The organism is Mesorhizobium sp. WSM4841 (assembly GCF_055811515.1).
On record NZ_JBVVQC010000009.1, the window covers coordinates 157,627 to 214,548 of the forward strand.

The 56,922-nt window shown below is 63.0% G+C and carries 49 protein-coding genes and 1 riboswitch (2 of these 50 cut by a window edge); of the genes, 20 read left to right on the plus strand and 29 right to left on the minus strand.

The features are described from left to right. From AC0L14_RS13775 to AC0L14_RS13785, 3 genes are all read left to right on the plus strand, one after another. Positions 1 to 562: the 3' portion of an N-formylglutamate amidohydrolase gene (locus AC0L14_RS13775; protein ID WP_473749849.1), read on the plus strand. Its footprint begins 236 nt before the window's first position; 562 of the gene's 798 nt are visible here — the last part of the coding sequence; the start codon falls outside the window, past its left edge; it ends in the stop codon at positions 560 to 562. A 10-nt stretch (positions 563 to 572) separates the two neighbouring features. Then, positions 573 to 881, plus strand: coding sequence for a DUF1244 domain-containing protein (locus AC0L14_RS13780; RefSeq protein ID WP_192360898.1), 309 nt, complete (start codon positions 573 to 575; stop codon positions 879 to 881). A 199-nt stretch (positions 882 to 1,080) separates the two neighbouring features. Continuing rightward, complete coding sequence (locus tag AC0L14_RS13785) at positions 1,081 to 2,277, plus strand: MFS transporter (RefSeq protein ID WP_473486985.1); 1,197 nt, start codon at positions 1,081 to 1,083, stop codon at positions 2,275 to 2,277. Here AC0L14_RS13785 and AC0L14_RS13790 read toward each other — a convergent pair. Further along, positions 2,235 to 3,146 carry a LysR family transcriptional regulator gene (locus tag AC0L14_RS13790; protein WP_473749850.1) on the minus strand — a complete coding sequence of 304 codons (912 nt, stop codon included), beginning with the start codon at positions 3,144 to 3,146 and terminating at the stop codon, positions 2,235 to 2,237. The two genes, AC0L14_RS13785 and AC0L14_RS13790, sit on opposite strands and share 43 nt — an antisense overlap. A 94-nt stretch (positions 3,147 to 3,240) precedes the next feature. On the opposite strand from AC0L14_RS13790, the gene AC0L14_RS13795 reads away from it, so the two are divergent. Next, on the plus strand, positions 3,241 to 4,200 hold the full coding sequence (locus AC0L14_RS13795; protein WP_473749851.1) for an NAD-dependent epimerase/dehydratase family protein: 960 nt from the start codon (positions 3,241 to 3,243) through the stop codon (positions 4,198 to 4,200). Between the two features lie 138 nt (positions 4,201 to 4,338). Here AC0L14_RS13795 and AC0L14_RS13800 read toward each other — a convergent pair whose 3' ends face one another. The 5 genes from AC0L14_RS13800 to AC0L14_RS13820 all read right to left on the minus strand — a co-directional run bounded on the left by AC0L14_RS13800 (position 4,339) and on the right by AC0L14_RS13820 (position 12,108). Then, positions 4,339 to 4,497, minus strand: a complete 159-nt coding sequence (locus AC0L14_RS13800) for a DUF3309 family protein (RefSeq protein WP_036267059.1) — start codon at positions 4,495 to 4,497, stop codon at positions 4,339 to 4,341. 119 nt (positions 4,498 to 4,616) lie between these two features. Continuing rightward, positions 4,617 to 7,793, minus strand: a complete 3,177-nt coding sequence (locus AC0L14_RS13805) for an efflux RND transporter permease subunit (protein ID WP_473525647.1) — start codon at positions 7,791 to 7,793, stop codon at positions 4,617 to 4,619. Between the two features lie 2 nt (positions 7,794 to 7,795). Further along, on the minus strand, positions 7,796 to 8,974 hold the full coding sequence (locus tag AC0L14_RS13810; protein WP_473749852.1) for an efflux RND transporter periplasmic adaptor subunit: 1,179 nt from the start codon (positions 8,972 to 8,974) through the stop codon (positions 7,796 to 7,798). Positions 8,975 to 9,370: 396 nt separating this feature from the next. Beyond that, positions 9,371 to 11,644 carry a xanthine dehydrogenase family protein molybdopterin-binding subunit gene (locus AC0L14_RS13815; protein WP_473749853.1) on the minus strand — a complete coding sequence of 758 codons (2,274 nt, stop codon included), beginning with the start codon at positions 11,642 to 11,644 and terminating at the stop codon, positions 9,371 to 9,373. Between the two features lie 2 nt (positions 11,645 to 11,646). Next, positions 11,647 to 12,108, minus strand: a complete 462-nt coding sequence (locus AC0L14_RS13820) for a (2Fe-2S)-binding protein (RefSeq protein WP_123150164.1) — start codon at positions 12,106 to 12,108, stop codon at positions 11,647 to 11,649. 122 nt (positions 12,109 to 12,230) lie between these two features. Here AC0L14_RS13820 and AC0L14_RS13825 point away from each other — a divergent pair, with 122 nt between their 5' ends. Next, positions 12,231 to 12,827, plus strand: coding sequence for a TetR/AcrR family transcriptional regulator (locus AC0L14_RS13825; protein ID WP_123150163.1), 597 nt, complete (start codon positions 12,231 to 12,233; stop codon positions 12,825 to 12,827). A 14-nt stretch (positions 12,828 to 12,841) separates the two neighbouring features. Here the strand turns inward: AC0L14_RS13825 and AC0L14_RS13830 are convergent, their stop codons facing one another. From AC0L14_RS13830 to AC0L14_RS13840, 3 genes are all read right to left on the minus strand, one after another. After that, positions 12,842 to 13,972 carry a patatin-like phospholipase family protein gene (locus AC0L14_RS13830; protein ID WP_473486374.1) on the minus strand — a complete coding sequence of 377 codons (1,131 nt, stop codon included), beginning with the start codon at positions 13,970 to 13,972 and terminating at the stop codon, positions 12,842 to 12,844. A gap of 46 nt (positions 13,973 to 14,018) precedes the next feature. Next, the gene (locus tag AC0L14_RS13835; RefSeq protein WP_473749854.1) at positions 14,019 to 14,801 is read right to left on the minus strand and encodes a 3-hydroxybutyrate dehydrogenase; all 783 of its coding nucleotides are present in this window, start codon (positions 14,799 to 14,801) and stop codon (positions 14,019 to 14,021) included. A 170-nt stretch (positions 14,802 to 14,971) separates the two neighbouring features. Next, on the minus strand, positions 14,972 to 15,658 hold the full coding sequence (locus AC0L14_RS13840; RefSeq protein WP_473525651.1) for a TetR/AcrR family transcriptional regulator: 687 nt from the start codon (positions 15,656 to 15,658) through the stop codon (positions 14,972 to 14,974). 101 nt (positions 15,659 to 15,759) lie between these two features. On the opposite strand from AC0L14_RS13840, the gene AC0L14_RS13845 reads away from it, so the two are divergent. Then, a complete protein-coding gene (locus AC0L14_RS13845; RefSeq protein WP_473749855.1) occupies positions 15,760 to 16,206 on the plus strand; it encodes a hypothetical protein in 447 nt (148 codons plus the stop codon). A 196-nt stretch (positions 16,207 to 16,402) separates the two neighbouring features. Here AC0L14_RS13845 and phaR read toward each other — a convergent pair whose 3' ends face one another. After that, a complete protein-coding gene (gene phaR, locus AC0L14_RS13850) occupies positions 16,403 to 17,014 on the minus strand; it encodes a polyhydroxyalkanoate synthesis repressor PhaR (protein WP_473486371.1) in 612 nt (203 codons plus the stop codon). A gap of 299 nt (positions 17,015 to 17,313) precedes the next feature. Here phaR and AC0L14_RS13855 point away from each other — a divergent pair, with 299 nt between their 5' ends. Together AC0L14_RS13855 and phbB are read left to right on the plus strand one after the other, a co-directional pair. Further along, entirely contained in the window at positions 17,314 to 18,492 is a 1,179-nt protein-coding gene (locus AC0L14_RS13855; RefSeq protein WP_473486370.1) for an acetyl-CoA C-acetyltransferase, read from the plus strand. Positions 18,493 to 18,697: 205 nt separating this feature from the next. Next, positions 18,698 to 19,423 (plus strand): acetoacetyl-CoA reductase, encoded by a 726-nt coding sequence (gene phbB, locus AC0L14_RS13860; RefSeq protein ID WP_065011280.1) that lies wholly within the window; start codon positions 18,698 to 18,700, stop codon positions 19,421 to 19,423. Between the two features lie 87 nt (positions 19,424 to 19,510). Here the strand turns inward: phbB and AC0L14_RS13865 are convergent, their stop codons facing one another. Beyond that, positions 19,511 to 20,755: an FAD-dependent monooxygenase gene (locus AC0L14_RS13865; protein ID WP_473749856.1), complete on the minus strand. Its 1,245-nt coding sequence runs from the start codon at positions 20,753 to 20,755 to the stop codon at positions 19,511 to 19,513. 83 nt (positions 20,756 to 20,838) lie between these two features. Between AC0L14_RS13865 and AC0L14_RS13870 the strand changes: the two genes are divergently transcribed. From AC0L14_RS13870 to AC0L14_RS13890, 5 genes are all read left to right on the plus strand, one after another. Beyond that, a complete protein-coding gene (locus tag AC0L14_RS13870; protein ID WP_473486368.1) occupies positions 20,839 to 21,423 on the plus strand; it encodes a TetR/AcrR family transcriptional regulator in 585 nt (194 codons plus the stop codon). Positions 21,424 to 22,093: 670 nt separating this feature from the next. Further along, on the plus strand, positions 22,094 to 25,492 hold the full coding sequence (locus tag AC0L14_RS13875) for a helicase-related protein (RefSeq protein ID WP_473486367.1): 3,399 nt from the start codon (positions 22,094 to 22,096) through the stop codon (positions 25,490 to 25,492). 14 nt (positions 25,493 to 25,506) lie between these two features. Beyond that, a complete protein-coding gene (locus AC0L14_RS13880; RefSeq protein ID WP_473486366.1) occupies positions 25,507 to 25,893 on the plus strand; it encodes an RNA-binding S4 domain-containing protein in 387 nt (128 codons plus the stop codon). Positions 25,894 to 26,042: 149 nt separating this feature from the next. After that, positions 26,043 to 26,381 carry a ferredoxin FdxA gene (gene fdxA / locus AC0L14_RS13885; protein WP_023762879.1) on the plus strand — a complete coding sequence of 113 codons (339 nt, stop codon included), beginning with the start codon at positions 26,043 to 26,045 and terminating at the stop codon, positions 26,379 to 26,381. A gap of 366 nt (positions 26,382 to 26,747) precedes the next feature. Further along, a complete protein-coding gene (locus AC0L14_RS13890; protein WP_027152934.1) occupies positions 26,748 to 27,329 on the plus strand; it encodes a CarD family transcriptional regulator in 582 nt (193 codons plus the stop codon). 102 nt (positions 27,330 to 27,431) lie between these two features. Here the strand turns inward: AC0L14_RS13890 and AC0L14_RS13895 are convergent, their stop codons facing one another. The 3 genes from AC0L14_RS13895 to AC0L14_RS13905 form a co-directional block, all read right to left on the minus strand. Further along, complete coding sequence (locus AC0L14_RS13895; RefSeq protein ID WP_473749857.1) at positions 27,432 to 28,205, minus strand: amino acid ABC transporter ATP-binding protein; 774 nt, start codon at positions 28,203 to 28,205, stop codon at positions 27,432 to 27,434. Continuing rightward, positions 28,202 to 28,882, minus strand: coding sequence for an amino acid ABC transporter permease (locus AC0L14_RS13900; protein WP_473486364.1), 681 nt, complete (start codon positions 28,880 to 28,882; stop codon positions 28,202 to 28,204). Before AC0L14_RS13900 ends, AC0L14_RS13895 begins: the two co-directional genes overlap by 4 nt. Before the next feature lie 159 nt (positions 28,883 to 29,041). After that, positions 29,042 to 29,815: an amino acid ABC transporter substrate-binding protein gene (locus tag AC0L14_RS13905; protein ID WP_473749858.1), complete on the minus strand. Its 774-nt coding sequence runs from the start codon at positions 29,813 to 29,815 to the stop codon at positions 29,042 to 29,044. Positions 29,816 to 30,146: 331 nt separating this feature from the next. Between AC0L14_RS13905 and AC0L14_RS13910 the strand changes: the two genes are divergently transcribed. Further along, positions 30,147 to 31,010, plus strand: coding sequence for an RNA polymerase factor sigma-32 (locus AC0L14_RS13910; protein ID WP_473486362.1), 864 nt, complete (start codon positions 30,147 to 30,149; stop codon positions 31,008 to 31,010). Positions 31,011 to 31,154: 144 nt separating this feature from the next. Here the strand turns inward: AC0L14_RS13910 and AC0L14_RS13915 are convergent, their stop codons facing one another. The 4 genes from AC0L14_RS13915 to thiB form a co-directional block, all read right to left on the minus strand. Beyond that, the gene (locus AC0L14_RS13915; protein WP_473638728.1) at positions 31,155 to 32,582 is read right to left on the minus strand and encodes a M48 family metalloprotease; all 1,428 of its coding nucleotides are present in this window, start codon (positions 32,580 to 32,582) and stop codon (positions 31,155 to 31,157) included. A gap of 297 nt (positions 32,583 to 32,879) precedes the next feature. Then, positions 32,880 to 33,650, minus strand: coding sequence for a thiamine ABC transporter ATP-binding protein (gene thiQ / locus AC0L14_RS13920; protein WP_473749903.1), 771 nt, complete (start codon positions 33,648 to 33,650; stop codon positions 32,880 to 32,882). Continuing rightward, positions 33,650 to 35,269 (minus strand): thiamine/thiamine pyrophosphate ABC transporter permease, encoded by a 1,620-nt coding sequence (thiP, locus tag AC0L14_RS13925; protein WP_473749860.1) that lies wholly within the window; start codon positions 35,267 to 35,269, stop codon positions 33,650 to 33,652. Before thiP ends, thiQ begins: the two co-directional genes overlap by 1 nt. Before the next feature lie 93 nt (positions 35,270 to 35,362). Continuing rightward, complete coding sequence (thiB, locus tag AC0L14_RS13930; protein WP_473525657.1) at positions 35,363 to 36,376, minus strand: thiamine ABC transporter substrate binding subunit; 1,014 nt, start codon at positions 36,374 to 36,376, stop codon at positions 35,363 to 35,365. 43 nt (positions 36,377 to 36,419) lie between these two features. Further along, positions 36,420 to 36,534, minus strand: a riboswitch (TPP riboswitch). A 102-nt stretch (positions 36,535 to 36,636) separates the two neighbouring features. Here thiB and AC0L14_RS13935 point away from each other — a divergent pair. Genes AC0L14_RS13935 through AC0L14_RS13950 form a run of 4 tightly spaced genes read left to right on the plus strand, consistent with a single transcriptional unit; the run spans position 36,637 to position 39,698 of the window. Then, a complete protein-coding gene (locus AC0L14_RS13935; RefSeq protein WP_473486359.1) occupies positions 36,637 to 37,281 on the plus strand; it encodes a thiamine diphosphokinase in 645 nt (214 codons plus the stop codon). Position 37,282: 1 nt separating this feature from the next. After that, positions 37,283 to 39,100, plus strand: a complete 1,818-nt coding sequence (locus AC0L14_RS13940) for an ABC-F family ATP-binding cassette domain-containing protein (protein WP_473486358.1) — start codon at positions 37,283 to 37,285, stop codon at positions 39,098 to 39,100. 56 nt (positions 39,101 to 39,156) lie between these two features. Continuing rightward, on the plus strand, positions 39,157 to 39,399 hold the full coding sequence (locus tag AC0L14_RS13945; protein WP_123150288.1) for a type II toxin-antitoxin system CcdA family antitoxin: 243 nt from the start codon (positions 39,157 to 39,159) through the stop codon (positions 39,397 to 39,399). Next, positions 39,399 to 39,698, plus strand: a complete 300-nt coding sequence (locus tag AC0L14_RS13950; protein WP_123150144.1) for a CcdB family protein — start codon at positions 39,399 to 39,401, stop codon at positions 39,696 to 39,698. The genes AC0L14_RS13945 and AC0L14_RS13950 overlap by 1 nt, the downstream gene beginning before the upstream one ends. Before the next feature lie 27 nt (positions 39,699 to 39,725). On the opposite strand, the gene AC0L14_RS13955 is transcribed toward AC0L14_RS13950, so the two are convergent. Continuing rightward, complete coding sequence (locus AC0L14_RS13955) at positions 39,726 to 41,408, minus strand: hypothetical protein (protein WP_473486357.1); 1,683 nt, start codon at positions 41,406 to 41,408, stop codon at positions 39,726 to 39,728. A gap of 73 nt (positions 41,409 to 41,481) precedes the next feature. Continuing rightward, positions 41,482 to 42,780, minus strand: coding sequence for an adenylosuccinate synthase (locus AC0L14_RS13960; protein WP_473486356.1), 1,299 nt, complete (start codon positions 42,778 to 42,780; stop codon positions 41,482 to 41,484). 320 nt (positions 42,781 to 43,100) lie between these two features. Here AC0L14_RS13960 and AC0L14_RS13965 point away from each other — a divergent pair, with 320 nt between their 5' ends. Beyond that, the gene (locus AC0L14_RS13965) at positions 43,101 to 43,991 is read left to right on the plus strand and encodes a DMT family transporter (protein WP_473486355.1); all 891 of its coding nucleotides are present in this window, start codon (positions 43,101 to 43,103) and stop codon (positions 43,989 to 43,991) included. Between the two features lie 113 nt (positions 43,992 to 44,104). Here the strand turns inward: AC0L14_RS13965 and serA are convergent, their stop codons facing one another. From serA to glmM, 5 genes are all read right to left on the minus strand, one after another. Further along, positions 44,105 to 45,703 carry a phosphoglycerate dehydrogenase gene (gene serA, locus AC0L14_RS13970; RefSeq protein WP_123150140.1) on the minus strand — a complete coding sequence of 533 codons (1,599 nt, stop codon included), beginning with the start codon at positions 45,701 to 45,703 and terminating at the stop codon, positions 44,105 to 44,107. A 179-nt stretch (positions 45,704 to 45,882) separates the two neighbouring features. Next, complete coding sequence (locus AC0L14_RS13975) at positions 45,883 to 47,058, minus strand: phosphoserine transaminase (protein WP_473749861.1); 1,176 nt, start codon at positions 47,056 to 47,058, stop codon at positions 45,883 to 45,885. 201 nt (positions 47,059 to 47,259) lie between these two features. After that, on the minus strand, positions 47,260 to 48,009 hold the full coding sequence (locus AC0L14_RS13980) for an outer membrane protein (RefSeq protein ID WP_473486353.1): 750 nt from the start codon (positions 48,007 to 48,009) through the stop codon (positions 47,260 to 47,262). A 190-nt stretch (positions 48,010 to 48,199) separates the two neighbouring features. Continuing rightward, on the minus strand, positions 48,200 to 49,045 hold the full coding sequence (locus tag AC0L14_RS13985) for an outer membrane protein (protein ID WP_473525660.1): 846 nt from the start codon (positions 49,043 to 49,045) through the stop codon (positions 48,200 to 48,202). A gap of 224 nt (positions 49,046 to 49,269) precedes the next feature. Then, positions 49,270 to 50,622 carry a phosphoglucosamine mutase gene (gene glmM, locus AC0L14_RS13990; protein WP_473525661.1) on the minus strand — a complete coding sequence of 451 codons (1,353 nt, stop codon included), beginning with the start codon at positions 50,620 to 50,622 and terminating at the stop codon, positions 49,270 to 49,272. A gap of 477 nt (positions 50,623 to 51,099) precedes the next feature. On the opposite strand from glmM, the gene AC0L14_RS13995 reads away from it, so the two are divergent. Beyond that, entirely contained in the window at positions 51,100 to 51,762 is a 663-nt protein-coding gene (locus AC0L14_RS13995; protein ID WP_473749862.1) for a hypothetical protein, read from the plus strand. A gap of 226 nt (positions 51,763 to 51,988) precedes the next feature. Here the strand turns inward: AC0L14_RS13995 and ftsH are convergent, their stop codons facing one another. The 4 genes from ftsH to pal form a co-directional block, all read right to left on the minus strand. Continuing rightward, the gene (gene ftsH / locus AC0L14_RS14000) at positions 51,989 to 53,917 is read right to left on the minus strand and encodes an ATP-dependent zinc metalloprotease FtsH (RefSeq protein ID WP_065011263.1); all 1,929 of its coding nucleotides are present in this window, start codon (positions 53,915 to 53,917) and stop codon (positions 51,989 to 51,991) included. Positions 53,918 to 54,040: 123 nt separating this feature from the next. Next, entirely contained in the window at positions 54,041 to 55,414 is a 1,374-nt protein-coding gene (tilS, locus tag AC0L14_RS14005; protein ID WP_473749863.1) for a tRNA lysidine(34) synthetase TilS, read from the minus strand. Between the two features lie 58 nt (positions 55,415 to 55,472). Continuing rightward, entirely contained in the window at positions 55,473 to 56,582 is a 1,110-nt protein-coding gene (gene ybgF, locus AC0L14_RS14010) for a tol-pal system protein YbgF (protein ID WP_473749864.1), read from the minus strand. A gap of 201 nt (positions 56,583 to 56,783) precedes the next feature. Continuing rightward, on the minus strand, positions 56,784 to 56,922 hold the final stretch of the coding sequence (gene pal / locus AC0L14_RS14015) for a peptidoglycan-associated lipoprotein Pal (RefSeq protein ID WP_473749865.1). The gene runs 368 nt beyond the window's last position; 139 of the gene's 507 nt are visible here — the last part of the coding sequence; its start codon lies beyond the right edge, outside the window — the gene reads right to left on this strand; the stop codon is at positions 56,784 to 56,786.

A 56,922-nucleotide genomic window follows, 5' to 3' on the forward strand; every position in this document is an offset into this window, starting at 1 on the left:
TCTGATCGATCCCAATCGCGGCGAAGACGATCCGACGCTGATCCGCCAGCTCTATGACGGTACCGTCATTTCGGGAAATTATCCACTTGCCTTGAAAGAACGTGAAAGGCGGCTTGACCGCTTCTATCGGCCCTATCACGATGCCGTCGGCGCCATGATCGCCTCGGTGGCGCAGGCTTCCGCAAGCGCCCCCTTCATCCTGTCGATACATTCCTTCACCCCTTGCATGCAGGGATTCGTGCGCCCTTGGCATGTTGGTGTCTTGTGGGATCGCGACGACCGGGTGGCGCGACCGCTGATCGACATGATCGCCGAGGACAAAAGCCTTATCGTTGGCGACAACGAGCCCTATGACGGCGCATTGCGCGGCGACACCATGTTCAGGCATGCCATCGTCAACGGCTTTGCCCATGCGCTGATCGAAATCCGTCAGGACCTGATCGCCGATCGGCAGGATGCGGTCGCCTGGGCCGAACGGCTGGCGCCGGTCGTTGACGCGATCAACCACCGTCCCGATATACATCAGGTCAAACGATTCGGCTCGCGCACCGGGCCGTTGTAAGGAGGTTTCGATGACCGAACTCAGCGACGAGCAAAAACGCGATTTCGAAGCCGCCGCCTTCCGCCGGCTGGTTGCGCATCTGCGCGAACGCACGGACGTGCAGAACATCGACCTGATGAACCTCGCCGGCTTCTGCCGCAACTGCCTCTCCAACTGGTATCGCGACGCCGCGGAGGCCGAGGGCGTCGATCTCAGCAAGGACCAGTCGCGCGAGATCATCTATGGCATGCCTTATGCCGAATGGCAGGCGCTCAACCAGACCGAGGCCTCCGATGCCAAGAAGGCGGAGTTCGAGGCAAGACGCCCCAGGGATCATTAAGACCACGATCCCGAAAAGTGGAATCCGGTTTTCGGACAAGATCATGGTCGAACAAAAAACCCTGTCCCGATCGGCTCTCATCAACCTCGGATTCAAGCGAGCCGCTTGGCCCAAGCACTTCCAAGAGCGAGCGCTTGACTGAAGATTGAATCGATCTAATTTGCCGCGCGAAGCTATTTTCGCACCGGACTCCTACACGATGGACACGCTAAAAATCATGCAGACCGCCATTCGCGGACGATGGGCCGTGGCGGCCATCTTCCTGGCCAATGGTTTTCTGACCGGCGCCTGGGCGCCGCAGATCCCGGTGGTCCTGACCCGGCTGGATATCAGCAAGTTTACGCTCGGCCTGCTGATCCTGCTGTTCGGCGCCGGCGCGGTCACGGCCATGACCTGGTGCGGCCACCTGATCTCCAGGCATGGTTCGCGCAGCGTGCTGCGCTGGTTCGGTCTCATCGGCAGTTTCGGCCTGCTGGTTGTGGCGCTTGCCCCCAACGTGCCGCTGGCGGCCATCGCCATGTTCATCTTCGGCGCTTCGATCGGCGGCATGGATGTCGCCATGAACGCCAATGCGGTCACGGTGGAGCGGCGGTTGTCCCGCGCCATCATGTCGTCCTCGCACGGCTTCTGGAGCCTTGGCGGTTTCGCCGGTGGCGCTCTCGGCGGCTTCGCCATCCAGAATTACGGCCATCTCGCCCATGCAGCGGTGGTGACGGCTCTTGCCTTTGCCGTGATCGCTGTGGCAGTTCGCTACCTGATCGCCGAGGGCAAGCCGCCCCAAGGATCATCGGGGATTACCGGACATCGCAAATTCGCGCTGCCTGGAAATCCGCTGGTCTATCTCGTCGGGCTGATGGCGCTGATGACGATGATCTCCGAGGGTGCGGTGCTCGACTGGGCGGCGCTTTACCTGCAACAGGAACTCGGCACCGACCTCGCCGTAGCTGGTTTGGCATACGCCGCTTTTTCCGGCGTCATGGCCGTCATGCGCTTCGTTGGTGACGGGGTCCGCAACCGTTTCGGTGCCGTAACGACGCTGCGCGTCTCGGCCCTTGTCGCCGCCGCCGGCATGCTGGTGGCGGGGCTAGCGCCTTCGCCCTGGCTCGCCATCTCAGCCTTTGCCCTTTGCGGCTTCGGCATCGCCAATATGGTGCCGATCCTGTTTTCGGCCGGCGGCAACCAGGAAGGCATGTCGTCCGGCACCGGTATGAGCGTCGTCACCACGATGGGCTATTCCGGCATTCTGGTGGCGCCGTCGGCGATCGGCTTCATCGCCGAGCACTTGAGCTTCAGTCCGATCTTCGTCGCTTTGTCGGGGCTGCTGGTCGTCGTATTTTTGATGGCCGGGCTCGCTCACCGCGCCGAATTCGCGCCCGACGCAGCACCGGCCGAATAGCGCTTCAACTCCTCATAGAGGAAATCCGCGACACGGCGGATGCGCACGCTGGTGCGCACGTCGCGGTGCATGGCCAGCCATACCGGCAGCGTCGGCAGCGCGAGGCCCGGCAGCACTGTCTCCACCAGCGGATCGCGATCGGCCAGCGGCTCCTGGCCGAAGCCGATGCCGTTTCCCGCCCGCACCGCCTCCCAAAGCACGATTTGGTTGTCGGTCCTGAAGCGGAAGGCATCGCGGGTGAGCGGGACGCCGAACTGGGCAAAGCCGCGAATGATCTCATCGCTGCGGTCGAAGCCGATCAGGTCGTGGCCGGCAAGATCGCCGGGCTCGCGCGGACGGCCACGCCGGTCGAGATAGGATTTTGCCGCGCAGGCGCGGAGCGGAATGTCGGTCACCTTGCGCGCCACCAATTCGTTCTGCGCCGGCTTGACCATGCGGATGGCGATGTCGGCATCACGGCGCAAAAGGTTCTCGACCTGATTCGACGCGACGATCTCGACCTCGATGCCGGGTTCCTCAGCGGCCAGCCGCGCCGTCATCTCGGGCAGGACATAGGCAGCCACCACCTCGCTGGCGGCAATGCGCACCGTGCCCTCGATCGCCTCGACCGATCCCAGCGCCAATAGCGAAAAGGCGCTTGCCTGCTCGCTCACCGCCCGCCCGCGTTCGTAGAGCGTGCTGCCGGCTTCCGTCAGCGCATAGCCGCGCCGCCCGCGCCGGAACAGGGTGACGCCGAGCGCCTGCTCCAGCTTGGCGATATGGCGGCCGAGCGTCGGCTGGCTTGCAGCCAGCTTGCCCGCGGCAGCGGACAGGCTGCCGGTTTCCGCCACGGTGACGAAACTCTTGATCAGATTCCAGTCGATTTCCATTCAAAACTGAATATCACATCGCCAAATTCAGTCAATTTCCATTCGTTTGCGGGCGGATCATATTGTGACGGTAACCCAAACACGGAGACGAAACATGACCAAGATCGCAATTCTGGGTGCCAATGGCCGGCTCGGCCGCGTGGTTGCCAAGGCCTTCATCGACGCCGGCTATGATGTCCGCGCCATCACCCGCAGCGGCAAGATACCGGTAGAACTCACCGGCGCCACAGCCGTCGCCGGCGACGGGCTCGATCGCGAAGCGCTTATCCGCGCCACCGAAGGCGTCGACATCATCTTCAACGGCCTCAACCCGCTCTACACCGACTGGGGCAAGTGCCTGCCGATGGCCGAGAACGTCATGGCCGCGTGCCGGGCGAACCACGCATTGCACCTCGCTCCCGGCAGCGTTTACAATTACGGCTCGCCGATGCCGGCGGTCATCACCGAAGACACACCATTCCACCCGACGACGGAAAAGGGCCGCATCCGCGTCGCCATGGAAGACCTCTTTCGCCGCGAGGCCGAAGCAGGCCGAGTGCGCACCATTCTGCTGCGGGCCGGCGATTTCTTCGGCGGCACCGGCACCGGATCGTGGTTCGATCTGATCGTGGCCGCCAAGATAGACAAGGGCGTCTATACCGCCCCCGGGCCGGCCGATCTCGTGCATGAATGGGCCTATCTGCCTGATATGGCCAAGGCTTTCGTCGGACTGACTGAGAATCTCGCCAAGCTCGGCGCCTACGAGGCGCTGAACTTTCCCGGCCACGCCGTTACCGATCTGGAGATCAAGGCGGCCGCGGAGAAGGCGCTCGGGCGCACGCTGAAACTGACCTCGATGCCGTGGTGGGTGCTGCGCGCCGGCAGTCCGTTCGTGGCGATGTGGCGCGAACTCGTCTCGATGTCCTATCTCCGCTTCGAGCCACACCAGTTGGTCTCGGCAAGGCTGGAAGGCATCATCGGCACGATCCCGCATACGCCGCTGGACAAGGCGGTGGCAGCAGCTCTCGATGATATCGGTGTCGCCACGATTGATGGCGTTTCGAAAGCTGCCTGAAACGGAAAGCGGCCATTACCCACCGCATGGATCCGAACCGAAGGCTCGGAAAGGACCATGCGCAAAATCAAATGCTACAGCGCTGTGAGTCCAAAAGGACGCGCAGCGCTGTAGCATTCGTGCACACCAATCTCCGGGTCAAATCCTGCCCATCAGCAGCAACACCAGCAGTACGATCAGGATGACGCCAACAATGCCGGAGGGACCATAACCCCAGGAACGCGAATGAGGCCATGCCGGCACCGCGCCGATCAGAATGAGGATCAGAATGATGACGAGAATGGTGCTGAGCGTCATGAGAAACTCCCCGCTTTGAGGTGTCGCATGACAGGACAATGCAAAAGGCCGCTGGGTTGTTCCCGGCGGCCTTTTCTTTGCGCGACCAAAATACGCGCGGCACTGCAAGCAAAGTTGGCCTATTCGGCGGCCTTCGGGAAGGCGAACGCCGGCTCGTCAAGCGAGCCCGGTCTTGCGGAGGTCTCGACAGTCGCACCGACTGTCTTGCCGCGCCGGAACACCCGACGGAAGAATGCATAGAAGCGGCTGTTCTTACTACGCGTGAACACCATCAGCATCGACGGTGTCACCACCAGCGTCAGCAAGGTGGCGAAGGACAGGCCGAAGACGATCGCCGACGACAGTGAAATCCACCATTGCGTCGACGGCGCGTTGATCGTCGTCTCGTGATGGAAGATTTCGAGACCGAGGCCGAAAGCGATCGGCAGCACGCCGAGAATCGCCGACACCGCCGTCAGCACGACCGGGCGGGCGCGTTCGCGGCAGGTCTGCAGCACCGCGTCCATCTTGTCCCAGCCTTCTTCGCGCAGCCGGTCATAGGTGTCGATCAGCACGATGTTGTTGTTCACCACCACACCGGCCAGCGCGATGACGCCGATGCCCGACATGACGATGCCGAACGCCTCTCCAGTCAACAGCAATCCCAGGAACACGCCGACCGTCGCCATGACCACGCAGGACAGCACCAGCCAGACGCTGGTGAACTTGTTGAACTGCATCAGAAGCACCAGGAAGATCAGGAAGATCGCCGCACCGAAGGCCTTGCTAAGGAAGGCGCTGGCCTCGGCGCTGTCCTCGTTCGAGCCGGCGAGCTTCCAGCGTATGCCGCTGCCGAGCTCCATATCGGCGACCGCCTGGCTGACCTGCTGCTGGACAAAAGCGACCTGCTCGCCGGCGGCGACATTGGCCTGGACGACCACCGTGCGCGCGCCGTCGATGCGGTTGAGGATACCAACGGTCGGCTCGGGCTTGCGCACGACGAAATTCGAGATCGGCACCGACCCTTGCGAAGTCTGCACCCTGAGGTCATCGAGTGTCGACAGCGTGCGCCGGTCCTCGGGCAGACGCAGCCTGATGTCGACGGCGTCGTCAGCACCGGCTGGCCGGTATTCACTGAGCTTCAGCCCGTTCGTCACCAGTTGCACCACCGTTCCGACCGAGGTCGGGCTGATGCCGTATTGTGCCGCTTTGGCGCGATCGACGTCGAGCGCCCAGTCGACGCCGGGCGGCGGCAGGCCGTCGGAAATATCGATGACGCCGGGCACCTTGGCAATGCGCGCGGCGACGGCGCGCGCATTGTCGTCGAGGCCTTCCGGGTCGACGGCCGAAAGCCTGATCTGGATCGGCTTGCCGGTGGGCGGGCCGGCCTCGGGCACGCGAACCTCGACGTCGACGCCGGGAATGCCGGCCATGACGCCGCGCAATTCGTCCAGGATCGCGTTCGCCGATTTGCGCTCGCGCCAGTCGACGAACTCGTACTGGATCACGCCGACCACGTCTTCCGGAATATCCTGGCCGCCGCCTTGCGTCTTGCCGACACGGGTATAGACCGATTTCACGCCCGGCCAGCCGAGAAGCCGGTTTTCCGCGGTCGTTGTGGCGGCATCCATTTCTGCGAGCGAAAGGTTGCCGCGGGCGTGCACATAGAGCAGGCCGTAGTCAGGCTCGACATTCGGGAAGAACTCGACGCCGGCGCCATATTTCGAATAGGCAAAACCGACACCGAACAAAAGGCCGACGGTGAGTAGAAGCACGGTGATGGGAAAGCGCACCGCCTGCTTGACCACAGCCATGTACCAGCCGTCGCGATTGTCATTCTCGTGATGCGGCGGCGCCTTGGCGAACAAGGCGCCCAGCGCCGGCGCAAAGACCAGCGCATAGAGCATCGAGGCCGAGAGCGTGACGATCAGCGTGATCGGCATGTATTTCATGAAATCGCCGATGATGCCTGGCCAGAACAACAGCGGCGAAAAGGCGGCGATGCGCGTCATCGTCGCGGCGATGACCGGACCGGCCATGCGCTTGGCGGCAAGCGCGAAGGCCTCTGCCTTCGGCATGCCTTCGCTCATCCGCCGCTCGGCGAATTCGGTGACGATGATGGCGTCGTCGACGAGCATGCCGACCGCCAGGATGAGGCTGAACAGCACGATCATGTTGATCGTGTAGCCCATCATGGCCAACAGCAGGATGCCGATCAGGAAGGACGATGGAATGGCCAGTCCGATCAGCAGCGAGGCACGGCCCGACAGTGCATAGAGAATGACGATGAACACCAGGATCACGGCGATCATGACGTGGTTCTGCAGATCGCCGAGCAACTGGTTGACGAAGACCGATTTGTCCTGCGTGTAGGTGACGTGCATGCCTTCCGGCATGGTCTTTATGAAGGCATCGGACACGGTCCTCACCTGGGCGATCGTGTCGATCAGGTTGGAGCCGATGCGCTTCTTCACCTCGATGGCGATCGCCGGCTTGCCGTCGAGACGGGTTACCGTCTCAGCGTCCTTGAAGGTGGAGCGGACGGTGGCGATATCCTTGGCCTGTACCACGGCATTGGGGCCGGCGACGACCGGAAGCGCCGCCACGTCCTCCGGCGTCTCGATCAGCGACGGCACCTTGACGGCGTATTTGCCCTCGGACCCTTCGATGTTGCCGGCGGCGACAAGACTGTTGGAATCGCCGACCGCACCGATCAGCTGCTCGAGCTGCAGCCCGTAGGAAGACAGTTTCATCGGATCGATGACGACTTCGACGAGATCGTCGCGCGCACCTTGCAGCGCGCCTTCCAGCACGCCCGGCACTTCCTCGATGCGGTCGCGCAACTCGCGCGCCGCCGCCGTGAGCATGCGCTCGGGCACTTCGCCCGACAGCGTCACGACAAGGACGGGGAATTCGGAGACGTTGACTTCGGAGACTACAGGCTCCTCGGCTGCCTGCGGCAGGTCGGCCTTGCCGTCCTGGACCTTGCTGCGTGTGTCCTGCAACGCCGTCGCCAGATCCGTCTGCGGGTGGAATTCGACCAGCACATAGCCGCCGCCCTGGAAGGCGGCCGAGCGCATCTCCTTGAGACCCTTGAGGCTCTTCAGCTTGGCTTCCATCGGCCGCAGCAGAAGGCGCTCCGAATCCTCGGGCGAGATGCCCTGATAGATCAGGCTGACATACATCATGGGAATCGGAACGTCGGGTTCCGCTTCCTTGGGTGTCGACTGATAGGCGACCGCACCCGCGAGGATGAGGAAGACCAGGACCGAAATGGTCAGCCGGGCATTGCTGATTGCGAGTTTGACGATATCCATGATTACTGCGTCCCGGCCGTCGCTTCGCCCAACAGCTTCTGGATGGTCGCCTGGTCGGCCTCGACCGGCTTGACCACTTCGCCTTCCTTCACCAGTTCCTGGCCGGCGACGATGATGCGCGCATCGGCAGGCATGCCGCCGAGCACCAGGCCGGTTGGCGTGTCGTCGACCAAGTCGATCGGGAAGAACACGACCTTGTCGTCCTTGTCGACGGCGCGAATGCCGAGGTCGCCCTTGTCGCCCAGCGTCACCACGGAGCGCGGCAGCATGACTGCGTCGGTCGGCTGGGCGCTCAGCGCGATCTCGGCGGTCATCCCGGCCGGAATGGTGCCCTCGGGGTTGGGGATTGCGATCTCGACGCGGAAGGTGCGGGTGGCGGACGAGGCGTCGCGGCTGATATAGCGCACGGTGCCCTCGACATTCTGGCCGCTGACCAATCGTACATTCGCCTTGTCGCCGATCTTCAGATAGCCGAGATCACGTTCGCTGACCTCGCCGCGGGCGATCACCGGATCGAGGCTCAGAATGGTCGCCACTTCGCCGCCCTGCATCACGGAACTGCCGAGCTCCACCGGTACACGGTCGATGACGCCGTCAAACGGCGCCTTCACCTCGTTGCGGTCGAGCTCGGCCTGCGCGGCTTCCAGGTGCGACTGGGCTAGCGTCAGGCTGGAGCGAGCCGTATCGAGCTGCAGCTTGGGCAGATTGCCGGTTTTCATCAGCCGCAATGCTGCATCGAGTTCGGCCCGACGCTGAACCAGAAGCTGCTTGGCGTTGCTGACCGCCGAGAGCTTTTCCTCGGCTGCCAACATCAGCACGAGGTCGCCGGTCGTGACGCGCTGTCCCTGCTTGACCGGCAGCTTGTCGATGACGCCGGCGACGCGCGGCGCCAGGACCGCGCGCTTGTCGGCTTCGGTCAGTCCGGAAATGCGGATGGCGCGCGCATAGGTACGCCTAGGCGGGGTTATGATCGCGACGGTGCGCAACGGCGCCTTGGGCTGCTCTGCCTCAGCGGGCTTGGCCTGGCCGGCGTCAGCCGCCTTTGGCTGCTCGACCTCCCCCGCCTTGGGTTTATCGGCGGCCGCGCTGCCGACGGACGAGAACTCGCCCGTCACCATCCATGCAGCGAACCCGACAAGCACAACAATGGCTGCAAGCTTGTGAAACCTGTATTTCGGCATCGTCGTTTTTCCATTGCGCGGAGTTCGGCCAGGCCGCGTCTTCTAACTCGGCGCGTCGCCGATATGGGTGCGCGCAAGGCCGTGTTCAACTTGCCGTGATCGGCGAACGAGCTTCTACATCAAAGTTGCACCGCAATATAGTCAGAAAAGTTGATGGGTAATACTTCGCTGGACAGGATGCGCCCGCCGCCGTCAGGCGCGCCGGACCAGCGCGGCCGTTCGTCTGCGACATCGCACTCCGCGCAGCGCGGATGCGAAAGCAACCGCTAGGCCGCGTTCCTCGGGCAAGTCTTGGCTGCATCGACCGTCATCGGTGCCGTGCCTTGGCTTTCCTCTGCCGCTGGGGAGGCGCCATCGAAACAGCATGGCAGCAACTGTCAGCATGATGGCAATACTTCATGCAAAGGTCACCTCCTTCGACAAGGGCAGTGTCCGGATGCGCTTGCCTGCTAGTGCGAAGATGGCGTTGGCGAGTGCCGGTGCCGCCGGCGGCGTGCCGACTTCGCCGACGCCGCCCATCTTGTGAAAATTCTCCAGGATGGCGACTTCGAACGCCGGACACTGGGAGATGCGCATGGCGTCGTAGTCATGAAAATTCGACTGTTCGACCATGCCGTCGGCGAAAGTAATTTCCTGACCCATCGCTGCCGACAGGCCGTAGATGGCGGCGGAGACGAGTTGCGCCTCGATGATATCAGGATCGAGCGCGGTGCCGACATCGGCGGCGATCCACACCTTCTCAATGCGGATTCCGGACGGCGTGTCGGCGACCTGGACGATCTCACCGACCCAACTGCCGAAGGACAGCGTGAACGCCATGCCCTTGGCCTTGCCGGCGGGCAGCGCCTCGCCCCATTTCGCCATCGCGGCGACCTTCTCGACAACTTTCACCGCCGCCGGATAGGCAGCCATCAGCGTCTTGCGCAGTTCGACCGGATCGACTTTCCCGGCGGTGGCGATCTCGTCCATGAAGCCCTCATGAAAGAAGCCGTTGATCGAGCAGCCGACCGATCGCCAGAAGCCGACCGGGATGGAGGCGGGCGCAGCAATGCCGCTGACCCGGTAATTCGGGATGGTGTAGGGCTGGTCGTAGGCCCCATCGACAATGGACTTGTCGGGGCCAAGCGGCGGGATCGAGGGAAACAACCGGCGCAAGGTGCTGGCTATCAGCGATGGCGAGGCGATTGTCATGTCGACGGCGAACGGTATGCCGTCGTTGCCAAGCCGCGCCTGGAATTTGCCGACCGAAGCCGGCCGGTAGGCGTCGTGGCGCATGTCCTCCTCGCGCGTCCAAATCACCTTGATTGGCCGGCCTGCCGTTTCTTTCGCCATCAGCGCAGCACAGAGCGCATAATCCACCTCGATACGTCGGCCGAAGCCGCCGCCCATGAAGGTGGTGTGGACGCTGACCTTGTCCTGCTCAATGCCGACAGCATTGGCGCAAAGCTGCCGTACCAAGGTCGGCGCCTGGTTGCCGCACCAGATGTCGAGGACGCCGTCCTTCAGCCGCGCCGTGGCGTTCATCGGCTCCATCGTCGCATGTGCCAGATAAGGCACCGCATAGTCGGCCTCGACGATCCTTTCGCGCGGCGCATCGGCGAAGGCGGTATCGACATCGCCATCGTCGCGCATCACCGACCCTTTGGTGCCGAGCGCCTGCTTCAGCACCTCGGAAATGCCGGCGCTGTCCAGCGGATATTCGGGATCGGCCCATTCGGCGTCGATCGCCTCCGCCGCCTTGAACGCCGCCCAGGTGTTTTCTGCGATGATGCCGAAGCCGTGGCCGTAATTCGTGTCGATCGGCACGATCTTGATCACGCCAGGCATTTTCTCGGCGTTGGAGAAATCCGCCTTGACCGGCTTGGCCCAGAAGCGCGGGCTCATCTTGACCGTGCCGTACAGCATCTCCGGCAGCGTCACGTCGATGCCGAAGATCGGCGCCCCGGTGACCTTGGCCAGCATGTCGATGCGTCTTTGCGGTTTGCCGAGCAGTTTCCAGTCGGCTTTGTCTTTGAGCCTGATTTCCGCGGGCGGCGCCATCGTCGCGGCGGTCGCGGCGACAGCGCCATAGGTCAGCGACTTGCCCGACGCCTTGTGCAGGATCGAGCCATTGGCCGTTTCCAGATCGGCGGCAGCTATACCGAACTTTTGCGCGGCCGCTGCAATCAGCATCTGCCGCGCGGCGGCGCCTGCCTGCCGCATCTTGCCGAAACCATCGAGCGTCGATGTCGAACCGCCGGTGCCTTGCAGGGCGAGGAATTTTCCGACCACGCCCATGCCGGCGCGCACTATTTCCGCGGTCATGCTTTCGTTGAAGAAGGCGAACGGACCGCCCTCTTCCAGGATCGCCGCATTGAAATAGGCGTAGGAGGCCGGGCCGTGCTCGACCTTGATCTGGTCGAGCCCGACATCGAGCTCTTCGGCAACCATGGCAGCAAGCGTCGTCGAGATACCTTGGCCCATCTCGGCGCGCGGCGCGACGATGGTGATGGTGTTGTCGGCGCCGATCTTCACATAGGGGTTGAAGGTCGCTTCATCAGCGGCGAGGTAGCCTTCCAGCGGATTCGGGTAGGGTTTGCGGTAGTAATAGTAACCGACAGCGATGCCGCCCGCGATGGCAGCCGCTCCGATGAGAAACGTGCGGCGTGCGATCTTTCCGACACTGGCCATGGTCAGATCCCCGCCGTCTTGAGCACGACCGCTCTTTTGATCGCCGCACGGATCTTCGGGTAGGTGCCGCAGCGGCAGAGATTGCCGCCCATGGCATCGTCGATGTCGGCATCGGTCGGGTCGGCAACCTCGTCGAGCAACGCCACCGCGCTCATGATCTGGCCGGCCTGGCAGTAACCGCATTGGGCGACCTGCTCTTCCAGCCATGCCTGCTGTACCAGATGCAGTCTGCCTTCGGTACCGATGCCTTCGATCGTGGTGACCGCGCCGGTGACCTCACCGACCGGCAATGAACAGGAGCGCACCGGCTGGCCGTCGACATGCACCGTGCAGGCGCCGCAGGCGGCGATGCCGCAGCCGAACTTCGGCCCGGTCTTGCCCATGAGATCGCGCAGCGCCCACAGCAGCGGCATTTCGGGATCGGCATTGACGTCGAATGCCTGCCCGTCGACGGTGAGGCGCATCGGGATACCCTTTGTTGTCGTCCACAGCCCGAGGCAAAAGGACGGTCGGCCATTTCGTCCTCATACATCTTGACAAATTACGTCATTTTGTCAACAGAGCTTTTGCAGGATAAAGTCGCGCCATGATCGAGATCGAGGACATCGCCACCGACCCCAAGCGCGTCCGCATTCTGGACAGCGCGATGAAGGTGTTTCTGGCCTATGGTTTCGCCCGCACCACCATGGACGACATTGCGCGTGCCGCCGACATGTCGCGGCCGGCGCTTTATCTCCAGTTCAAGAACAAGACCGATATTTATCGCGCCATCGCGTTGATGCTGCTCTCCCGCTCGCTCGAGCAGGCGAAAACGGCACTCGCCGGCGAAGAACCATTTGCCGAGCGCACGATGCGGGCCATCGACGAAGCGCTGATCTCGATGACGCGCACCGTCCACGCCTCGCCGCATGGCGCCGAACTCCTCGACATGAAGTCGAGTCTCGCCGACTTGATCGGCTGCTGGCGCAGCCGGTTTGCCGAGCATATCGCCGCAGCGATCCAGAGCGAGGCCGGACGCAATGGCGTCGATCTCACCGCCAAGGGCTTGTCGGCAAAATTGCTGGCCGACATGCTGCTCGACGGGCTGGAAGGCATGAAGATGCGCATCAGCGATCCGGACGAGCAGCGGCGGGCCGCGGCCGCGCTGATCAAGGTGATCGATCTAGCCTTGCAAAAAAGCTGACAATTCAAAACGCCTCAGGCTCGGCGACGCGCTGCTTCGGGCTTCTTGCGTGCCGCGAGGAACTCCTTGACCCGCCGCCCTGGTGCCGGACCACGCACCGGCTTGAAGCCGTCATCGAGTTCGCCTGAGAGATCAAGCGTCGGCCGCTTGCCGACGGCGTCGTAATTCTCCTCCAGCCAGTCGCTGGCGGCGGTGCGGCCAAGGTCGCGCAGATAGGTCAGGAACGCCCATTCGGCATTGACCTTGGACGATGCCGACAGGTCCTTGAACGCCTCGTCGGCATCGATGCGGTGCATGCGGATGTCGCGGTATTCGCCATGCGGCAGCCGGCCGGCTGCAATCAGCTCCTTGATGAAGGCGATCGAGCGGAATTCGCGCAAGAGTCCGGCGTTGAAGGTGATCTCGTCGATGCGATTCTGGATTTCGTTGGCGCTCTTCGGCGTCCCCTCGCGGACCACCGGATTGATCTGCACCAAAAGCACGTCCTCGGTGGCAGTCGTCTTGAAGAACGGGAACAGCGCCGGATTGCCGCCATAGCCGCCATCCCAGTAGGGCACCCCCTTGATCTCGACGGCGCGGAACAGCTGCGGCAGGCAAGCCGACGCCATCACCGTGTCGAGGTCGATCTCGCCATCGGAAAAGACGCGTAACTGCCCGGTCTCGACATTGGTCGCGGAGATGAACAGTTCCATCGACTTGCAGGCGCGCACATTGCCGAAATCGATCTCCTTTTCAATCACGTCGCGCAGCGGATTGAGGCCGAGCGGGTTGGCGACATAGGGCGAAAACACCCGCGACATGGTGTCGAAAAAGAGATAGCCCGGCGTGTTCTCGATCGACCAATTGCCCCAGGCCACGTCCCACGGCATGCGCTGCACCGGGCTGAACCGGCCCTTCCGCGCCACCGCGCGCCAGAAATCGTCGAGCTTCTGCCGCGCGCCCTCGACGCCGCCGCGGACGAACCCGTCGGCCAGCGCCACCGCGTTCATGGCGCCGGCGCTGGTGCCCGAAACCGCCGCGATGTCGAGCCGCCCGTCCTCCAGCAACTGGTCGAGCACCCCCCAGGAGAAGGCGCCGTGCGAGCCGCCACCCTGCAGCGCGACGTTGATCTTCTTGGGCTCCTCCACCTTGCCGTTCGTCGTCATGGCGTTGCCCTTGATTTGTCGGCCAGATTTGTTCGCACGCTCAAATTCACTGGGCGGTCCAGCCGCCGTCGACCGAAACATGCGTGCCGTTGATCTGCGCTGCCGCATCCGAACACAGGAACACCGCGGCAGCCGCAACCTGCTCGACCGTGACGAATTCCTTGGTCGGCTGCTTTTCGAGCATGACCTCGCGGACCACAGTGTCGCGGTCCATCTTGTTCGCCTTCATCTGGTCGGGGATCTGCGCCTCGACCAGCGGCGTCAGCACATAGCCGGGGCAGATGGCGTTGCAGGTGATCTTGTCGCGCGCCAGTTCCAAAGCGACCGTCTTGGTCAGCCCCATGATGCCGTGCTTGGCCGAGACATAAGCCGATTTGAACGGCGAGGCGACCAGCCCGTGGGCCGAGGCGATGTTGACGATCCTGCCGCCGCCGGCTTGTTTCATCAGCGGGATCGCGGCAGCGATGGTGTGGAAGGCCGACGACAAATTGATGGCAATGATCGCGTCCCATTTCTCGATGGGAAATTCTTCCACCGGCGCGACATGCTGGATGCCGGCATTGTTGACCAGGATGTCGACCGAGCCGAACGTCTCGGCTGCTTTCTCGATCAAAGCCCGGCATTCGGCCGGCTTCGACATGTCTGCCTTGATATAGACGGTCTTCACGCCGTGATGTTTGGCGATCGCATCGGTGATGGCCTGGTCGTCGGCAGTGTCGGAAAAGGAATTGACGACGACGTTGCAGCCGTCGGCCGCAAGCGCATGGGCGATGGCCAGGCCGATGCCCGAGGTGGAACCGGTGACGATGGCGGTTTTTCTGCTGGGCAAGGCGAAATCCTTCAGTAAGGTGCTAACGGAAGCATATTGCAGTGCAGCATATATGTCTCGTGCGGCGCAAGAACAGCGGCGCGGATTGGCGATGACATGAAATTTTTGTCATGAATGAGGACACCCTCACTCGAAGTTGTGCGCCTGACAGACCGTGTGAAAACAGTTTGTCAGCGATCCCGGGTAGCCACTTCGGGGTGCTCCTGAGATTGCGTTTTGGATGAAATCCGGCTCATGAAAAGATGGAGAGCTCTGCGCGCGGCGAGCGATGGCGGCTCGGACGGATGCCACTCCGGAAAATGACCATCGATCGCCATGCGCGCCAACCCGTAGACAAATGCGCGCGCGGCAAGCACCAGATGGTCGAAGTCGGTGTCCGGAGCAAGCCGACCTTCTTGTAGCGCTTGGGTCAGCAGGTCGATCATCTTTCGGCGAACGGCTTCATTCTGATCACGAAGACTATCCGACGCGTCGAAATCAATCAGCGTTCGAGAACTTATGATCTGGAAATGCGTCGGATTGCTGATCGCCCATTCCAGATAGCCTTGTCCGATCGCTTCGAAGGCCACGATGGGATCTGCGCTGTCGACTTTGGACTGTGCATCGGCAACGGCTTCGGTCAGCCGGTTCATGGCCTGTTCGGCGACAGCGGTCAGCAGTGCTGTTTTCGACCGAAAATGCCGGAATGGCGCGCCGGGCGAGACGCCGGCACGTTTTGCGGCCTCACGCACGGAGACATGCTCTGCTCCGCGCTCTTCGATGATCTCCACGGTAGCAGCGATCAAGGCCTCAACCAGATTGCCGTGATGATAGCGCTTGGGGTTGGCGGCTTCGCCGGAATCCGTTGGGTTGGTCATGCCTGCCCAATAGCACGAGGCCGAAATGTAATCACCGATTATTTTCTTGCGCCCGAGCGATTCCTATGTAATCAGTGATTACAACGTCAACGGAGGTTACCATGCTTCGCATCATCGCAACGACTGTCCTCGCTTTCTCTTTATTGTCGCTCGGGTCTGCCCAGGCCGAAGATCGGCCAACCCTGGAAATCGTCTGGCCGGTGGCCGGTTCGGTCATCGAACTCGGCAACGATCCCGAGAAGGCGATAGGCGTCATCGTCAGGAGCAACTTCACGCTGCTGCCAGCGGGTGAATGCGACGGCGTCGGCCAATGCGGCCACGTGCATATGAAGGTCGATCCCACCGGAGATACCTGCAACATCCCCGGCAAGCCGTACAACAGCATGAACAGCGACTTTGGCGGCGATCTTATCAAGGCTCGTTTCGGTCATTGTCCGGATGCCGCCGGCAAGCACGTGATCGGCGTGCTACTTGCCGATGATCATCACAAGCCCATTCTTGTGGACGGCAAACCCGTTACCGCTCTGGTGACGGTGATAACGAAATAATGCATGTCGCGCAAAAGTGTGCAGCGGTTTTGCGATAACGACATGCATAAAACAACAACCTAAAGCGCGTCGCATGAGGCCGATCAAACGCGACGCGCTTTAGCGTGGCCGGAGTCCCTCAGCCTCATTCGAGGCGGAGATTTTCTGACACGGTCTACTGATGAGAGATTTCGGCCGGGTTCGGTCCGGCCGGCGATCACGACATGGTGTCGAGCTTGCGCTGCATGGCGGCGATCTGTTCCTTCAACTCCTGAAGGTCGTCAGGTTTTTCCGACGTTTCTTTCCTGGGCGGCTCCGCCGGCGCTGCGGAAGAGCCATTCAAGCCTGCGGGTGGGAAGGGCGTGAACAGGCGCATGGCGTTCTGGAACATCTCCATATTGCGGCGCGTCTGCTCTTCCAGCGCTTTGATCGGCGTGGCGATCTTCATCATGTCCAGCGGCGACTTGCCCAACGCACCCTTCATCTGCTCGCGGAAGCGTTCCTGTTCCTTTGAGAAGGCGATCATCGATTGTTCGAGGAAGCTCGGCACGATCATCTGCATCTGGTCGCCGTAGAAGGCGATCAACTGGCGCAGGAATGGAATTGGCAGCATGTTCTGCCCTTCCTTGTTCTCCAGTTCGAAGATGATCTGGGTCAGCACCGGATGGGTGATGTCGTCGCCGGTCTTGGCGTCCTGGACGGTGAACTCCTCGCCCTTCTTGACCATTTCGGCAAGGTCCTCGAGCGTCACATAAGTGCTGGTGCCGGTGTTGTAGAGGCGGCGATTGGCATATTTCTTGATGATAATCGGTTCGTCTTTCGCGGCCATCAGCATCCTCCCAGGACACCGGCGCATTTGAGTAAGCTGCCGGTAACGATTGCGCCTTTTCAAGGATATGCGCAAAAGCGTCACAATTCCAAGCGGTTTGTGCAGTGCGGGATAAATTAATGCTGCATGGCGGCCCAAATATGCTGCGCAGCAATGCGCCAGACTGTTTCCACGATCGCGAGCGACCTGCTTGCGACGCATGGCCGTCATGCTCATTTCAGGTTTGACTTGGATCATTGAAAGGGCAAGAAAAGCCCTGACGATACCAAAACTCGATACCTCGAAGTCTGGAGAAGAACATGTCCGCTGCTATCGTTGTCGCCAGTGCGGCGCGCACGCCCGTCGGGTCCTTCAACGGCGCCTTTGCCGCCACCCCGGCGCATGAGCTTGGTGCCGTGGTCATCAAGGAACTGCTGTCCCGTGCCGGTGTCGAGCCGGCGGAGGTCGACGAGGTCATCCTCGGCCAGGTGCTGACCGCGGCTCAGGGCCAGAACCCCGCCCGCCAGGCATCTATCAATGCCGGCCTGCCAAAGGAAACCACGGCCTGGGGCCTCAATCAGGTTTGCGGCTCAGGTCTGCGCGCTATTGCTCTCGGCATGCAGCAGATCGCCGCCGGCGACGCCAAGGTGATCGTCGCCGGCGGGCAGGAATCGATGTCGCTGGCCCCGCACGCTCAACACCTGCGTGCCGGCGTCAAGATGGGCGACTACAAGATGATCGACACCATGATCAAGGACGGGCTTTGGGATGCCTTCAATGGCTATCACATGGGCAACACCGCCGAAAACGTCGCTCGCCAGTTCCAGATTACCCGCGAGGACCAGGACGGGCTCGCATTGGCCTCCCAGAACAAGGCAGAGGCCGCACAGAAGGCCGGCAAATTCAAAGACGAGATCGTGGCTTTCATCGTCAAGGGCAAGAAAGGCGACACGACAGTCGACCAGGACGAATATATCCGCCACGGCGCGACGATCGACGCCATGACCAAGCTAAGACCGGCCTTCGACAAGGACGGCACGGTGACCGCCGCCAATGCCTCCGGCATCAATGACGGCGCCGCCGCTGTGCTGCTGATGACCGAGGCGGAAGCCGCAAAGCGCGGCATCACGCCGCTGGCGCGCATCGTGTCCTGGGCGACGGCGGGTGTCGATCCGCAGATCATGGGCACCGGGCCTATTCCCGCCTCGCGCAAGGCGCTGGCCAAGGCCGGCTGGTCGGTCGGCGATCTCGACCTGGTCGAGGCCAACGAGGCCTTCGCCGCGCAGGCCTGCGCCGTCAACAAGGACATGGGCTGGGATCCGTCCATCGTCAATGTCAATGGCGGCGCCATCGCCATCGGCCATCCGATCGGCGCCTCAGGTGCCCGCATCTTCAACACGCTGGTTTACGAGATGCGCCGCCGCGGCGCCAAGAAGGGCCTCGCCACGCTGTGCATCGGCGGCGGCATGGGTGTCGCCATGTGCGTGGAAGCGCTATGAAGACAGACTACAGCGCCGGGCGTCCCTTGGGGCGCGCAAAGGACGCTGTAGCATTTGACCTTGCGCATGATCCTTTTCGAAAATCGATTTCGATTTTCGGGGTTCATGCGCCAGCCAAGCCATGAAATAGTCAGTGGCGAACGGGGCTCAATCGCCGTTAGAGCGTTCAGCGCCCGCCACTCACGAATTAAAAAGGGAGGACACCATGACAAAAGTAGCACTCGTCACCGGCGGGTCGCGCGGTATTGGCGCCGCGATTTCGATCGGCCTGAAAACCGCCGGCTACAAGGTTGCCGCGAACTACGCCGGCAATGACGAAGCGGCGCAGAAATTCAAGGCAGAGACCGGCATTCCGGTCTACAAATGGTCGGTGGCCGACTACGATGCCTGCGCCGCTGGCATCAAGCAGATCGAGGCCGATCTCGGCCCGGTTTCCGTTCTGGTCAACAATGCCGGCATCACCCGCGACGCCATGTTCCACAAGATGACGCGCGAGCAATGGAAAGAGGTCGTCGACACCAATCTTTCCGGCGTCTTCAACATGACGCACCCGCTGTGGGGCGGCATGCGCGACCGCAAGTTCGGCCGCGTCATCACCATCTCCTCCATCAATGGCCAGAAGGGCCAGACCGGCCAGGTCAATTATTCGGCGTCGAAGGCCGGCGACATCGGCTTCACCAAGGCGCTCGCTCAGGAAGGAGCGCGGGCCGGCATCACCGTCAATGTCATCTGCCCCGGCTATATCGCTACCGAGATGGTCAGGGCGATGGACGAGAAGGTGCTCAACGAGCGCGTCATCCCGCAGATCCCGGTCGGCCGCCTCGGCGAGCCGGAAGAGATCGCACGCTGCGTCGTCTTCCTCGCTTCCGACGATGCCGGTTTCATCACTGGCTCGACCATCTCCGCCAATGGCGGCCAGTACATCACCTGAGGCGTCGGCTCTCGCCGGTAACTGATGTACCGGGCCCAACGCCCACCCGGCCAAGACCGAGGGCTGGGATCCGCACAATCGCGGCTGTCAGGCAACAAGCTTCAGCCCTGGTTCGGCTGCAGGCTTGGCCCGGGCGATCGGCTCGCGCGAAGGTGCCGGCAGGCGGGCAAGCGGCGCCCGGCTGAGGCCTGACAGTTTCAATGCGATACGAAGCTTCAGGAATGGATTGAGATTCAGCACCGAAAGCACGAGATTGCGGACGAACCGCTTCACCGAACTGCGGGTAAGCGCCATGTCGGTCATCGTGCCCGCCAGTTCAAGCACCTCTTGGGCCGCCGGGCGGCGCAGCGTTTCGTAGAGGTCGAGCTCGGCTTCCGGGCGCACGCCGTTCATCACGTCGCCAAGCAACTGGCCAAGCACGACCGCGTCGATGATGCCGGTGTTCATGCCTTGCCCTCCCGCCGGGCTGTGCACGTGCGCGGCATCACCCATGAGGAACAATCGGTCCTTGCGGTACGAGCGGACCAGGCGGTGATGCACACGAAAACGCGAGCTCCACGACAGGTCGAGCACCCGGGTTCTTTTCTTGGTCGGTCCGCGGCTGTCGAGCAGCGCCTGGATGTCGGCGATCTCGGGCTTTTCCGGTGCGTCCTCCATTGTCGCGACGACCCGGTACGATCCGTCCGGAAGCGGCGCCACCACCACCAGCCCGGCCGGTGCAAAGAACAGCGACACTTCTGTCGGCCCAACCGGCCAGTCGAGACGAACATCGGCGAGTACGAACGAAGCGTCATAGGCCGCGCCGTCGAACTCGATGCCGGTCGACCTGCGCACCAGGCTTTGCATGCCGTCGGCACCAACGACATAGCGTGCCGATATCAGTTTCTCGCGGCCGTTCTCGACCACCGTCACGCGCGCGCCGTCAGCATCCTGAACGACCGCCTTGGCCTCGACCATGCGGTGAATCACACCGCCCAGGGCTGCGATCCGTTCGGCGAACACCTGCTCGGTCAGGTTCTGAGGCAGCATCATCAAATAGGGATGCCTTGACGGAAGCTTGCCGAAATCAAGCGTGAGCAGCGCCCGATTGCGGTCGCGGATGGCGAAATTCTGCAGCTTCAGGGCAAGTTCGCTCAGCCGCTGCGTGACGCCGAGAGGCTCCAGCGTTTCCAGCGTCTGCGAGTGGATGACGCCAGCCCGCGAGGTCTGAAGGCCCTGCGCCAGCCTGTCGATCAGAACATGATCGACACCGGCCTGGTGCAGCACGATGGACAGCGCCATGCCGGTCGGGCCGGCGCCAATGATCAGGACTTCCGTTGTATCGGGCAACATTTTTTCTCTCCATTTGTCAACGATCGTTGACTTTCTAGTCGAAGCTATTGCATTTGTCAACGGCCGTTGGCATATGAATTTTCATGACCGAGAACCAGCCGAAGAAACCCAGCAAGTCGGACCGCACGCGCGCCCAAATCCTCGAGGCCGCGAGGCTCCTGTTCGCCGAGCGCGGCTATGACGGCGCCTCCATCCGCGACGTCGCGGCGCATGCCTCGATCGATCCGGCCATGGTGATCCGCTATTTCCGCAGCAAGGACGAGCTGTTCGCCAGGGCGGCGGTCGTCGACCTGCAATTGCCGGCACTTCGGGTGATCGACCGAAACACCATCGGTGAAACGCTGATCAGGCGTTTTCTCGAAATCTGGGAGGGCGCGGCCAGCGGTCCTGGCATGGCAATTCTGCTGCGTTCGGCGACGTCGAACGAATTCGCCGCCGAAAAGCTGCGTGACGTATTTGGCAACCAGGTCAGGCCGGTGGTTGCGGCGGTCGCTGATCCCGCCGACGCGGGTCGACGTGCCGGGCTCGTTTCGAGCCAGTTGCTGGGTTTGGCGATGTGCCGATACCTGCTGCGGCTTCCGCCCGTCGTCGCCCTGTCCCACGATGAAATCATTCAGAACGTCGGCCCTACTTTGCAGCGCTATGCCGTGGGAGAGGACATTTCTTGAACCCGGAGTCTGGTCCTCGTGCGCGACTGCGCCGACCGACGGACGTGACACCGATTTGTGCCGAAGCGGCACGCAAAAGTTAACGGCGGCCGCACAGCCTGTGCAAAACCCTGTTCCTCGCCTGTTGATAACAGGTGGAAAACCTGTTCACGACACAACATATTGGGGTGAACAAACCGGGAAACACCCGCCAGCGCTGATTCGTCGCCGTTTCGTTCCGGCTTTGACCGGAAGGTTAACGACAAAGGCTGAAAACATCCCTCAAACCGTAAAGGCGCGTTAGGAAAGATCAATAATTTCATAATGTTGGGTGATGCCCGCCGGCCTGCGCCGATCGTTTACCGGCAACTGTTAAGGAGGACGTCCGCCCTGCATGAATCGGGCCAGTTCGGCGATTCAGCATGTGGTGAGACTCGTCGGCAAAAAGTCCAGATGTAGCCGTGAACAAAACCTGAATCAGCAAGAGTCAGCGATTCGTAGCTGATTCGTTCCAGACTCGTTCCAACTGTTAATCAGGACCGGTTGACAACACCAGACGAGAGCCTTCGAGCTGCCGTCGGAACATTCCGCTTTCGCTTCGCACTCGAAATCCCTATGTGTCGGCTGTCACACGCGCCGCCACGGGGCGCGCTCCCGACAACGCGAAGAAGAGAGCCTGATTTCCAGGTCGATGAACATCCCGCCGAAACATATTGAGCCGCTGATCCTCTCGGGCCGCGACGTGACTGCCGTGCTCGGGCCGACCAACACCGGTAAGACCCATCTCGCCATCGAGCGCATGGTGGCGCATGAAAGCGGCATCATCGGCCTGCCGCTCAGGTTGCTCGCCCGCGAGGTTTATTCACGCGTCTGCGAGAAGGTCGGCGCTCACAAGGTGGCGCTCATCACCGGCGAGGAGAAGATCCAGCCCGACGGTGCCAGATATTCGGTCTGTACCGTCGAAGCCATGCCGCGCGAGACCAACGCCGCCTTCGTCGCCATCGACGAGGTGCAGCTGGCTGGCGATCTCGAGCGCGGCCACATCTTCACCGACCGTATCCTGCATCTGCGCGGCCGCCAGGAGACATTGCTGCTCGGCGCAGCCACCATGCACGGCATCCTCCAGCGTCTGCTGAAGGGCGTGTCGGTGGTGACCCGGCCACGGCTGTCGCATCTCGCCTATGCCGGCTCGAAGAAGCTGACCCGCCTGCCGCGACGCACGGCGATCGTCGCCTTTTCCGCCGACGAGGTCTATGCGATTGCCGAACTGATCCGCCGCCAGCAAGGGGGTGCGGCCGTCGTGCTCGGCGCGCTATCACCCCGCACTCGCAACGCGCAGGTGGAGCTGTTCCAATCGGGTGATGTCGATTACCTGGTCGCCACCGATGCGATCGGCATGGGCCTGAACCTCGATCTCGATCATGTCGCCTTCGCTCAAAACCGTAAATTCGATGGCTACCAGTATCGCAACCTGACGGCGGCCGAACTCGGCCAGATCGCCGGCCGCGCCGGCCGGCACTTGCGCGACGGCACTTTCGGCGTCACCGGCCAGGTCGATCCGCTCGACGAAGATCTGGTCAAGAAGATCGAAGGGCATGAGTTCGACCCGGTGAAAGTGCTGCAATGGCGCACCGCGCATTTCGATTTCGCCAGCCTCGATGCGCTGAAGCGCTCCACCGAGACCAACGCGCCGGTCGAAGGCCTGACGCGTGCGCTACCGGCTGTGGATGCGCAGGCGCTCGAGCATTTGTCCCGCGACGAGGATATCCGGGCCTTGGCCACCAACGCCAAGCGCGTGGCGCTGTTGTGGGAGGCCTGCGCCCTTCCCGACTACAGGAAGATCGCGCCTGCCCAGCATGCCGACCTGATCGCCTCGATCTACATGGACCTTGCCAGGCATGGCCATGTCGACGAGAATTACATGGCCGAGCAGGTGCGCCGTGCCGACACCACCGAGGGCGACATCGACACGCTGTCGCACCGGATCGCCCAGATCCGCACCTGGACATTCGTCTCCAACCGGCCCGGCTGGCTGGCCGATCAGGCACACTGGCAGGAAAAGACGCGCGAAATCGAAGACAGATTGTCGGATGCGCTGCATGAGCGGTTGACGAAACGCTTCGTAGACCGCAGGACTTCCGTCCTCATGCGGCGCCTTAGAGAAAATACCATGCCTGAAGCCGAAATTAGCCCAACCGGAACTGTCCTCGTCGAAGGCCATCATGTCGGCGAGTTGCAAGGGTTCCGCTTCACCGCCGACCAGAGCGCCGGCGGCGAGGACGCCAAGGCAGTGCGCACAGCAGCCCAGAAGGCGCTTGCAGCCGAATTCGAGGCGCGGGCCGAACGCTTCGGCGCCTCGGCCAATGGCGACATCGCGCTCGGCTCCGACGGCACGCTGCGCTGGATCGGCGCGCCGATCGGCACGCTGGTCGCAGGCGACGAGCCGTTGAAGCCGCGCCTTGTGCTGCTGGCCGACGAGCAGCTCACCGGACCAGCCCGCGACAAGGTCGCGGCGCGCGCCGAGCGCTTCGTCAATTTCCAGATCGAGTCCTTGCTGAAGCCGCTGGTCGACCTCAAGAACGCCGAGCAGATCACCGGCATCGGCCGCGGCATTGCCTTCCAGCTCGTCGAGCATTTCGGCCTCATCAACCGCCGCGACATCGCCCAGGAGATGAAGTCGCTCGACCAGGAAGGCCGCGCCGCCCTTCGCCGGCTCGGCGTGCGCTTCGGCGCCTACCACGTCTTCGCGCCCGCGCTGATCAAGCCGGCCCCGGCCGGACTGGTGACGCTGTTGTGGGCGCTGCAGAACGACGGCAAGGACAAGCCCGGCTTTGGCGATGTGGTCCACGCGCTGGCCTCCGGCCGCACCTCGGTGGTCATCGATCCCACGTTCGACAAGGCCTTCTACAAACTGGCCGGCTACCGCAATCTCGGCCGTCGCGCGGTGCGCGTCGACATCCTTGAACGGTTGGCCGACCTGATCCGGCCCGCAACCAACTGGAAGCCGGGCCTCGGTCAGCGGCCCGACGGCGCCTATGACGGTCAGTCTTTCATGGTGACGCCGCCGATGATGTCGATCCTCGGCGCTACGGCCGACGACATGGAAGAGATTTTGAAAGGCCTCGGCTACCGAGCGGAGCCGAAGCCGGCAGTCGAGGTGAGGGCGCGGCTCGAGGCACAGGACAATGCCGCGCGTGAAGCCGCCGCGGCCAAGCAGGAGGCGGAAGAAGCTGCGCGAGCCGAGCAGGCCAAGGCAGCGGACGCCGCGGTTGCGGACGCAGCCGCCGAGGCGCCGGCCGAGAGTTCGGAGCCGGATGCAGTGGCAGAGGCCACAGCCGAAGCGCCCGCGGAAACCACCACCGAAGCGGAACCTGTCGCAGAAGCTCAGGTGGAAACTCCGGCTGAGCTCACGGTAGAGGGGCTGCCTGCAGCCGAAGCCGCAGCTCCAGAGGCAGCACCCGAAACCGCCGAGATTGCGGTCGCACCGGCGGAGCCGGCTTTCGAAGCCTCGCCCGCAACGGAAGCCGTGTCGGCCGAACCTGCCGCGGCGGCGGCAGCCGCCACCGGCGAGGCTGCTCCAGAGGCCGAGAAAGAGGCCGAAGAACCAAAACCCATCCTGTTGTGGCGGCAGGGCCGCTTCGACCAGCGTCCGCGCCACCGCCACCACGACAGCCGGCCCCGTGACAGGGACAATCGCCCGCGCAACGGGCAAGCCGCCCGCGATGGCCGTGGCGACGCACCGGCAGATGCCACCGGCGGACAACCGGCCGGCGCTCCAGGCAGCCGGCCCCCCCATCAAGGACGCCGCGACGGCGACGGCGCCGGCAAGCCGCGCTTCGACCGCAGCAAGTTCAAGCCCAAGCCTCAGGGTGAGGCAGGGGAACGGCGCGACGGCAAGCCGCAGGGCGAGCGTCCCGATCGTCGCGAAAGCCGGCCGGACTGGAAGGGCGGCAGGCAGGACGGCAAGGGTGGCGCACCAGGTGGAAAGCCCGCGTTCCAGCCTAAGCCTCGCGAGGAGCGTCCCGTGCGCTTCGACCCGGATTCTCCATTCGCCAAGCTCGCCGCGTTGCGCGACCAGCTGAAGAAGTAAGTTCGCTCGCTCCGATGGTCGCCGAAGGCCGCCAGCGCATCGATAAATGGCTGTTCTTTTCGCGTGCGGTGAAATCGCGCTCGCTGGCAGCGAAGCTGGTGGTGGCCGGACGCGTCCGCATCAATCGCGACAAAGCAGCGCAGGCCTCCGATCTGGTCCGGGCCGGCGACGTCCTGACCATCACTCTCGAGCGGCGCATCTTCGTCTGGAAGGTGCTCCGCACGGGAAGCCGGCGCGGCCCTGCCGAAGAAGCGCGCATGCTCTACGAGGATATGTCGCCGCCGCCCGCGCCGAAGGGCGAGGCCGTTGCCGATGCGATTCCCGCGCTGCGCGATGCCGGCAGCGGCCGCCCGACCAAGAAGGAACGCCGGGAGACCGACCGGTTGTTAGGCGACGACTGACGCATAACCGGGCTTCGCCGCATCGCCCCTCTGGAATTCCATTCCGGAAACACCGGTATCGCGCGCAATGGCTGCCCTTGCAAGCGGCGGGTAAAGACGTTACCTCACCAAAAAAGCCTAACAAAAACGGGACGTCCGGGAGCCGACCGATGACCTATGTCGTGACCGACAATTGCATAAAATGCAAATACATGGACTGCATCGAGGTCTGCCCGGTCGACTGCTTCTACGAAGGCGAGAACATGCTCGTCATCCATCCCGACGAATGCATCGACTGCGGCGTCTGCGAACCGGAATGCCCGGCAGACGCGATCAAGCCCGACACCGAGCCGGGTCTCGACAAATGGCTGCAGATCAACACCGAATACGCTGATAAATGGCCCAACATCACCGCCAAGAAGGAGCCTCCGGCCGACGCCAAATCCTTCGATGGCGAGGCCGGCAAGTTTGAGAAATATTTCTCCCCCGAGCCCGGCGAGGGCGACTGACAAGACCGCTGTTTCAGCCAGCATAACGCCGCCTAAAAGGCATGGTACATTAACTGCCTTGGCAGGCGGCGATGGCGCATGGCCTTCGCGCGTGCAGCAAAACCTTGATTCTTCCGACTTTTTGTGCTACATCAACTAAACATGCCGGTGACACAACGTCGATTTATGGCGCAAACGCCCCAAATCACTGAAAGGTGAATTTCTCAATCCGGACCAGAGTGATCTGGGGCAGGCGGTCGCAATTATGCGGTTTGCCGGCCTCGGCTTTTCCGGTGGGTTCGTAGTTGTGCGGCTAACGATCGGTTATCCGATCGCGCGAGTTCGGCCGGCAGAATGCCGGTACCACACCAAGGAGTTCATGGCGTAATGGCAACAATCACCCCGCAGAAGAAGTCCAGCGCAGCGCGTCACGGTTTTAAGACCGGCGAGTACATCGTCTATCCGGCGCATGGCGTCGGCCAGATCGTCTCGATCGACGAGCAGGAAGTTGCGGGCCACAAGCTGGAACTGTTCGTCATCGACTTCCAGAAGGACAAGATGCGTCTGAAAGTGCCGGTTGCCAAGGCGACCTCCATCGGCATGCGCAAGCTGTCGGAAGAGGATTATGTCGATCGCGCGCTGAAGGTCGTGCAGGGCCGCGCCCGCGTCAAGCGCACCATGTGGTCGCGCCGCGCCCAGGAATATGATGCGAAGATCAATTCCGGCGACCTGATCTCGATCTCCGAAGTGGTGCGCGACCTCTACCGCGCCGACAACCAGCCGGAGCAGTCCTATTCCGAGCGCCAGCTTTATGAGGCGGCACTCGACCGCATGGCGCGCGAGATCGCGGCCGTCAACCGCATGTCGGAAACCGAAGCGGTGCGCCTCATCGAGGTGAATCTCAACAAGGGTCCGAAGCGCGGCGCCAAGGCCGACAACGAAGAAGCCGAGCAGGAAGAAGCAGCCTGAGCGCTTCTCGCCTTCGAATTGCAAAAACCCGGCCTCGCGCCGGGTTTCTCTTTTATGCATGTCGTTATTCCAAAACCGCTGCGCAGTTTTGGGCGACATGCATTAACCTTCGCCGCCGCCTTCCTTCTCCGCTTCCTGCTTCAGCGTCGCGATGAACCGCCTGGTTCGCTGCCGCTCCGGATTGCTGAACAAAACAGCGGCGGGGCCTTTCTCGACGATGGCGCCGGCGTCGAGGAACACCACTTCCTGCGCGATCTTCGAAGCGAGGCGCAAATCATGCGTCGCCATCACCATGGTGGTGCCCTCACGAGCGAGCTGGCTGAGCACGTCGACCACCTCCTGAGCCAGTTCCGGATCGAGCGCCGAGGTCGGCTCGTCGCACAGCAGCACTTTCGGCGATGGCGCCAGCGCCCGGGCAATCGCCACGCGTTGCTGCTGGCCGCCTGACAGGGTCGCCGGCCAGGCATCGGCCTTGTGCGCCATGCCGACCTTTTCGAGCAGAGCGAGCGCCCGCTCGCGCGCTCGCTCGACCGGCCATTTCAGCACCGTCACCAGCCCCTCCATGACATTTTCGATTGCCGTGCGGTGCGGAAACAGCTGGAAATTCTGGAACACCATGCCGGTCTGCAGCCGCAGGCGCTGGATGGCCCTGCCGGAAACCTTGCCGCCGGGATGGAATTCGAGCGCGTCGTCGCCGATGCGCACCGTGCCCGAAGTCGGCATCTCGAGCAGGTTGATGCAGCGCAGAAGCGTGCTTTTCCCGCCGCCCGAGGGACCGACAAGGGCGGTGACGCTGCCTTCCTCGATGGTGACCGTCACGCCCTTCAGCACTAGGTTGTCGCCGAAGCGCTTCTCGATGTCGGTAAGACCGATCATGAGCGCGCCTCCAGGAAGCCGCCATAGCGGCTGAGCCGCTTTTCCAAGCGCGTCTGCAACGCCGACAGCACCGAGCTCAGCGCCAGATAGAGAGCCGCCGCCTCGACATAGAGGATCAGCGGCTCATAGGTGGTGGCGACGATGCGCTGCGCCGCCTGGAACATCTCCGGCACGGTGATGGCGGCGGCCAGCGATGTATCCTTGACCAGCGAGATGAAGGTGTTTGACAGCGGCGGCACCGCGACGCGGCCTGCTTGTGGAAGAATCGTGCGCCGCATCGCCTGGCTCCAGGTCATGCCGATCGAATAGGCCGCTTCCCACTGCCCCTTCGGCACCGAGCCTATGACGGCGCGGATGATCTCCGACGTATAGGCGCCGATGTTGAGCGTGAAGCCGATCAACGCAGCTGAAAAAGCGTCGAGCAGGATGCCGACCGAGGGCAGGCCGTAGAAGATCAGGAAGAGCTGCACCAGAAGCGGCGTGCCACGGAAGATCCAGACGTAGAAGCGGACCACGGCGACCAGCGGCTTCGGACCGAACAGCCGAACGAGCGCCGCAACCAGTCCTACGAAGAGACCGAATGCGAACGACAGCAGCGTTAGCGGCACGGTGAAGATCAGCGCGGCCCATAGCAGCGTGGGCAACGAGTCCAGCATAAGTTGCAGCCAGTGCGGCACGAAAACCCTCCTTGCGAGATTGCCGCCCAAAACCGCCCCGGCAGCATCGAAGCGCGATCATACGGCCGCCATATCACGCGAAAAGCGGCGGCCGTCAAAGACAGCTCGCCGCGATACCTGCCATACGGGCCGGCAACCGGCCCGCTCCGTGAAATGCGCTTACTTCGAAACGTCCTGGCCGAAATAAGTGTCGGCGATCTTCTGGTAGGTGCCGTCGGCCCTGATATCGGCCAGCGCCTGATTGATGGCGGCGACCAGTTCCGGATCGCCCTTGCGCACGAGGACGCCGGAATAGTCGGCGTTTTCTTCCTGCGCGGCGATCTTCACATTGGCGTCGGGCTTGTGCTTCTTGAAATCGAGGAAGGACAGGCTGTCGTTGATGGTGGCGTCGGCACGGCCGGTAAGAAGCAGCTGGATCGACTGGTCGAAACCATCGGTGCCGACGAGTTCGGCGCCGTTCGCTTCGGCGAGCTTGCCGAAATTCGAGGTCAGCGACTGCGCCGCCTTCTTGCCCTTGAGGTCGGCAAAGCTCTTGATGTCGGTATTGTCGCCGCGCACGATCAGCACCGCCTTGGACGCGATATAGGGATCGGAGAAATCATACTTGGCCTTGCGCTCCTCGGTGATACCGACCTGGTTGATGACGGCGTCATAGCGCTTGGCGTCGAGGCCGGCGATCAGCCCATCCCATTTGCCTTCGAGGAATTCGGCCTTGACGCCGAGGCGCTCGGCGATCGCCTTGGCGATCTCGACATCGAAGCCGACCAATGCGCCCGAGGCATCATGATAGGTGAAGGGGGCATAGGTACCCTCCGTGCCGACCTTGAAGACACCGGCCTGCTTGATCTGCTCGAGATTGGCGCCGGCATGGCCTGATGTGACGGCCAGTACCTGCAGTGTTGCGGCGACGATAAGCGAATTGAGCCATTTCATTTTTCTGTGATCCCGTCATTGGCCGGCGTACGCCGCATTTGTGAGCGCCGGAAACTGACAGATGCAGGCTGGCGAAATAAGGAACCAGATTTCAAAAATGAGACGCTTTCGAAATCCAATTCTCAAAACCACATCGAGTCGCGCCAACCGACCACGTAGCGACCACCGCAACGAGCTTTCGGCAGTGCAATCCACGCGACATCAGCGGCGGAACCATTCACCCGCGTGGCACGTTCTTGGCTGTTGTAGGGCGCGGCGTCGCCAATTCAACCACGATGCCAGCTTAGGGTTCGAGCGATCGCACCGCAACGCCCGGAACAGGGAGCGTGGCATGATGGAAGATATGGCAGGGCGAACCATGGTCCGCGCGGCGATGAAAGCCCCCTATCTCGAGCGCGACGAAGAGCATCTTCTCGCGCTGCGTTGGAAGGAAGACAACGACCAGCAGGCGCTGCACCAAATCGCCATGGCACATATGCGTCTGGTCATTTCCATGGCCTCGAAATTCCGCCACTACGGTCTGCCGCTCGGCGATCTGGTCCAGGAAGGCCATGTCGGCCTGCTGGAGGCGGCGGCCCGCTTCGAACCGGAACGCGAGGTGCGGTTTTCGACCTACGCGACATGGTGGATTCGCGCCTCGATGCAGGACTATATCCTGCGCAACTGGTCGATCGTGCGTGGCGGCACCAGTTCGGCGCAAAAGGCGTTGTTCTTCAATTTGCGGCGCCTGCGCGCCCGCTTGGCGAACGGTGCCGAGCCGATCTCGAATACCTCGCTCTATCGCGAGGTGTCGGTCGCGCTCGGCGTCTCCGAGGCTGACGTGGCGATGATGGACTCCCGCCTTTCGGCACCGGATAGCTCGCTCAACCAGCCGCTCGCCGACGATGCGGGCGCCACCGAGCGAATGGATTTCCTGGTTTCGGACGATCCTTTGCCGGACGAGGTCGTGGGCGACACGATCGATGTCGAACGCCGTTCTGTTTGGCTGAAAACGGCGCTCGGCGCGCTCAATGCCCGCGAGCTCAGGATCATCGAGGAGCGCCGGCTGAGCGACGAGGGCGCGACGCTCGAAGCCCTCGGCGAGGCGCTCGGCATCTCCAAGGAACGCGTCCGCCAGATCGAGGCACGCGCCATGGAAAAGCTCAAGATAGCGCTGGTGAAGCAAAACCCCGAGTTTCTGGCGACCGCCGCCTAATCAGGGTGTGTTGAGATTCAGGTTAGGCCGAGCCGAAAACGGTGGTTTCCGAGAACCGGAGTGGAGCGTACTTAAAGTACGTGAGCACCGGAAGCGCAGGAAACTGCCGGTTGCAGGCCGGCATCACCTGAATATCGACACACCCTATTTGTCGGTGATGATCTTGACCTTGTCGCCGGCCGAAACGGCTGCACCGGGCGACATCGCATTGAGCACCCTGAACAGGTCGAGCTTGCGGTCGACGCCGACCATCTGCGCGGCGAGCGAACCCATGGTCTGTCCGGGCCGCACCGTGACAACGCGGATATGCAGCGGCTTCAGCGCCGCTTTCTCGGCCGCGCTCAAGATACGGAAGGAACCGCTGACCGAGCGCGCCACGGCATCCAGCGAGGCGCTGGCGGAAGGGGCAGCCGTCAGCAGCCGGTAGACCTGGCCACCGGCGCGGATCACCGCGATGTCGAACTGCCAGCCCTCGGCACTGGCATGCGCCGTCGCCGCGTCGTTGCCATTGATCGTTTCCTGGCGCACGCTGCTTTCGTCGAGACCGGCCACCCAGCCGCTGCGGATGTAGTCGGTCAGCGAGCGGCTCTTGTCGATCGAAACGCCATCGAAGCGAATCGCTATGTCGCCTGGCCCGGTTGCCGTCACCGCCGCGGCCGAGTTGTCGATGATGAAGCCGTCGGGCACCGAGAACGACACGCCGAGCCCTGGATGCAGGAAGGTTTCGCCACGCACATAGCCCTCCTCCGGCGTGTCGCCGTAGAGCAGGCCGTCTATGCCGGCGAGGAAGGCGTCGCGGTCGCGCGTGCCGACGCCGGGCGCGCCGAACTGGCGGGCATGACGCTGCGCCAGATCGATGCGCTGCGGCGTGTTAGGATGCGTCGCCAGGAAGTCGAGGCTGGCGTCGGTGGCGCCGCTGATCGAGCGGAAATCGGTGTAGGCCGACATCGACTGCAGGAAGCGGCCGGCGGCAAAGGGATCGAAGCCCGCCTCGCCGATCGACTTGATGCCGATGCCATCGGCCTCAAGCTCCTGATTGCGCGAGAACTGGGCAAGCCGCAGCTTGCCGCGGATCAGTGCCGCCTTGGCGGTCGGGCTGTCGCCGAGCACGTCGGAGACGACCTTGGTTGCAAACCCCTCCTCAGCCTCGAGCTGCTGGCGCTGCAAGCCGTGGTTTGCAGTGACGTGGCCCATCTCATGCGCGATGACCGCGGCGAGCTCGGCCGAATCGTTGGCCAGCGCCAACAGGCCGCGCGTGATGTAGAGATAGCCGCCCGGCAGCGCGAAAGCATTGACGTTGGGCGAATTAAGGATGGTGATGCGGTAGGTCTGGCTTGGGTTGGCCGACACCACGGTCAGGCTGCCGACGACCTTGGCGACCATGCGCTCGAGCTTGGGATCGGAATACTCGCCGCCATAAGTGGCCAGGATGCGCGGATGCTGCGCCTTCGCCATTTCGGCGAGCTTGCTGTTGGCGGCGACATTGTCGACCGTGATCGGTTTGCTGGAAGGTTGGAAGCCGGATTCCTGAACGTCCGGCGGCGTGAACATCTGGCAGCTTGCCAGCGCCATGGCAAAGCCGGCCAGCGCGAGGAAGCGCGCCAGCGGTTTCCTTCTCACTCTGTCGGTGCCGGTCGGCAGAACAGCTTCCTTTCGGATCTCAGCACATGGCCCCGAAAATCGGGCATCGATTTTCAGAAAGGATCATGCGCACAATCAACTGCCACAGCGTCCTTCGCGCCCACGGGCACGCATGGCACTGTAGTGGCAAATCACAACCTATGCCGGACCAGTATCGGAGGACCTAGCCACACTACTTTGACCATGGCAAGCAAGCACCACATCGCCTGAAGCCGGTTTGGCCGTAAATTATGTCCGCTTCCGGGCAACATCTCGTGATTCCGCGCCAAACGGACCTGCACCGATATAGCGCCGGAAGGCCTCCGGTCCAGCCTTGGTAAAAAAATCGGCGACAGTCCCGGTTGCGGCAACCGTGCCATTGTCCAGGAACACCATGTCCTGGCCGATACGGTGGGCATCCTCCGGCTGATGCGTGACGAACAGCACCGTCATGCGCCGCTCCGCGTGGACGCCGGCTACCAGATCGAGCATGTCGTCGCGCAAGGCCGGTCCGAGCGAGGCGAACGGTTCGTCGAGCAAGAGCACCGGCCGGTCGCGCACCAGGACGCGGGCGAGCGCGACGCGCTGCCGCTCGCCACCGGAGAGTTCGCGCGGCAGGCGCTGTTGCTTGCCGGCAAGGCCGACGCGCTTGAGCGCCGCGGCGATTGCAGCGTGGTCGGTATCGGTCAGCCTGAGCGACGGCGAGCGGCCAAGGCCGACATTTCGTTCGACCGAAAGATGGGCAAAGAGATTGTTTTCCTGGAACACCATCGACACTGGCCGCGCCGACGGCGGTTTGGCGCCGACATCGGCTCCGCCGATCAGCACGCGGCCCGATCGCGGCGTCTCAAAGCCGGCCACCAGATTGAGCAGCGTCGATTTTCCCGAGCCGCTCGGCCCCATTATGGCGGTGATCTTCGAGGCGGCGAATTCGACATCGAATAAAAATGGCGCTTCGCGATAGCTGAACGAGACCTTTTCCAGCCGCACAGCCGTACCGCTTTCCGCGCTGTTGAGCATCATGATTTTTCTCCCCGCCCCAGCCAGTCAGCGGCCAGGACAAGCGCAAGACAAACCAGGCCGAGCAGCAACGCCAGGCCTGCCGCGTCCATCGTGCGGTAGCTGCCCATGCGCGCCAGCAAGAGGTAAGGCAGTGTCTGCAGGGAGTCGCTGCCGAACAGGGCAATGACGCCGAGATCGCCGAGCGACAAAGCCATGGCGAACGCGAAACCGGTGGCGAGCGGCCGCCGCAGCGACGGCCAGTCGACCAGCCGGAACCGGTTCCAGCCCGAAATGCCAAGCAGCAGACAGAGCCGTTCGTGGCGTTCGCTCGCCGCATCATAGCCGGGGCGAATGGCGCGGATGGCAAACGGCATCGCCATCACCGCATTGACGGCGACGACCATGACAGGGGCGATGGCAAAGACGTCGCTGACGGTCCGCAGGAGCAGGAACCAGCCGGCGCCGATGACGATGGGCGGCACGACGAGGACGAAGCCGGCGCCGGTATCGGTGGCGTATTCGAGCAGCGTCCTGGCGCCGACGCGACGCCTTAAGGCCAGCGCCCGTCGTGCCATAACGAGCGACAGCGACAGCGCCACTGAAAGCAGCGCCGCCAGCAGGGCGAGCACGGCGCTGGTCAGCGTCGCCTGCCGCACCGCGCTCTCGCCCGCCAGCCGACCGAGATCGGCGCCAAGGCCTGACGTCACCATGGCAGCCATCGGCCCGGCGACGAACAGCAATGCGAGAGCGATCAATGCTGTATTCAGCACGGTCTCGGCCGGGCCGGCCGAAAGATAGCGGCGCGGTGCCACCGGCAGGTTGGCGTCGCCGACGATGTTGGCGCCAAGCCGCATCAATGCCAGCACCACGACGAAGGTCAGCGCGATCTGCAGCAGTGTCAGCGTCACCGCGCGGGCAGGATCGAAATCGAAACGCAGTGCCTGGTAGATGGCGACCTCCAATGTCGTCGCACGCGGCCCGCCGCCCAGCGTGAGCACGATGGTAAAGGATGTGATGCAGAGCATGAAGACAAGCCCGGCGACGCCCGGCAGCGCCGCACGCAGCGTCGGCCATTCAATCAGCCGGAAGGCGGGTCTGGCGCCCATGCCGAGCTGGCTCGCCAACCGCCACTGGTCGGCCGGCACTGTCGTCAGCGCTTCAAGGAACAGCCGCGTGGCCAGCGGCAGATTGAAGAAGACATGGGCGATGAGGATGCCGGACAGGCCGTATATGCCCGGCCAGCCCTGACCGGCAATCGCGGTGAGCACGCCGGCGAAATAGCCGGCACGGCCATAGAGAGCCAGAATGCCGAGTGCGGCGACGATGGCCGGCAGCGCAAGCGGCACGGCGAAGAGCTGCAGGATCAGGCCGCGACCAAAGAAGCGCGGGTGCCGCGACAGCGCCCGCGCAACGAACAGCGCCGGCACGACGGAAAGCAGTGTCGACAGCAAAGCCTGCCACAGCGTGAAACGGGCGACGCGGAAGAGGTAGGAATCGAAGGCCGACATGGCGCCGGACGGGTCGCGGGCGCCTTCGACGATGAGCCCGGCGAACGCTCCGCCGATCAGCAGCGCAACAGCGGCAAGCGCGATGGTGCCGGCGGTGACGCGGGGATCGGCAGGATATCCGGTATGCATGCCGCCCTGCCTAATTCAACGATCGTCGAAGCAGAAAATATGGCTGAGGTCGAGTTCCCGGGCGCCGTAGAGTAATCATCTTTCAATCACAAGCTACTTGCTCATCACCGACAGCCATTCGTCGACCCAGGCCTTGCGATTGGCGGCGACCTCTTCCGGGCTGAAAAGCAAAGTCTTGGTCGGCTTGACGAGCTTGTCGAAAGCCGGATTGAGCGGCTTCTCGGTCTTGCCGGCCGGGAACATCCAGTTGGTCTCGGGAATGACATCCTGGAATTTCGGTCCGGTCATGAAAGTCAGGAACTGTTTCGCCAATGGGTTCTTCGCGCCTGACGTGGTGATGCCGGCAACCTCGATCTGCAGATACGCGCCCTCCTCGAAGGACGCCGCCTGATAGCGTTCGGTGTTTTCGGCGACCATGTGATAGGCCGGCGACGTGGTATAGGACAGCACCATCGGCGCCTCGCCCTTGGTGAACAGGCCATAGGCCTCGCTCCAGCCCGGCGTCACGGTGAGCACCTTTGCCCTAAGCTTGGCCCAGGCTTCCGGCGCCTTGTCGCCATAAACCGACCTCACCCACAACAACAAGCCGAGACCGGGCGTCGAGGTGCGCGGATCCTGGATGACGATCTTCTCATCGGCATTGCCCTCGACCAATTCCTTCAGGCTCTTCGGCGGCGTCTTCAGCTTTTCGGTGTCGTAGACGACGGCGAAATAGCCATAGTCGAACGGCACGAAAACATCGTCGCTCCAGCCGCCCGGCACATTGACATCGATGACGGCACCATGCGGCGAAAACAGGCCGGTGGCCTTGGCTTCCGCAGTCAGATTGGTGTCGAGGCCGAGCACGATGTCGGCCTTGGTCGCGGCCCCTTCCAGCTTGACGCGGTTGAGCAGGGCGACGCCGTCGGCGACCGCGACGAATTCGAGAGTACAGCCGCATTCGGCCTCGAAGGCCTTCTTCACCGCGGGGCCTGGACCCCAGTCGGCGGTGAAGCTCTCATAGGTATAGACGGTGAGTTTTTCCTGCGCGGATGCCGGCCCGATGCCGGCGGGAACAGTCGCCGCAAGCAGCACTGCCGAAACTAGAGTGTATAAAAACGTGCGCATCGGCGCCTCCTTCGTTCGCGTTGAAAGGAATTGAGGCGTCGGGCTGTCCGAAACGTCTAATCCCTCCGCCGGTACAAACCGGATCAGGTTCAGCGGGTTGGCATGGTCGCCTCTCAGCTGGTTCGCGAAGATCGCGTCCAGCACCCCGTTAGAGCGTTTCGACACATAGGCCCGGCCTGGTTGCGGCGCAAGCGGAAGTTTGCCGGGCATCTGGAACGCGGCCTTCCGTTTGGCAAGCAGGGCTGGTAAGGGCCACGCATATGAGCAAATTCACCATCCTGCTTGGCGGCGATCTAATCCGCACGCCGCTGCTCGACCGCCAGGTCGAAGGCTCCCGTGTCATCGCCGCCGACGCCGGCATGAGCCATGCCCGGACGCTGAACCTGACGCCGGAACTCTGGGTCGGCGACTTCGATTCGGTGCCGGCGGACTTGCCGGACGAGCTGGCCGCCGTGGCCCGCCAGGTGTTTCCGGCAGAAAAGGACAAGACCGACGGCGAACTGGCTATCGCCGCCGCGCTCGAACGCGGCGCGACCAGTCTCGTGCTCGCCGGCGCGTTCGGCGGCAAGCGCACCGACCACGCCTTCCTGCACCTGGCGCTCAGTGTCCGACTGGCCGAGGCAGGGACGGAGGTGCTTTTGACCAGCGGCGCACAGGAAGGCACTCCCTTGCTTCGCGGAAAGGCCGGCTTCGACTACGCCGATGGCACGCTGTTTTCGATTCTCGGCTTTTCCGACCTTACCGGCCTGACCGTGACCGGCGCCAAATGGCCGCTGAACCATATCGAGATGGCGTTCGGTTCGTCGCTGACCATTTCCAACGAGGTCAAGGGCCGGCTGGAAATTGCGCTGAGCAGTGGCCGCGCGCTGTTGCTCGCCCACCCATTCCCCTTACCTGGAAGCTGACATGGCGCCGCCACTTCTCAATCTCGACGGCATAAAACTGACCTTCGGTGGCACGCCGCTGCTCGACGGGGCGGAACTGACGGCGTCGGCGGGCGACAAGATCGCTTTGGTCGGCCGCAACGGCTCGGGCAAATCGACGTTGCTCAAGATCGCTGCGGGATTGATAGAGCCGCAGGACGGCGAGGTGTTCCGCCAGCCCTCGGCGACAGTGCGCTACCTGCCGCAAATGCCCGACTTGGATGGTTTCGCCAGCGTCCGCGCCTATGTCGAGGCGGGGCTCGGACCCGCCGACGATCCCTACCGCGCCACCTATCTGATGGAGCATCTCGGCCTGTCCGGCGACGAGCGGCCGAACGATCTCTCCGGCGGCGAGGCGCGCCGTGCCGCCCTTGCCCGCGTCATGGCGCCGGAGCCCGACATTCTCCTCCTCGATGAGCCGACCAACCATCTCGACCTGTCGGTCATCGAATGGCTGGAGGAGGAGCTGGCCCGCACCTCTTCGGCGCTGATCGTCATCTCGCATGACCGCCGCTTCCTCGAGCGCGTGTCGCGCGCCACCGTCTGGCTCGATCGCGGCCAGACCCGCAGGCTGGACAAGGGCTTTGGCCATTTCGAGGAATGGCGCGACACCGTTCTGGAAGAAGAAGAACGCGAGCAGCACAAGCTTGGCCGCCAGATCGTGCGCGAGGAGCACTGGCTGCGCTACGGCGTGACTGCAAGGCGCAAGCGCAACATGCGCCGGCTCGGCGAACTGCAGACCATGCGCCAGCGCTTTCGTGGCCATCGCGGCGCCGAGGGTGCGGCGACCATGGTGGCCAGCGACGCCGCCGAATCCGGCAAGCTGGTGATCGAGGCCAAGACCATCGAGAAGAGCTTTGGCGACCTCACTGTGGTCAAGGGCTTCTCGACCCGCATCCAGCGCGGCGACCGCGTCGGCCTGGTCGGCCCGAACGGTGCCGGCAAGACGACACTGCTGAAGATGCTGACCGGCGAATTGAAGCCGGACTCAGGCACGGTGCGGCTCGGCACCAATCTGGAGATCGCCACGCTCGACCAGAAACGCGACGCGGTCGATCCGCAAGAGACACTGGCGCAATACCTCACCGACGGGCGCGGCGAGAACCTCGTCATCAATGGCGAGCAGCGCCACGTCGTCTCCTACATGAAGGATTTCCTGTTCAAACCGGAACAGGCGCGCACGCCGGTGCGCGAGCTTTCGGGCGGCGAGCGGGCGCGGCTGCTGCTCGCCCGCGTGTTGGCGCGGCCGGCGAACCTGCTGGTGCTCGATGAGCCGACCAACGACCTCGACATGGAGACGCTGGAATTGCTGCAGGAACTGGTCGCCGGTTTTGCCGGTACGGTGATCCTGGTCAGCCACGACCGCGATTTCCTCGACCGCACCGTGACCAGCCTGATCGCGCCGGACGGCGGCGGCCGCTGGATCGAATATGCCGGCGGCTATTCCGACATGCTGGCGCAGCGCGGCGGCACCAGGCTGGACGACCGCAAGGCACGGCCAAAGGCCGAGACCAGCGAAGTGGTGGCGGCAGGCAGGAGCGAAGCACCCGCGCCGAAGGGCTCAAAAAAACTGTCGTTCAAACAAAAATTCGCGCTGGAATCGCTGCCGAAGAAGATCGAGGCGGTGAACGCCTCGATCTCACGGCTGGAGAACAACATCGCCGACCCAGCCTATTACGAGCGCGATCCGGCCTCGTTCCAGAAGACCATCGCCGCCCTCGACAAGGAGCGCGCCACGCTGGCAGCGCTCGAGGAGGAATGGCTGGAACTTGAAATGTTGCGCGAGGAGATGGAGGGGTAGGCATTGCATGCGTGCTTTTATGCGCCTATCTTATGCGCATAAATGGGAGCTGCTCCATGCTTCAGTCGACTCCAAAAGCCCAACGAAAATCGGTCAATACCTCGATCGACTCCAGATTGATCGAGGACGCCAAGGCGCTCGGTATTAATATATCTCGCGCCGCCGAGGAGGGTATCGCCAAGGCGATTTCAGCCGAAAAAACGCGCCGGTGGCAGGAGGAAAACAGGGAGGCGATCGAGAGCTCTAACGACTATGTCAGGCGCAACGGACTGCCACTGGCCAAGTACCGGCCGTTTTGATGGCGCGTTACGATTTCTACCGGAGAGCTGAAGGCGACGGCTATCTGCTCGACGTTCAGGCTGATCTTCTTGAAGGTCTAAACACAAGGATTGTTATCCCGTTGATGCCGCCCAACATGGCCCCGGTGCCGGGGCGCCGGCTAAACCCCACCTTCACGATCAACGGCAGTGACCATGTCATGGTCACTCAATTCATGTCAGCCTTGATGGCTTCTGAATTGCGTGCCGCCGAAGGAAATCTTTCCAGCCGCCACGACGACATCGTGGCCGCGCTCGACATGCTATTCCAGGGCTTCTGAGAGGGTTGAGGCTGGTGAGCCCCGGCCTCAGCCCGCCTCTTTTGTTTGCCAGGCCTTCAGCGCCTCGTCGAACACCTTCTCGCCGGGAATGCCCTTTTCCATGGTGAGCAGCGCCCGCCGTCCGGTCTTGTAGACGACCGGTACGTCGATCCATTTCTGGCCCCGGAGCAGGGTCAGATTGGCGTCTTCGTCCGCCTTGGTGTCGTTGAGAGCGACCAGGAAGAAGCCGTCCGCGATTTTCGCCGGGATGCCGATCAGCGGGCTGCCGGCATCCTGTTCAGAGCCCTTCATGGCGACGCGCAGGATATTGTCGACGCCGCCGCCGTCGAAACCATCGGGCGTCAGGAAAATCATCTCGATGATGTGGCTGGCCGGCAGCGTTTGGTCGGTGTTGCGGCGGATGGTCATGCGCAGCTGCACGTCCTTACCCGGAATGCTCGCCTCGGCGCGGATTGCCGGCTCGGGCGGCAGATTGCCGCCGGGCGATTCCTGTACCAGCGACCAGACGATGCTGCCGGGCTCGGCCGAGCCTTGGGCGGTGCTGGTGCGCTCCTCGTAGAAGATCGCCTTTTGGCCGACCGCCAGCGCGGTTTCCGCAGGCGCGGCTGTCGGCGCGGCCGGCGCAGCACCGGGGGCCGGCGCTGCCGGGGCGGCTGCGCTATCGGTCGGCGCCGCCGGCGCCGGCGTGGCGCCATCGGCAGGCGGCGTTGCGGGGGCAGCACCCGGCGTGGCGGGCGCAGTCGTGGCTGGCGTGTCGCCGGCCGGCGCGGCAGGCGCAGGTGCAGCCGGCGGCGGCGTGGTCAGTGCTGCGACGGATTCGCCCTCTCCGATACCGCTTTGTCCTGGAGCGGGGCCGGGATCGACCTCACCGCCCTCGGGCGTCAGCCGCTGGGTGAACTTTGTGCCCTCGGCATCCGTTGGAGCCGCAGCTGCCGGAGGCCTTGCCGCGGCATCGGTAGCCGGCTCGGCCGGGGTCGGCTTCACTAGCGGCTCTATGGTTGCGACCGTCGTGCTGTTGAGACCTAGCATATTGCTGAACGCGTCCTTGTTCAGCCAGATGCCATAGCCGCCGCCGGCGACGACGAGCAAAGCGACGACAGCGGCGATCAGCCCGCCAGAGCTGCGCCTCCGCTCGGCAGGACGCAGACGCTGAAAGGTGTCCGGCGCCGGCTCCTCGTCGTTGGGAAAGACATCGTCTCTAAAGGTATCGCTCTTCTCGTCCTCCGCTGGAAGATCCGCGACCGAAGGCACCGCATCGGTGTGCTCTGGAGGAGAAGCAACGGATGGCGGTTTTTGCCAATTCGGCGCGGCTTTGGCGGCAGGCGCCGGCTGCCTTGCCGGCTCAGTCTTTACCGGCTGCCATGCCGGCTCAGTCTCTGCCGGCTGCCATGCCGGCTCGGTCTTTGCCGGCTGCCGAACATGGCTGGGTTGGTTCTTGTTGCGGTCGATGGAGGAGAAGATGTCTTCCAGCTCCGACAGCGGATCGGATGCCGGCACGCTCCTGGTATAATCCCGCTCGACGCTGGCGATGGCGTCTTCCAGGGTGCGCTTATGCTGGGCAACGACCGAAGGCGCCAGCGGCGGTGTGATCTTGGCCAGCTTGTCCGCGATCGTTGAACGGGCCTTGTCATAGACCCTCGCGCGTACCTCCGGCGACGGCTCGCCGAGACCATTGAGCGTCTTTTTCAGAGCACCAACAAAATCTGCCATGCTTCAGTCGACCTGCATTTCGTTTCTGGGCCGGCCCCGCAAATCGGCCGCGATGCCCGGAACGGCTGAGAATCTAGTCTTGAAACGGATCGGTCACAAGTATTGTGTCGTCCCGTTCAGGGCTGGTGGAAAGGAGTGCGACCGGCGCGCCGATCAGCTCCTCGATGTGACGGACATATTTGACTGCCTGGGCTGGCAGATCGTTCCAGCTTCTGGCGCCCGCGGTGGTGCCTTTCCAGCCCTCCAGCGTCTCGTAGACCGGTTCGACGCGCGCCTGCGCACCTTGGCTGGCCGGCAGATAATCGATCGCCTCGCCATCGAGGCGGTAGCCGGTGCAGACCTTGATCTCGTCCAGCCCGTCGAGCACATCGAGCTTGGTCAGGGCGATGCCCTTGATGCCGTTGACGGCGACGGCCTGGCGGACCAGCACGGCATCGAACCAGCCGCAGCGGCGCTTGCGGCCGGTGACGACGCCGAACTCGTGGCCGCGCGTGCCCAGGAACTCGCCGATCTCGTTCTTCTGTTCGGTCGGGAACGGACCTTCGCCGACACGCGTCGTATAGGCCTTGGTGATGCCGAGCACATAACCGATGGCGCCCGGACCGACACCGGATCCGGCGGCCGCTTGACCGGCGACCGTGTTCGACGAGGTGACGAACGGATAAGTGCCGTGGTCGATGTCGAGCAGCGTGCCTTGCGCGCCCTCGAACAGGATGCGTTCACCGGCGCGGCGCTTGTCGTCGAGGATCTTCCAGACGCGGTCCATATAGGGCAGGATCTCGTCGGCGACCGAAATCAGCTCACTCATGATGGCGTCGTGCGTGACCTCGGCGTGGCCGAGCCCACGACGCAGCGCATTGTGATGCGTCAGCAGCCTGTCGACTTTCAAGGGCAGCGTTTCCAAATCCGCCAAGTCCATCACCCTGACCGCGCGCCGGCCCACCTTGTCCTCATAGGCGGGGCCGATGCCGCGACGGGTCGTGCCGATCTTCGTTCCGGAATTGGAGGCGGCGTCTTCGCGGAATCCGTCCAGCTCCCGGTGCAAGGACAGGATAAGCGCGGTGTTTTCGGCTATTTTCAGGCGCTCGGGCGTCACCTCGACGCCTTGCGCCTTCAATTTCGCCACTTCCGCGACGAAGGCGTGCGGGTCGAAGACGACGCCATTGCCGATGATGGACAGCTTGCCTTGTCGCACCACGCCGGACGGCAGCAGCGACAGCTTGTAGACCCTGCCGTCGACGACCAGCGTATGGCCGGCATTGTGGCCGCCCTGGAAGCGCACGACGACGTCAGCGCGTTCCGATAGCCAGTCAACGATCTTGCCTTTGCCCTCGTCGCCCCATTGCGAGCCGACGACCACCACGTTGGCCATGTTTCTTTTCCCTTGAGGCGCCGCTCGGAGCGGCTTGAAATGGTTCGAAACGACAGGCTTCTATCGCATAGGCCCGAAAATCGGAATCGATTTCGGAAAGCACGATGCGGACATTCAAGCCTTGAGACGCGTACTTTGTCCGTCCAAGTGGACGCACGTCGCTCTATAACGTCAAGACCCGGCGAGCGCGACCATTCTTTACCGCCGAAAGCGCCCTCAGGCACAACAATTTTCGCCTTTGACATCATTTACTTGGGCGAACCACCACAATAGCTCGGCATAGACCCTCCGCCTGCCCCTCGCCCGGCTGGAATTTCGCGATGCATCGAACCGCCTATCTGTTCTTGCTGTTCACCACCTTGCTGTGGGGCGGCAACTCCGTGGCCGGCAAGCTGGCGGTCGACCACATTTCGCCGATGACGCTGGTCTTCCTGCGCTGGGTTCTGGCCGTTCTGATCATGCTGCCGATCGGCTGGCGAGCGCTGCGCGAGGATTGGCCGGTGGTGCGCCGGCATTGGTTGCTGCTTGGCGGGCTCGGCGCCTGCGGCTTCACCTTCTTCAACGCGATCTTCTACACGGCGCTCAATTACACGACGGCGATCAACGTCTCGATCGAGCAGGCGGCGATCCCGATCGTGATCATCCTAGCCAATTTCGTGCTGTTTCGCCTGCGTGTGAACCAGGTGCAGATCGCCGGCGTCGTGCTGACGATCATCGGTGTCGCCCTGACCGCCAGCCATGGCGATCTGCGCCAGCTTCTCAAGCTGGATCTCAACTTCGGCGACGCCATTATGCTGATCGCGGTGCTTTGTTACAGTTTCTACTCGGTCGGGCTGCGGCTGAAGCCGGCCATACGCTGGCAAAGCCTGATGCTGGCGCTGTCGATTGCCGCACTTGTCACCTCGCTGCCTTTCTTCCTGTGGGAATTGGCCGCCGGCAAGGTCATCGTCCCCGATGCGCGCGGCTGGGCGATAGCGTTCTACACCGCGATCGGCGCCTCAGTCGTCTCGCAGATCTTCTATATCAGGGGCAACGAACTGATCGGCGCAAACCGGGCCGGCCTGTTCATCAACCTGGTGCCGATCTTCGGTACGCTGCTGTCGGTGCTGATCGTCGGTGAGACATTCCAGCTCTATCAGGGTCTGGCCCTCGTGCTGGTGCTCGGCGGCATCAGCCTCGCCGAATACAGCGGAAGGAAGCTGGCGATTTAGCCGGCAAATGTTCGGGATCGGATCAGAATGGTGCAATCCAGAGCCCGTCGCAGCCATTATTGTCGAAACGCCCCGTGTGCTTGTAGAGCACGCGGGGCGCGCGCGGGCATGTTTCAGGCGCCGCCCACATCGAAATGCAGCCGCTTGGCGGAGTCGATCGACTTGTGCGCCCGCACCTGTTCCAGCACGTTTTCCGGAAACGGAGCATCGAGATAGAGCAGCGCGATGGCATCGCCGCCAGGCCGGTTGCGGCCGAGCTGGAAATTGGCGATGTTGACGCCGTTCTCGCCGCAGACCGTGCCGAGCAGACCGATGATACCGGGCGCGTCGGCATTCGTCGTGTAGAGCATATGCTGGCCGACCTCGGCGTCTAGGTTGATGCCTTTGATTTGGATGAAGCGCGGCTTGCCGTCCGAAAAGCAGGTGCCGGCGATCGAACGCGTCCTATGCTCGGTCTTGACCGTGAGCTTGATATAGCCGTCGAACACGCCGGATTTGTCGCGCTTGACCTCGGCGACGATGATGCCGCGCTCCTTAACCATGATCGGCGCCGACACCATGTTGACGTCGGAGACCTGCGGCCGGATCAGCCCGGCAAGGGTGGCGCTGATCAGCGCGCGCGTGTTCATCGTCGCGGTCGAGCCGTCGAAAAGGATCTCGACCTCCTTGATCGGGTCCTCTGTGACCTGGCCGACAAAGGCGCCGAGCACTTCGGCCAGCTTGACGAAAGGTTTTAGGCGCGGCGCCTCCTCGGCGGTGATCGACGGCATGTTGATGGCGTTGGAAACGGCGCCCTTGATCAGATAGTCGGCCATCTGCTCGGCGACGTGCAGGGCGACATTCTCCTGCGCCTCCATCGTCGACGCACCGAGGTGCGGCGTCGCCACCACATTCTCCATGCCGAACAGTTCGCTCTGCTCCGCCGGTTCGACCTCGAACACGTCGATGCCGGCACCTGCCACCTTGCCGCTTTTCAGTGCCGCGATCAGGTCGGCCTCGACGATCAGCCCGCCACGAGCGCAGTTGATGATGCGCACGCCGGTCTTCATTTTGGCGATCGCCGCAGCGTCGATGATGTTGCGCGTCTTGTCGGTCAGTGGCGTGTGCAGGGTGATGAAATCGGCGCGGGCGAACAGCTCGTCGAGTTCGACCTTCTCGACGCCGAGTTCCTCGGCACGGCTGTCCGACAGGAAAGGGTCGAAGGCGATGACATGCATCTTCAGGCCGACGCCGCGCGTGGCCACGATCGAGCCGATGTTGCCGCAGCCGATGATGCCCAGCGTCTTGCTGGTGATCTCGATGCCCATGAAGCGGTTCTTTTCCCACTTGCCGGCATGGGTCGAGGCATTGGCTTCCGGTATCTGGCGGGCCAGCGCGAAGATCATGGCGACGGCATGCTCTGCGGTGGTGATCGAATTGCCGAAGGGCGTGTTCATCACGATGATGCCCTTGCGGCTCGCCGCCGGGATGTCGACATTGTCGACGCCGATGCCGGCGCGGCCGACCACCTTCAATTTGGTGGCGGCGTTGATCAGCTTCTCGGTGACTTTCGTCGCCGAACGGATGGCGAGGCCGTCATACTGGCCGATCACTTCGAGCAGCTTTTCCTTGTCCTTGCCGAGGTCGGGCAGGTAGTCGACGTCGATGCCGCGATCCCTAAAGATCTGCACGGCAGTGGTGGAGAGTTTGTCTGAGACGAGAACGCGGGGCATTGGCTTGGTCCTTTGCGATTGGCGCCCCTCCCCCTTTGAGGGGAGGGGCGGCGCGAGCGCCGGGTGGGTCGTTGCGGCCGGACGCCGCCGAAATCTTTTCTTTCTGGATGGCGGACCGTTGAGTTGGTGGAGGCAACCCCACCGGCCCTTCGGGCCACCCTCCCCTCAAGGGGGAGGGGTCAGGCGGCCGCCTTGAGCGACGCCTTTTGTGCGGCAAAGGCCCAGTCGAGCCACGGCAGCAGCGCTTCGAGATCGGAAGTCTCGACCGTCGCCCCGCACCAGACGCGCAGGCCGGGCGGCGCGTCGCGATAGGCGCCGATGTCGTAGGCGACGCCTTCCTTGTCGAGCGCTGAGACAATTGCCTTGGCGAAGGCCGCCTGTCCGTCGGCGTCGAGTGCCGCGATATCCGGGTCGGTGAAGGAAAGACAGACGGACGTGTTCGACCGCGTCGCCGGGTCGGTGGCCAGATGGCCGAGCCATGCGGATCTGCCGACGAAGCCGTCGAGAACGGCGGCATTGGCGTCGGCGCGGGCGATCAGCGCATCGAGGCCGCCGATCGACTTCGCCCAACGCAGTGCGTCGAGATAATCCTCGACGCACAGCATCGACGGCGTGTTGATGGTCTCGCCCTTGAAGATGCCTTCGATGAGCTTGCCGCCCGAGGTGAGGCGGAAGATTTTCGGCAGCGGCCAGGCCGGCTTGTAGCTTTCCAGCCGCTCGACGGCGCGCGGGCTGAGGATCAGCACGCCGTGCGCCCCTTCGCCGCCGAGCACCTTCTGCCAGGAGAAGGTGACGACATCGAGCTTCTGGAAATCGAGCTTTTGAGCAAAGGCCGCCGAGGTCGCATCGCAGATGGTCAGGCCCTTGCGGCTGGCCGGGATGAAATCGCCGTTCGGCACACGCACGCCTGATGTCGTGCCGTTCCAGGTGAAGACGACATCGCGGTTGAAGTCGATTTTTGCCAGATCCGGCAGCGCGCCGTAACCGGCTTCGATCCTGCGCACGTCGGCGAGCTTCAGCTGCTTGACCACATCGGTGACCCAGCCGGAACCGAAACTCTCCCAGGCGACCATGTCGACGCCGCGTTCGCCGAGCAGCGACCACAGCGCCATCTCGACCGCGCCGGTGTCCGACGCCGGCACGATGCCGATGCGGTAATCTGCGGGAATCTGGAGGACCTCTCGCGTCAGCTCGATCGCCTGTTCGAGCTTGGTCTTGCCGATCTTGGCGCGGTGCGAGCGTCCGAGCGCGGCATTGGCCAGCGCCTCGACCGACCAGCCGGGACGCTTTGCACAGGGACCTGAGGAAAAATTGGGATTTGCCGGGCGCGGTCCGGGCTTCGTATGCGTCGTCATCGTGGTCTATCCTTCCAGATAGTGGCCCCTCGTTGGGGAGGGGTGGCCCACGGACGGCGATATGCGTTCAGGCTTCCGGCGTCAAGAGGAAAGTTTTTGTCGCTGACGGGATACTGATCACCTGTGATGAGAATGTCATGGCCTCGAAACACGAACGGCGGCCCCGAAGATCCGCCGTCAAGATTGTCGCGTGCGCAGCTCCTACCAGAGGTCGTAACGCAACCCGAGCTTGACTTGATGATTGCTGATCCCTTTGTCGATCGGATAGGAAGTCAGGCTCTCGGCAGTCGCATATTCGGCGTCGGGCGCGGAAAAATACTGATAGCCCAGATCTACGGAAAAATTCTTGGACACTTGATAGGCAAGGCCTGCATTCAGCGTGTAAGCGAAGGAATACTGGGTCTTGTCGTCCTGCAGAACGAAATCGTCGGTAGGGTCATTGTTGTCGGTGAAATAGCTCGCTGAAAGCTTGCGGTTGCTCTGGACGACACCGATACCCGCGCCGAGATAGGGCGTGATCCCGACATAGGTGCCAAGATCGACATAGCCGTTGAGCATGCCCGAGAAGGCGTAGTTCTTCAGGGACGCTGATGCCACGGTCGTTCCGTCATCATAGCCGACGCCGATCTTATTGCCGGGCAGATAGCCGAAATTGAGATCGGCACGCAGATAGTCGTTGAAATGGTAGCCGAAGCCGATGCTGGCAAAGATCGGATCCTCATTGTCGCTGAAGCTCGCCGGTGTGAAGGCGAAATCCTCATCTTCGAAGCTCTTTTCCGGCAAATAGGCGACATCGCCGCGCAGATACCATCCCGAACCGACTTCGACCGGCACATAGTCCGGCGCCTGGTCGACATAGATCGGCGGATCGTAGTCGGCGCCAAGCGCTTGAGACAGCGGCATCAGGGCGATTGCTGCAAGCGCCAGCGCTATACGCGATTTGACTGTCATGATCCCGGCTCCCGAAGGTGGCGCCATTCGCGATCGCGAGCGCCGTTTCAGGAAGCATTGTTAACCATAGTGGTTAAGTGGCGGTTAAGGATAACAGGACGTTAGCGAATTGATTTTGATGCGCTTTCCCGACACAAACGGAAACCGCCCGGCTTTTGCCGGGCGGTCTGCAAACCTGCTCTCGAAGTGATTACTTGGTGTAGACCGGTTCGGGTTCGTAGGCGATCGGCACCGGCTGGGCGCAGTCCGAGTTGCCGAACTGATAGCGCAGGCCGCCGCGCACTTCGTGCACATTGATGCCCTTGTCATAGCCGGGACCGACATTGCTGTCTGAAGCGTAATCGAACATCTTACCGCCTTCGATATGACTGAAGCGGTAGCCGACATCGAGCTTGACGCGATCAGTCAGGCAGTAGGATGCGCCCGCCATGGCAGCATAGGCAAAACGCCAGTCCTTGCCGCCATGATGCTCGAAATCGCCGTCGATATCGCTGTTGTGCAGCGTATCCCACTTGACCCAGGCGCCGCCGATGCCGGCACCGACATAGGGCGTGATGCCGTGCCAGGTGCCGATATCGACGTAGGCATTGGCCAGGAGCAGCAGCGCCGAATAGGACGAGGTGTCGGTCGAGGTGCAGGGCGTTTGATTAATGCCGCAGAAGCCGCTGGTCGAGCCACGGAAATCGGATTTGCTCATCCAGTCCAGAGTGAGATCGGTGCGAAAATGCTGGTTGATCTGGTAACCGACGCCGGCGCCGGCCGAGAAGGCGCCGTCCAACTCGCCGCTGTCGAAGCTGCCGGGATTCTGCGGCGGGGCCGCGCTATAAGTGATGTAGTCGCCGCCGCGGAACTCCGACCAGTGATAGTCGATGTCGCCGCGAATGTACCAGCCGCCATATTCGACCGGCGGCTCGTAGACCGGCAGCGGCGGAGCCGGCTCGACCACGGGCGGCTCGACGAAGTCGGCGGCGAACACTGGTCCGGCCGCGCCCGCGAGCAGCGCGGCAAAGAGGGCCGTTCTTGCTGTATTCAACATGCTTGTCACCCCTGAGAACCCTCGGCACAGCGAACGCGTCCGAATCTGATTGGCTTCAGTCGTGGATAATGAATTGGAAAAGTTAAAAGGCGTTTAACCTTATCGCTTAACCATGAATCTCTAAATCTTTCAGGATTTCGCGTCATTTCCCTGGATTAATTGGAATGCAACCCAATAAAAAAGCCCGCCGGGAGGCGGGCTTTCGAACTGGCAAAGCTGCAGGATCAGGCGGCGCTGCGCGTTTCCGAAATGACCCCGACAATGTCGTTGACGACGGCCTCGACCAATTGCTGGTCATCGCCTTCCGCCATGACGCGAATAAGTGGTTCCGTGCCGGATGGCCGGATGACCAGGCGCCCGGCCTTGCCCAGCCGGTGGCGTGCATCTTCGATCGCCGCCTTGACCGGGGCTTCCTCGAGCGGCTTGCCGCCGGAAATATGGACGTTCTTCAGCAGCTGCGGCACCGGCGCAAACTTCTTCGACAGTTCGCTGACCGGCTTGTTCTGCCGCTTGATGCAGGCGAGCACCTGGAGCGCCGAAACGAGGCCGTCGCCGGTCGTGGAAAAATCGGACAGCACGATGTGGCCCGACTGTTCGCCGCCGACATTCAGGCCGTGCGCACGCATGTGCTCGACGACATAGCGGTCGCCAACCTTGGTGCGGTGCAACTGCAGGTTCATGTCGCCGAGGAAGCGTTCGAGGCCGAGATTGGACATCACCGTCGAAACGACGCCGCCTCCGGCCAGCCGTCCGCTCTGATGCCAGGCCTCGGCGATCAGCGCCATGATCTGGTCGCCATCAACGATCGCGCCGTTCTCGTCGACGATGACGACACGGTCGGCGTCGCCGTCGAGCGCGATGCCGATATCGGCGCGCACTTCGTGCACCTTCCTCTGCAGGCCTGCCGGATGGGTCGAGCCGCACTCCTTGTTGATGTTGAAGCCGTTGGGCTCGACATTGATGGCGACGACCTCGGCGCCGAGTTCCCACAGCGCCTCGGGCGCCACCTTGTAGGCAGCGCCATTGGCGCAATCGACGACGATGCGGAGGCCCGACAGTGACATCGACCGTGGCAGCGTGCGCTTGGCGAATTCGATGTAGCGGTCATGAACGCCGTCGACGCGCTTGGCGCGGCCGAGCCCGTCCGAATCGGCGAGCGCCAGGTCGATATCCTTGTCGAGCATCCCCTCGATGCGCTCCTCGATCTCGTCGGAGAGCTTGTAGCCATCTGGGCCGAACAGCTTGATGCCGTTGTCGTAGTAAGGATTGTGCGAGGCCGAGATCATCACGCCGATGTCGGCGCGCAACGAGCGTACCAGCATGGCGACCGCGGGCGTCGGAATCGGGCCGAGCAGGAACACGTCCATGCCGGCGGCGCACAGGCCCGACACCATCGCATTCTCGATCATGTAGCCGGAAAGCCTGGTATCCTTGCCGAGCACGACCCGGTGGCGATGGTTGCCGCGCTGGAACGAAAGGCCGGCGGCCATGCCGACCCTCATGGCGACCTCCGCCGTCATTGGAAACCTGTTGGCGCGCCCGCGAATGCCGTCCGTACCGAAATAACTTCCTGCCATGCTAGCCAGCTTCCCGATGGTTCTTTTCCGGCACGTCATGCCACAAATTGGCCCGAGCCCTATCATCACAATGCATTATTGTACGTCGCCAATCCTTAGAAAATTGTTGGTTTGTGTGTTTTGTGTCACGCTAGTGTGTTTGCCTGCTCCGGTTGTGGCAGCAGCCTTCAGGAACTTCAGACCGTATCTGCATTCTTTGGTGTGTCGTCAGTGTCCGGGCAATCAGGTCCGCCGCACCGGCCGACCCGATCAACCTGTCGTGAGGCCGTTCCTGACTGTGGCCGCTCTATACGCGTTTTCCGTGCAAACGCCCGGAAAAATTGCATCTGGCGGACAGTAGCTGCCGGCGATTCCATCATTCTCTTGGAAATAATGCACTTTCAGGCGGCTTTTGCGCTATTTAGCATCTGGCGCAACCAGTCGTTGAGTGCTATTGCTTGCATGGGACATATCGTGAACACATGAGGGAGAAGACGCATGCTCATCCATCGACTTGCCACTTTGACGGGTCTTGCCGTCGTGACTTTATTCCTGGCGGCGCCTGCCAATGCGCTGACCATGGCCGAATGCAGCACCAAGTATAACGCGGCAAAGGACGCCGGAACACTTGGCGGCCAGAACTGGAACCAGTTCCGCAAGGCAGAATGCGGCACCGAGGCCGCCGCAGCCGACACCACGCCAGCCAAGGCGGACAGCACCAGCGCTGCAACTATCGATGCGGCCGCTGCAGCGACGACCAAGGCAGCGGCAACTGTCAACGCCGGCAACGGCCTCAGCAGAGCGGATTGCAGCGCCAAATATCAGGCGGCCAAGACCGGCAACACGCTGAACGGCATGAAGTGGAACGACTTCCGCATGAGCCAGTGCGGTGCCGGTGCTTCCGACGACACCGTGCCGGCAGCCGATCAGGCAAGCCTCACCAGCCACCCGGAAACGCCGACCCTCATCGCTCCCCAGGGAGTGACGTTTCCGAAGGCGATCTCCACCAAGTATAGCAGCGAAACTCCGGCCAAGGCCCGCATGCACACCTGCCGCGACCAGTACCACGCCAACAAGGATGCCGGGACGCTGGGTGGCCTCAAGTGGATCCAGAACGGTGGCGGCTTCTACAGCCTTTGCAATGCCGCGCTGAAGAGCTGATCGGCATCAACATTCGAAGATAGCAAGGCCCGCGAGCCGCAAGCTTCGCGGGCCTTTCTTGCTGCCGGCGATAAATTGCGCCTGCAGTGCTGAAGGTTTGTAAAAGCGGAAGTGACGGCCGATCTCCCCCCTTGCGTGGGAGATCGGCCCTCATCACGGCACCTCCTGAACGGAAAACGCCGCGGTCAACACCGCGGCGTTTTCGAAATCAACCTCTTGGGCGGGCCTAGCTTGACGGCTGAGGCTCCATGCCGCCTTCGGGCTCCGGGCCCTTCTTGCGGCGGCTGCCGGACTTCGGCACGGCCGAGCCACGGCTCGGCGGCGTGTCGTCGCCGAGATCGCGGGCGGGCTTGTGGCCGGCGATCAACTGTTTGATCTCCTCGCCGGACAGCGTCTCGTATTCCAAAAGCCCCTGCGCCAGCGCGATCCATTCCTTCTTCTTCTTGGTCAGGATGGATTTCGCCGTCGAATAGGCCTCGTCGATCAGCCGGCGCACTTCGGCGTCGATGATCTGCGCCGTCTCTTCCGAGACGTTCTGCGTGCGCGCCACCGAATGGCCGAGGAAGACCTCTTCCTGGTTATCGCCATAGGCGACATGGCCGAGCTTGTCGGAGAAGCCCCAGCGCGTGACCATGGCGCGTGCCAGCTTGGTTGCCTGCTCGATGTCCGAGGAGGCACCCGAGGTGATGTTCTCCTTGCCGAACTTGAACTCCTCGGCGACGCGGCCACCCATCATGATGGCGAGGCGCGAGATCATGTATTTGTAGCTCATCGAATAGCGGTCGCCTTCCGGCAGCTGCATGACCATGCCAAGCGCCCGGCCACGCGGGATGATGGTCGCCTTGTGCAGCGGATCGGCCGACGGCACGTTCAGCGCCAGAATGGCGTGGCCGGCCTCGTGATAGGCGGTGAGTTCCTTCTCGGCCTGGGTCATGGCCGACGAGCGGCGCTCGGCGCCCATCATGATCTTGTCCTTGGCGTCCTCGAACTCGGCCATGGTGACAAGGCGCTTGTTGCGCCGCGCCGCCATCAGGGCGGATTCGTTGACGAGGTTCATCAGGTCAGCTCCGGAAAAGCCCGGCGTGCCGCGTGCAATCACCTTGAGGTCAACATTGGGCGCCAGCGGCACGTTGCGCACATGCACCTTCAGGATCTTCTCGCGGCCGACGATGTCGGGATTCGGCACCACCACCTGGCGGTCGAAACGGCCGGGCCTGAGCAGCGCCGGATCGAGCACGTCCGGCCGGTTGGTGGCGGCGATCAGGATGATGCTTTCGTTGGATTCGAAGCCGTCCATTTCGACCAGCAACTGGTTCAGCGTCTGCTCGCGTTCATCGTTGCCGCCGCCGAGGCCGGCGCCGCGATGGCGGCCGACCGCGTCGATTTCGTCGATGAAGATGATGCAGGGCGCATTCTTCTTGGCCTGGTCGAACATGTCGCGGACGCGGCTGGCGCCAACGCCGACGAACATCTCGACAAAGTCCGAGCCGGAAATGGTGAAGAACGGCACGTTGGCCTCACCGGCGACCGAACGGGCAAGCAGCGTCTTGCCGGTTCCGGGAGGGCCGACGAGCAGCACGCCGCGCGGGATCTTACCGCCAAGCCGCTGGAACTTCTGCGGATCACGCAAAAATTCGACGATCTCTTCCAGATCTTGCTTGGCTTCGTCGACGCCGGCAACGTCCTGGAAGGTGACGCGGCCATGCGCTTCGGTCAAAAGCTTGGCCTTCGACTTGCCGAAACCCATGGCGCGGCCGGAGCCGGATTGCATCTGGCGCATGAAGAATATCCAGACGCCAAGGATGAGGATCATCGGCAGCCAGGAGATGAGATAGCCGAACAGCGAATTGGAACCGTCGGATTCGGGGCGCGCGTTGATGGTGACGTTCTTGTCCTGGAGTCTCGAAACCAGCGACGGATCACCCGGCGAATAGGTCTGGAAGCCGGTAGAGGTGTCGGTATAGGTGCCCGAGATGCGGGCACCCGCTATGGTCACCGTCTTGACCCGGCCGGCCGCGACATCCTGCAGGAACTGCGAATAGGGGACATCGCTCGCTGCTCCGCGCGTCTGCGGCGTCTGGAACAGATTAAAGAGAGCGATGAGCAGGACCGCTATGATCGCCCAGAGCGCGAGATTGCGATAATTCGGATTCATCAATTGTCCCGTTGGCGTCCGCTGGCGGACACGCGTCGTGAGAGGAAACTTGGGTCTAACATAGGGATGGCGCCTTCCCTTGCCAAGCAGAACAGCATGTCGCGGTTAAGCTTTCGCCCATGATCAACCGGCAGTGTGGCCGCTGAAAGGCGAGGCAGGAAGAACCGGCGCACCGATCAGCGCGGCGACCGTTCCGGCCGGCGTCAGATCGAATGACGGCAGGAAGCGGGCAAAGGGCGCGACGACCGGCGATACCGCCATTCCTGGCAATCCCGGGCTGTCCTGCGCCGAACCGAGGCATTCGCCAAGATATTCGCTTGCGCGCCACAGCACCGGCTCGGCCGCCAGAGCCGCGCGGACAAGGCTTGGCGGCGTGCCGTCTTCGGCAATTGCCTGTTTTGCGGCACGAGCCGCGCCGAGCGGCGCGATCAAAAATGCACCGGGTTCGTCGCCCAATGTGATCCTCCGGCGGCCGTCCCAGAGGGCATTGTCCACGGCAGGAGCGGCGGGCGGCAGGTTGCGGGTTTCGCGACGCAGGAAGATGCCGGCACGCCGTGCATCGATCACCGTCCGCGACAATGTAGCGCAAAATGGCGCGGTCCTCAGCCGGTCGAGCAGCGCTTCGCTGCGAGCCTGGTCGGGCAGAAAGGCAACGCCGCCGACAGTCGCCAGCAGGATGCGCAGCGCGTAGACGGCCGCCGGCTCGTCGCCGGCCGTCGCAAAGCCCGGATCGAGACGGATAAGGCCGGCGGCGGGCCTGCTGGCAAAGCCACGGATCAGCGCGGCGGCGTGATGGCCAAGCTGTTCGCGCTCGACCGCAGCCCGCGCGGCCAGCGCCACCGCGTCTTCCACGCGCTGCGCGCCATTGCCGTCGGCAAGCGCTGCGCGGATACGCGGCCGCTCGAAAGCCTCGTCTTCATTGGTCGGGTCTTCGGCCCAGCCGACATTTGCGCGCCGCAGGACTTCTCGCAGCGCCGCACGTCGTGTGCCGAGAAGCGGCCGTGCGATCCAGATCCGCCAATCATAGAGGGTGGCCGGTGCCATGCCGGCAAGGCCTCGCCCCTCTTCGCGTGCCCCATAGCCGCGCGCGTGCCGCATCAGCACGGTCTCGGCCTGGTCGTCGGCAGTGTGGCCGGTCAGGATCAGGCCGATACCTTCCGCCTGCGCTGCCTCGGCCAGCAGCCGGTAGCGGGCCTCACGCGCGGCAGCCGGCAGGCCGGTCGACGGCTTGCGTCCGGACCAGACCAGGATGCGGTGGGCAATGCCGCGCCCGGCACAAAGCCTGGCCACGGCTTGCGCCTCAGCGGCCGCGCCCGGCCGCAGACCGTGATCGATCGTCACAGCCAGCAATTTCGTTGCGGGCGCGGTACGGTCGAGGTGATCTTTGAGGAGAAGGAGAAGGGCGGTCGAGTCGCTGCCGCCGGACACGGCCGCAACAGCGCCGTTGGTAAAATCGATCTGCGAAAAAACCGAAAGGTCAGGCTCGGTTTCGAGCATCAATGCATGTCGCCCAAAAGTGGCCCCGGTTTTGGGGCAACGACATGCAAGAAAAAAACTAGCACGCCGCGAGCGCCCTTTCCTGCTTGACGCGTTCCTTGAGCGCGCCGGAAACGTTGGGATAGCGCTTGCCGATCTCGCCGAAAGTGGCGCAGGCCACGTCGCGCTGGTTCAATCCGACCAGCGACACACCGAGCTTCAGCAGCATGTCGGGAGCCTTCTTGGCCTTCGGATAATCCTTGCTGGCGGCGAGGAAGGTCTCGGCCGCGTCGCGGTATTTCTGCTGGCCGAGCAGTGACTCACCCAGCCAGTAATGCGCGTCCGCCGTCTTGGCGTCCTTGGGGAAGCGGGCGATGTGGTCGCGAAAACCCTGTTCGGCAGTGCCGTAGTCGCCCGACAAGATGAACTGATAGGAGTTGCGGTAAAGCTCCTCCGGGTCGTCGGTGGCGGGCAGTGCCGCAACCACCGTATCGTCGGACTTGCCGGCCTGCGTGCCGGCGGCCTGGTCGCCGGCGCCTTGGGCGCCGGTAGCAGGAGCGGTGTTCTGCGCCGGTGCATGTGCCTGCGTGTTGCCGTCGGCGTCGATCACATTGCCGTTCTTGTCGACCGTGATGGTGCCGAACGTCTTCGGCGGCGTGCCCTGGATCACCGTGCCGGGTTCGCCTGTCGGCGATTCGACGATGACCTCCCCGCTCTGGTCGCCGGCTGGCGATGTGCCCGCATCGGCCGGCGCGTGCGTCGCCGGAGCCTCGGCGACGCTGCTGTCGGGGTTGGTGGTGGCGTCCGACTTTTTCTGCTCCGCTGGTTGCTGCGCGCCTTGCGAACCGCCTTCCAGCTGCTGGAAGCGGAACTCGTTGTCTTCCTGCTGCTTGCGGATCTGCTCCTGCATCTGCAGCACCTGGAAGTTGAGTTCCTCAATCTTGCCGTTCATCTGGCGGAGCTGTTCCTCCAGCGCCGTAGTGCCGGTGCCATCCTGCGCAAATTGAGCCTGATCCGGTTTCTTTTTTTCACCGAAAATGCCCGGCTTTTCACCGAAAATGCCGAGCGTCGGCAGGCGGAAGGAAAAACCGCTTTTTTCTGCAGCTTGCTCGTCGCCGCTTGCCGGGGCGGCGACGCTTGATACGAGCAGCAGCGCAAGCGTGCCGCTCAAGACCGATCTGAAATGCATGTGCCTCTCGCCGTGAAATTGTTTGCCTGTTGCATGCCTTCCGATCGGAGTGGACCGTCAGGCGCCTCGGCTCTTACCAGGACGCAGGACTTCGGCCAAATTTTGTTTCAAGTCCCATATCCGGGCGCCGGACATGAAAAAGGCGGCCGCGGCCGCCTTTCGCACATATGTGTTGCATTTCTGCCGATCAAGAATTGCCGATCAAGAACCGGCGCCGCTGATCGTGGTGACGGCGCGGCGGTTCTGCGACCAGCAGGAGATGTCGTCGCAAACCGCGACCGGACGCTCCTTGCCGTAGGAAATGGTCTTCAGGCGCTGGGCGGAAACGCCCCTGGCGACG

What these genes read in the sequence shown, in the direction of transcription:
- AC0L14_RS13780 (WP_192360898.1), top strand. Translation starts at nt 573, where the DNA reads ATGACCGAACTCAGCGACGAGCAAAAACGCGATTTCGAAGCCGCCGCC.
- AC0L14_RS13785 (WP_473486985.1), top strand. Translation starts at nt 1,081, where the DNA reads ATGGACACGCTAAAAATCATGCAGACCGCCATTCGCGGACGATGGGCC.
- AC0L14_RS13790 (WP_473749850.1), bottom strand. Translation starts at nt 3,146, where the DNA reads ATGGAAATCGACTGGAATCTGATCAAGAGTTTCGTCACCGTGGCGGAA.
- AC0L14_RS13795 (WP_473749851.1), top strand. Translation starts at nt 3,241, where the DNA reads ATGACCAAGATCGCAATTCTGGGTGCCAATGGCCGGCTCGGCCGCGTG.
- AC0L14_RS13800 (WP_036267059.1), bottom strand. Translation starts at nt 4,497, where the DNA reads ATGACGCTCAGCACCATTCTCGTCATCATTCTGATCCTCATTCTGATC.
- AC0L14_RS13805 (WP_473525647.1), bottom strand. Translation starts at nt 7,793, where the DNA reads ATGGATATCGTCAAACTCGCAATCAGCAATGCCCGGCTGACCATTTCG.
- AC0L14_RS13810 (WP_473749852.1), bottom strand. Translation starts at nt 8,974, where the DNA reads ATGCCGAAATACAGGTTTCACAAGCTTGCAGCCATTGTTGTGCTTGTC.
- AC0L14_RS13815 (WP_473749853.1), bottom strand. Translation starts at nt 11,644, where the DNA reads ATGGCCAGTGTCGGAAAGATCGCACGCCGCACGTTTCTCATCGGAGCG.
- AC0L14_RS13820 (WP_123150164.1), bottom strand. Translation starts at nt 12,108, where the DNA reads ATGCGCCTCACCGTCGACGGGCAGGCATTCGACGTCAATGCCGATCCC.
- AC0L14_RS13825 (WP_123150163.1), top strand. Translation starts at nt 12,231, where the DNA reads ATGATCGAGATCGAGGACATCGCCACCGACCCCAAGCGCGTCCGCATT.
- AC0L14_RS13830 (WP_473486374.1), bottom strand. Translation starts at nt 13,972, where the DNA reads ATGACGACGAACGGCAAGGTGGAGGAGCCCAAGAAGATCAACGTCGCG.
- AC0L14_RS13840 (WP_473525651.1), bottom strand. Translation starts at nt 15,658, where the DNA reads ATGACCAACCCAACGGATTCCGGCGAAGCCGCCAACCCCAAGCGCTAT.
- AC0L14_RS13845 (WP_473749855.1), top strand. Translation starts at nt 15,760, where the DNA reads ATGCTTCGCATCATCGCAACGACTGTCCTCGCTTTCTCTTTATTGTCG.
- phaR (WP_473486371.1), bottom strand. Translation starts at nt 17,014, where the DNA reads ATGGCCGCGAAAGACGAACCGATTATCATCAAGAAATATGCCAATCGC.
- AC0L14_RS13855 (WP_473486370.1), top strand. Translation starts at nt 17,314, where the DNA reads ATGTCCGCTGCTATCGTTGTCGCCAGTGCGGCGCGCACGCCCGTCGGG.
- phbB (WP_065011280.1), top strand. Translation starts at nt 18,698, where the DNA reads ATGACAAAAGTAGCACTCGTCACCGGCGGGTCGCGCGGTATTGGCGCC.
- AC0L14_RS13865 (WP_473749856.1), bottom strand. Translation starts at nt 20,755, where the DNA reads ATGTTGCCCGATACAACGGAAGTCCTGATCATTGGCGCCGGCCCGACC.
- AC0L14_RS13870 (WP_473486368.1), top strand. Translation starts at nt 20,839, where the DNA reads ATGACCGAGAACCAGCCGAAGAAACCCAGCAAGTCGGACCGCACGCGC.
- AC0L14_RS13875 (WP_473486367.1), top strand. Translation starts at nt 22,094, where the DNA reads ATGAACATCCCGCCGAAACATATTGAGCCGCTGATCCTCTCGGGCCGC.
- AC0L14_RS13880 (WP_473486366.1), top strand. Translation starts at nt 25,507, where the DNA reads ATGGTCGCCGAAGGCCGCCAGCGCATCGATAAATGGCTGTTCTTTTCG.
- fdxA (WP_023762879.1), top strand. Translation starts at nt 26,043, where the DNA reads ATGACCTATGTCGTGACCGACAATTGCATAAAATGCAAATACATGGAC.
- AC0L14_RS13890 (WP_027152934.1), top strand. Translation starts at nt 26,748, where the DNA reads ATGGCAACAATCACCCCGCAGAAGAAGTCCAGCGCAGCGCGTCACGGT.
- AC0L14_RS13895 (WP_473749857.1), bottom strand. Translation starts at nt 28,205, where the DNA reads ATGATCGGTCTTACCGACATCGAGAAGCGCTTCGGCGACAACCTAGTG.
- AC0L14_RS13905 (WP_473749858.1), bottom strand. Translation starts at nt 29,815, where the DNA reads ATGAAATGGCTCAATTCGCTTATCGTCGCCGCAACACTGCAGGTACTG.
- AC0L14_RS13910 (WP_473486362.1), top strand. Translation starts at nt 30,147, where the DNA reads ATGATGGAAGATATGGCAGGGCGAACCATGGTCCGCGCGGCGATGAAA.
- AC0L14_RS13915 (WP_473638728.1), bottom strand. Translation starts at nt 32,582, where the DNA reads ATGGCGCTGGCAAGCTGCCAGATGTTCACGCCGCCGGACGTTCAGGAA.
- thiQ (WP_473749903.1), bottom strand. Translation starts at nt 33,650, where the DNA reads ATGCTCAACAGCGCGGAAAGCGGTACGGCTGTGCGGCTGGAAAAGGTC.
- thiP (WP_473749860.1), bottom strand. Translation starts at nt 35,269, where the DNA reads ATGCATACCGGATATCCTGCCGATCCCCGCGTCACCGCCGGCACCATC.
- thiB (WP_473525657.1), bottom strand. Translation starts at nt 36,376, where the DNA reads ATGCGCACGTTTTTATACACTCTAGTTTCGGCAGTGCTGCTTGCGGCG.
- AC0L14_RS13935 (WP_473486359.1), top strand. Translation starts at nt 36,637, where the DNA reads ATGAGCAAATTCACCATCCTGCTTGGCGGCGATCTAATCCGCACGCCG.
- AC0L14_RS13940 (WP_473486358.1), top strand. Translation starts at nt 37,283, where the DNA reads ATGGCGCCGCCACTTCTCAATCTCGACGGCATAAAACTGACCTTCGGT.
- AC0L14_RS13945 (WP_123150288.1), top strand. Translation starts at nt 39,157, where the DNA reads ATGCTTCAGTCGACTCCAAAAGCCCAACGAAAATCGGTCAATACCTCG.
- AC0L14_RS13950 (WP_123150144.1), top strand. Translation starts at nt 39,399, where the DNA reads ATGGCGCGTTACGATTTCTACCGGAGAGCTGAAGGCGACGGCTATCTG.
- AC0L14_RS13955 (WP_473486357.1), bottom strand. Translation starts at nt 41,408, where the DNA reads ATGGCAGATTTTGTTGGTGCTCTGAAAAAGACGCTCAATGGTCTCGGC.
- AC0L14_RS13960 (WP_473486356.1), bottom strand. Translation starts at nt 42,780, where the DNA reads ATGGCCAACGTGGTGGTCGTCGGCTCGCAATGGGGCGACGAGGGCAAA.
- AC0L14_RS13965 (WP_473486355.1), top strand. Translation starts at nt 43,101, where the DNA reads ATGCATCGAACCGCCTATCTGTTCTTGCTGTTCACCACCTTGCTGTGG.
- serA (WP_123150140.1), bottom strand. Translation starts at nt 45,703, where the DNA reads ATGCCCCGCGTTCTCGTCTCAGACAAACTCTCCACCACTGCCGTGCAG.
- AC0L14_RS13975 (WP_473749861.1), bottom strand. Translation starts at nt 47,058, where the DNA reads ATGACGACGCATACGAAGCCCGGACCGCGCCCGGCAAATCCCAATTTT.
- AC0L14_RS13980 (WP_473486353.1), bottom strand. Translation starts at nt 48,009, where the DNA reads ATGACAGTCAAATCGCGTATAGCGCTGGCGCTTGCAGCAATCGCCCTG.
- AC0L14_RS13985 (WP_473525660.1), bottom strand. Translation starts at nt 49,045, where the DNA reads ATGTTGAATACAGCAAGAACGGCCCTCTTTGCCGCGCTGCTCGCGGGC.
- glmM (WP_473525661.1), bottom strand. Translation starts at nt 50,622, where the DNA reads ATGGCAGGAAGTTATTTCGGTACGGACGGCATTCGCGGGCGCGCCAAC.
- AC0L14_RS13995 (WP_473749862.1), top strand. Translation starts at nt 51,100, where the DNA reads ATGCTCATCCATCGACTTGCCACTTTGACGGGTCTTGCCGTCGTGACT.
- ftsH (WP_065011263.1), bottom strand. Translation starts at nt 53,917, where the DNA reads ATGAATCCGAATTATCGCAATCTCGCGCTCTGGGCGATCATAGCGGTC.
- tilS (WP_473749863.1), bottom strand. Translation starts at nt 55,414, where the DNA reads ATGCTCGAAACCGAGCCTGACCTTTCGGTTTTTTCGCAGATCGATTTT.
- ybgF (WP_473749864.1), bottom strand. Translation starts at nt 56,582, where the DNA reads ATGCATTTCAGATCGGTCTTGAGCGGCACGCTTGCGCTGCTGCTCGTA.